The following is a 57671-nucleotide window of genomic DNA, read 5'->3' as shown; positions in this document are numbered from 1 at the left end:
GCCGCAGCGTGAGCGGAGCGGCGGTACTTCCATGCCGGGACCTTCGGAACCGGTAGGGGCTCCGCGCGCGGGGCAGGCCCTGGATCGCTCGGCCAGCCAGTCGGGCGATCGACCCTTGGCCCCTCCTGCGGACCTGCCTGCGGACCCGCCTGGGGACCGGCCCGCAGACCCGCCTGTGGATCAGCCGACACTCGAACTGTCCACGACCGGGCGGCCCATGTCGGACGCCGATCTGATCCAGCGGATGCGGGACGGCGACGACCACGCGTACGAGGAACTGTTCCGCAGGCACTCGGAATCGGTGCGCCGTTACGCCCGTACGTGCTGCCGCGACGCGCACACCGCCGAAGACCTGACGGCCGAGGTGTTCGCCCGTACCTTGCAGGCGGTACGGGGCGGAGCCGGGCCCGAGCAGGCGGTGCGCGCGTATCTGATGACGACCGTACGGCGCGTGGCCGCGTCCTGGACGAAGTCCGCGAAGCGGGAGCAACTGGTCGAGGACTTCGCGGTGTTCGCGGCGCAGGCCGCGCGCGCCTCCGAGGTCTCGGACGTGGACACCCTCGATCTGGGCGCGGATGTCCTGGCGATGCGCGAGGCCGAGCAGTCCATGGCCATGCAGGCGTTCCGCAGCCTGCCCGAGCGCTGGCAGGCCGTGCTCTGGCACACCACGGTGGAGGAGGAGTCGCCGAGCGAGGTGGCGCCGCTCTTCGGGCTGACCGCCAATGCCACGGCGGTGCTGGCCAGCCGGGCGCGCGAGGGCCTCAAACAGGCGTATCTCCAGGCCCATGTGAACTCCGCGCTCACCTCGGAGGGCGACTGCTCCCGGTACGCGGACAGGCTCGGGGCGTATGCCCGCGGCGGACTGCGGATGCGTGCGGAACGCGGACTGCGCAAGCATCTGGACGAGTGTGTCAGGTGCCGCCTCGCGGCGGGCGAACTGGCGCAGTTCAACGCCGAGATCCCAGGGGTGCTGCCGATCGCGGTGATCGGCTGGTTCGCCGCCGGTTACTCGTTTAAGGCGGCCGGGATCGTGGTGGGCGGAGCCGCGGGGGCGGCGGGGGCCGGTGCCGCGGCCGCGGCGACCGGTGGGGCGGGTGGCGCCGCCGGAGCGTCCGGTGGCGTGGCGGGCGGAGCCGCCGGTGGGGCCGCCGGCGGGGCCGCCGGCGGGGCCGCCGCGTCCGAAGGGCTCGGCGCCCCGGTGAAGGCCGGCATCGGCGGGCTGGTGGCCGTCGCCGCGGCGGCCGGGATCGTCTTCGCCCTGGTGAACAACGCCGGGCCCGAGCAGCCGCCCAAGGCCGACCCGCCGATCGCGAAACCCCTCGTACCGCAGAGGCCGGCCCCGTCGCCCGAGCCGCCGGAACCGGCCGCGCCCGAGCCGCCCGCGCCCAGGCCCGCCATCACGCCCGCCAAGAAACCCGCCCCCTCGACGAAGCCCACCCCGACGCGGAGCCCCGCCCCGAAGCCCCCGGCCAAGCCCCCGGCCAAGCCCGGGCCCAAGCCCAAGCCGCCCACGTCGCCCGCGTCGCCCGCGCCCAAGCCGCCCCCCAGCCCGAAGCCACCCCCGGCCCCGGCCGTCTTCCAGGTGAACAAGCTGGCGTACGGCGCCTTCGGCGACGGCTCCAAGCCGGAGGTACGGCTCGGCGCGAGCGACTGGCTCTGGCAGCGGTCGAGCGTGTCGATCGCCGGCACCCGCTACGGCCACGGCGTGACCATGCGCGCCGCCTCCTCGGTCACCATCGATCTCAACCGGGACTGCTCCCGCTACGCGGCCCTGGTCGGGGTGGACGATCTCACGAGGGGACTCGGCTCCGTGCGCTTCTCGCTGTACGGCGACCGGACGCGGCTGTGGCGCTCGCCCGTGCTGAGCGGCGACGACACGGCCGTACCCCTGGACGTGGGCATCTCAGGACGCAAGACCATCCGGCTGGTGGTCGAACCGCACACGCCGTTCGACGTGGTGGCACTCGCGGACTGGGCACAATCCCGCATCAGCTGCCGCTGAACGGCCACCCGGCCCGGTTCACGTCGGCTGCCCGTCGGTCCCGGCGCGGTCCCGCTCGTCGGGGCTCTCGCGTGGTGGTGCGACTGTCCGGGTCGGCAGCTCCAGCAGGTCGGCGATCTGGTCGGGGGTGAGGGGGCGCCCCGCCTCGTGCTCCGCCTCGTACTCCCGCTCTCCCAGCTCCGCCCGGGCGAGCGTCTCGATCCGCCGGGCCTCCGTCCACTCCGGCACGGAGCGCGGATAGCCCGCCCGCCAGGTGGCGGCGGCGGCCAGGATCCTGACGGCGCGGCGGGGGTCGCCGACGAGCAGCACCACCGGGGCCGCCATCTCGGCGAGCTGGGCGACGATGGGGTCCGTCAGTCGGCTCTCGCGCGCCGTACGCAGCACGGCCGCCAGCGAACGGGCGGCGGCCACCGGTCCCTTCGTCTCGTACGCGGCGATCCGCGCGTCCAGCGCGCTGGTCACCGCGGCGAAGTGCGGTGGCGGTGAGCCGCGCACGCTGCCGGACCTCGCCTCGTCCAGCAGCAGTCTGGCGCGGGAGGTCTCGCCCCGGTCCAGGGCGAAGACCGCCCGCATGAGGTGGACGAAAGCGCGGGCGTCCTGGACCTGATAGCGCTCGGCCTCTTCGGCGGCGCGGTCGAGCCTTCTCTCCGCGGCGTCCGTGTCACCGGCGCGGTACGACAGCTCGGCCAGGCGCGCGAGCAGGAAAGGCGCCTCGGCGTGCGCCCCCACCTCGCCGGCGAACCGCAGCGCTTCCTCGTAGGCGTCCCGCGCCTCCTCGTACCGACCGCGCGCCATGCCCGCCTCGCCGACGACGCTCGCCACCTGCGCCCGCATCCAGCGGTCACCGACGCGTCGGCTCAGCTCGTGCAACTCGGTCAGGTCCCCGTCGACGCCCTGCGCTCCCCCGGGCATGTCGACGATCATGTGCGTACGCCCCATCAGCAGCACGCCCGTCTCCCAATCACCGCCGTGCGCGCGGCAGTTGGCTATGGACGAGTCCATCAGGGTGCGGATGTCCAGCTTCTGGTCGTTCGCGTAGACGACCAGTACCCAGAGCAGCCCGGGAAAGCGGGCGGACTGCGGACCCGGTCTGTCGAAGGCCGCGCGGATCCGCAGGACGAGTTCCTGGAAGTACGCGTCGGTCCGGATTCTCTCGGTCTGGCCGCTCTCACCGGCGAGAAAGACCCGTAGCACCTGGAGGTGCATCCGGGGCCAGTACCGGGGGTCGTCGGTGCCGGCCGGTTCCGGGCCGAGGCCGAGCGCGCACTCCGCCCAGGCCAGGCCCTCGGGGCGGTGGTTGCGCAGCCACCAGAACCAGCCCATGGCGAAGACCAGCCGCAGCGTCGTCTCCTCGTCGCGCGCGAGGACGGCGCGGTGGAGGGCGGCACGGATGTTGTCGAGGTCGACCTCCAGGCGGCGGATCCAGGGGAGTTGGTCCCTGGAGCGCAGTCGGGGCTCGGCCTCCTCGGCGAGCGCGGCGAAGTAGGCGGAGTGCGCGCGCTCGGCGGCTGACCGTACGGCCGGAGTCTCGGCGGCGCGTTCCGCCGCGTACTCGTGGATGGTCTCCAGGAGGTGGTAGCGCATCGCGCCGCCGGGGCCGGGGCCGGGGACCGGGGTGGCGACGACGAGCGACTTGTCGACCAGCGCGCCCAGCAGATCGGGGACATGGGGGGCGTCGGCGGCGTCGGCGCCGCATACGCCCTCGGCCGCCGTCAGATCCCAGCCGCCCGCGAAGACGGATACCTCGCGCAGGACCGTACGCTCCCGCTCGTCCAGCAGGTCCCAGGACCAGTCGACGACGGCGCGCAGCGTCTGCTGGCGCGGCAGGACCGTCCGGCTCCCGCTGGTCAGCAGCCGAAAACGGTCATCGAGACGATCCGCGATCTGGCGCGGCGTCAGCATCCGCAACCGCGCCGCCGCCAGCTCGATCGCCAGCGGAAGACCATCCAGCCGACGACAGATCTCCGCCACCGCCTCCGGATCCCCCGCCGGATCGAACCCCGGCCGCACCGCACGGGCACGCTCCGCGAACAACCGGTGCGCCGGATCCGGAGGCAACGGCTCCACCGGCCGCACCGACTCCCCCGGCACCCCCAACGGCTCCCGGCTCGTCGCGAGGATACGGAGACCGGGACAGTGCACGAGCAGCGTCTCGGCCAGCGCGGCGGCGGCACCGATCACATGCTCACAGTTGTCGAGGACGAGGAGCGTGCCGCTGCGGGCGAGATGGTCGACGAGCCGGGCGGTCGGATCGTTCCTGGCGGGCCGGCCGTCGCGGGCGGCGAGCTGGGTCTCGCGCAGCCCGAGCGCGCTCAGCACGGCGCCGGGGACGGCCGAGGGGTGGTCCAGCGGGGCCAGCTCAACGAGCCAGGCGTTGCGGGGCGCGGCCTCCTCGGCGAGACGGGTCTTGCCGGAGCCACCGGGTCCGGTGAGGGTGACGAGGCGGGAGCGGCGCAGATCGGCCCGAATGGCGTGGAGTTCGCTCTCGCGGCCGACGAAGGAGGTCAGACGGGGGCGCAGATTGCCGCGCGGCTCGTGGCTGTCCCCGGCGGGCGCCCCGGTCGTGGCCTCACCTTCGGCGTCGGGATTGGCCTCGGGACTGGCCTCGGGATTGGCCTCGGCATCGTCGTCGCTGTCGGGCCGAAGAGCGGTGCCGGACGGAGGAGCGGTGTCAGACCGAAGAGCGGTATCGGGCCGAAGAGCGGTATCGGGCCGAAGAGCGGTGTCGGACGGAACAGCGGTGTCGGCCGTGGTCGCGGGGGCCGCGTCGAACTCGATCAGGGAAGGGGTACCGGTACCGTCACCGGCCGCAGCCCCGTGCGCGGTCGCCCGGGCGGCGCCCGCTCCCGTGGCCGCCAGCAACTGTCTCTGCAACGAGGCCAGTTCGGGCCCAGGGTCGGCGCCGAGCCCATCGGCGAGGACGCGGCGCGTGTCCTCGTACGCCGCGAGCGCGTCGGCCTGTCTGCCTTCCGCCCACAGGGCCCGGATGAGCTGCGCCCTGAAGGGCTCGTCGTACGGATGGTCCGCGGCCAGTTCCCTCAGCTCCGGTACGAGCGTGGCCGTGGCGCCCCGCCGCAGATCGGCCTCTATGCGCTGCTGGAGGGCGGCCAGCCGCTGGGCCTCGGGCCGTACGCCGCGGTCCCGGTCGGGCAGATCGGCGAGGGCCGCGCCACGCCAGAGCGCGAGCGCCGCGCGCAACGTCCGGGCGGCGCTGCCCGGATCGCCCGCGTCGAGCTGGTCCGCCCCCTCGCGCGCGAGCCGCTCGAAGACGTACAGATCTATGTCGTCCACCACGGCCGCGAGCCGGTAGCCGCCGGGGACCGAATCGATCGCCTCTTTCCCGAGGACGCGCCGGAGCCGCCCCACGAGCGCCTGGAGTGCGGCGGGCGCGTCCTGCGGCGGCTCGCCGCCCCACACCTCGTCCACCAGCTCCCCGACGGCGACGGGCCGGCCGGGGCGCAGCGCGAGCGCGGCGAGGAGCGCCCGCAGCCGGGGTCCGCCCAGCGGCAGGCTCCCGCCGTGTCCGTCACGCACCTCGGTGACGCCAAGGATGAGATACCGCACCCGGCCCATTGTGGGGGCAGGGTCTGACAACGGCCGTCGGGTTTTCCCGGAGCGCCGCCGCCTTCGTAGAGCGGAGCGCCCCACTCCGCTCTCCTGGCGCGGCCTCCGCTCTACCGGCGCTGCACCAGCCCTACTGGTGCAGCGTCGGCCGCGGGACCACGCCGCCCGCCACCGCCCGCTGCCGCGGCGCCGCCGTGCCCGTCCAGCAGGTGCCGCGCCGGGCGAGCAGCCGCCGCAGCCACAGCTCCGTGGAGACCAGGTCCGCGATCCCGTCCAGGGGCACCGGCTCGCCCTCGGCCGCCGCGCGCAGCGCCTTGCGTACAACCCGGGCCTCCACCAGGCCCGCGTCGGCGAGCAGCGGCGCGTCGAAGAGGTCGATCAGCTCGCCGACGGCCGCCCGCAGGCCCACGCGCGTCGCGGCGGCGGCGCCGTCCCGGGACGTGGCGCCCCAGCCCTGCGGCAGCTCGTGGATACCGGCCCCGGCGAGGACCGTACGGAGCACATCCGCGCGGGCGCCCGGCTGCACCCGCAGCGCCTCGGGCAGATCACGGCAGGCCCGTACCACCTGGTTGTCGAGGAACGGCGCGTGCAGCCGCTGACTGCGGATCTCCGCGGCCTGTTCGAAGACACGGTGGTCGGCGGCGTGGCGGGCGAGCGCGGCGCGGGCGCGGGCCTCGCCCGGGCGCTGTACGGAGGTGGGCCGGGTCGACGCCGACATCAGGCGAACCGATACTTCGGCGAGCGCCTCCCCCGTCAGCCAGCGCGCGGCGGGGCCGGGCCTGGACCAGGTGAGGGCCGCCAGCGACGCCCCGAGCGGACTGATCGCGGCAGCGGTCAGCACGCCCCTGTTGGCCTCGGGGAGCCGGGCGGCGGCCTCTTCGAGCCCGGTGCGGTACGGCGTACGCGCCAGCCGGCGGGCCGCCCGGTAGACGGTCAGCGGGATGAACAGTGAGGCGGGCGACGGGCCCTCGGCCTTGGCGAGCGCGCTGACCGGGTGCAGGAGATGACGTCTGCGCCGGTCGAGCAGCAGATCGGCCAGGCGCGCCGGATGCGCGTCGAGCACCTCGCGGGCACCGACGCCGGTGAAGTGGTCGGCGCTGCCCGCGGCCAGCCTGCGCCGGTGCCGCCCGGCGGTGACGAGGGAGGGCCCCGGTTCGTCGGTGAGCGGTCCCTCCAACTCGGCGTAGGGCAGGGCCTCTTCGCCGCCCGGGACGACGACGTGGTGGAGCCGCGGGTTGGCGGCGATGGCGCGGGCCCGCTCCAGTTCTGCCTCGTCGCGGGCGCCGGTGGACAGATCGTTGAAGGTGACGGCGAGCAGCCGCTCCCCCGCGCCGGTGCCGTGCCCCAGGATCGTGCCCGGCGCCCCGGGCAGCCCGGCGGCGAGCAGCGCGAGGGTGCCGGAGGCGCTGCCGCCCGACAGGTCGGCGCCGATGCCGGGGACGGGCCCGCCCCGGGCGGCGCGCCGGTCGGCGGGTCCCATGCCGGGGACCGGGCCCGGGTCGGGCGGCAGGGCCTCGGGGGCGTGGCGCGGGGCGAGCAGCCTGGCGCGTACGGCTTCGATGAGCGCGTCCCGCACGCCCTCGACGGCCCGGTCCGGATCGCGCTGGGGTCCGGCGACGGCGAGGGAGGCGACCGGCTCGTATCCGGTGATCTCGCGCGAGCCCTCGCGCAGGACGAGCGCGTGCCCCGGCGGGATGCGTTTGACGCCGTCGTACGGGGTCGTGTCGCGCAGCGCCTCCGGGGTCTCGGGGCAGGCGAGGAGCGCGGCCAGATGCCCGATGTCGAGCTGCGCCTCGATGAGATCGGCGAGCGGCAGGGCGGCGGTGGCGTACGCCGTGCCGTTCGCCCACGGCGTGTAGAAGACGGGCCGTGCCCCGGCCAGATCGCCCGCGACGGTGATCCGGCGGCCGATCTGGGCGACGGCGGTGTAACTGCCCGGCCAGGCGGTGAGATGGCGCAGCGCGCCGCCGCGCGCCGCGAACAGCCCGACCCGTAGCTCCTCGTCGGTGGCGCCGCAGCAGCCGAGCACGGCGAGCCGGGTGAAGGGATCGACGGTGACGACCCTGATCTCGTCCGGCCGCCAGTCGCCCACCGCCCACAGCGGATCCGGGTCGCCCCACAGGAGCTGGGATCCGACGGGATGCACGCTGCCGCCCTCGGCGCCGTCACCGACCGGGCCCACGGCCCCTGCCGTACCGAAACGCGCGGCGATACTGCTCCATCCCACCAACCAGCGCATCGCCGCCTCCACAGCCTGTGGACAAGTCCAGACCAAGCTGGAAACGCTTGAGCTGAAGCCGTTCGGGAACATGCTGCCATGACAACAGCGCACAGGAGGGCCTACGGAAGCGCGGGTGGGAATGCGAATGCGCCCCTGGCATTGGCCATTTGGCGGAGATGTGGCCCTCCGCGGACAGACAGCATTCAGCCAATCTCCGGGCCCGGCGCGTCAGTTCAGCACCGGTGTACGTTCAGTCCGGGAGGCGTGTCCCGCCTCCCGGACTGATCCGCCGCCCGCGGGGATTGGGGCGGCGGGATCCCCCAGCCCACTGGTTCCAGTACGCAGTGGGCCGACCCACGCAGGTCTCATCGAAGCGCTCCCGCTCCACCGGGGCCAAGAGCGCACGGCCGGGCGCACGCTACACAGCCGGAGCACGGCGTGCCGCTCGGGGACCTGCGGCGCGATCACCGCACGGACAACAATCCCGCCATCCGGAACTCCGCCCCTTAACGGTCGGGATGTGGCGAACTACGCTGGGTTTACGAATGCCGCGCGCCTATGCCGCGAAGCGGCGGGCGTCTGTGTGCCGAGGGGTGACGCATGTCCAGGGAGCTACGCGGGCCGAACGAAAAGCTCGGAACCGTTCTCGCCCTCGCGGGAATCAGCAACGCGGGCCTGGCCCGGCGGGTCAACGACCTCGGGGCGCAACGTGGTCTGACACTCCGTTACGACAAGACCTCCGTGGCACGCTGGGTGTCGAAGGGCATGGTCCCGCAGGGTGCGGCGCCGCATCTCATCGCCGCCGCCATCGGAGCGAAGCTGGGACGCCCCGTCCCACTCCATGAGATCGGTCTCGCGGACGCGGATCCGGCCCCCGAGGTCGGGCTCGCCTTCCCGCGCGATGTGGGCGAGGCGGTGCGCGCGGCGACGGAACTGTACCGGCTGGACCTCGCGGGCCGCCGGGCGGGCAGCGGCGGCATCTGGCAGTCGCTGGCCGGATCCTTCGCAGTGAGCGCTTACGCCACACCCGCTTCCCGGTGGCTGATAACCCCCGCCGACTCCTCGGTCGCCCGGGACGCGGCGGTCGCGGAGGCGGCGCAGGGAGCGCATGGCGGGAGCGGGGGGGCCGTCGATGCCTCCGGACCGGGTGGCGAGGTCACGCCACTGCGGGTGGGCCACAGCGATGTGGCCAAGCTGCGGGAGGCGGCCTCGGACGCCCGGCGCTGGGACTCCAAGTACGGCGGCGGGGACTGGCGTTCCTCGATGGTGCCCGAGTGTCTGCGGGTCGACGCGGCGCCGCTGCTCCTCGGCGCGTACAGCGACGAGGTGGGCAGGGGGCTCTTCGGCGCCACCGCCGAGCTGACCAGGCTGGCCGGCTGGATGGCCTTCGACACCGGTCAGCAGGAGGCCGCGCAGCGTTACTACATCCAGGCGCTGCGGCTGGCCCGCGCCGCCGCCGACGTACCGCTCGGCGGCTATGTGCTGGCCTCCATGTCGCTCCAGGCGACCTACCGCGGTTTCGCGGACGAGGGCGTGGATCTCGCCCAGGCGGCGCTGGAGCGCAATCGCGGTCTGGCCACCGCCCGCACGATGAGCTTCTTCCGGCTGGTGGAGGCGCGCGCGCACGCGAAGGCGGGCGACGCGGTGGCGGCCGGGGCCGCCCTCAAGGCGGCCGAGGGCTGGCTGGAGCGCTCGCGGGAGGGCGACGCCGATCCGTCCTGGCTGGGTTTCTACTCGTACGACCGGTTCGCGGCCGACGCCGCCGAGTGCTACCGCGATCTGAAGGCGCCGCGCCAGGTACGGCAGTTCACGGAGCAGGCGCTGTCCCGGCCGACGGAGGAGTTCGTACGCTCGCACGGACTGCGCCTGGTGGTGAGCGCCGTGGCCGAGCTGGAGTCGGGCAATCTGGACGCGGCCTGCGCGGCGGGTACGCGGGCCGTGGAGGTGGCGGGCCGGATCTCCTCCGCGCGTACGACGGAGTACGTACGGGATCTGCTGCACCGCCTGGAGCCGTACGGGGACGAGCCGCGGGTGGTGGAGCTGCGGGAGCGCGCGCGGCCCCTGCTGGTGGCGCCCGCCTGATCCGGACGCGTGCCGGGCGACACGTGCCCGGCGACACCTGCCCGGCGACACGTGCCGGGCGACTACTTGCCTGGCGACACGTGCCCGGCGACGCCTGCCCGGCGACTACTTGCCTGGCGACACGTGCCCGGCGACACCTCAAGACCCAAGTCCGTGGCACCCCCGCACCCGGCCGGAACCTGTCCGAGAGACATGGCGCACATGTCCACCGGTCAACGGTTCGAGCGCGGTGGTTTAAGCAGGTCGTCCGCGGGCCAGTGCACTATCGGGGTGGGAGGTGGCGCGCATGAGCGGACGCGGACGCATGGGTTTCGACTGCGAGGTGCTGGTGATCGGCGGCGGGATCGTCGGTCTCTCGACGGCGTACGCGATCACGCGCGCCGCTCCGGGCACCAGGGTCGTGGTGCTGGAGAAGGAGCCGGGCCCCGCCCGCCACCAGACGGGCCACAACAGCGGGGTGATCCACAGCGGCGTCTACTACCGCCCCGGCTCGCTCAAGGCGCGGTACGCGGTGCGCGGCTCCGCCGAGATGGTCAAGTTCTGCGCGGAGTACGGCATCGCGCACGAGGTCACGGGCAAGCTGATCGTCGCCACGCGGCGCGACGAGCTGCCCCGGCTGCACGCCCTGGTCCAGCGCGGCAGGGAGAACGGCATTCCGGTGCGCGAGCTGGGCCCGGCGCAGATCACGGAGTACGAGCCAGAGGTGCGCGGCCTCGCGGCGATCCAGGTCGGTACGACCGGGGTGTGCGACTTCGTGGCGGTCGCCGAGCAGCTCGCCGAGTCGGCGGGAGCGACCGGCGCGTCCGTACGGTACGGATCCGAGGTCACGGTCATCGACCGGCGCCCCTGGGGCGTCGCGGTCCGTACGGCCGCCGGCGCGGTGGTCAGGGCGCGGGCCCTGGTGAACTGCGCGGGGCTCCAGTGCGACCAGGTGGCGCGGCTGGCGGGCGACGACCCGGGCATGCGGATCGTGCCGTTCCGGGGTGAGTACTACGAGCTGACCAGGCCGGATCTCGTACGAGGGCTGGTCTATCCGGTGCCCGACCCGGCGTTCCCGTTCCTCGGCGTCCATCTGACGCGCTCCATCGACGGCGGTGTCCATGTCGGGCCGAACGCGGTCCCGGCGCTGGCCCGCGAGGGCTACACCTGGTCGGACGTACGCCCCGGCGAGCTGGCGTCCACCCTCAGCTGGCCCGGCTCATGGCGCACGGCCCGCAAGCACTGGCGGTACGGCGCCGGTGAGCTGCACCGTTCGCTCTCCAAGCGCGCCTTCGCGACGGCCGTGCGGCGGCTGCTCCCGGCGGTCACCGACGGGGACCTGCGCCCGGCGGCGGCCGGGGTACGGGCCCAGGCGGTGCTGCGGGACGGCACGCTGGCCGATGACTTCCTGATCCGGCAGACCCCGCGCACGGTGCATGTCCTGAACGCGCCGTCACCGGCGGCGACCGCCGCGCTGCCCATCGGCCGGGAGGTCGCGCGGCGGGCGCTGGCCGTGCTGGCGGAGGACTGAGCCTCGGGGTCCCGGGCCTCCGTAGAATCGGAGGCACTGTGAGCGAGACGAACGAGATGGCCGAGAACCGCACCATGAGCCGGATGTTTCCCGAGGGCACGGGCCCCTCGGCCGACCCCGCCGGATCCCACTTCGAGCGGCGCATCCGCAGCTTCCAGCCACGCCGGAGCCGGGTCACCACCGGCCAGGCCGAGGCGCTGCGGCGGATGTGGGCCGACTGGGGCATGGAGATCGACGGGCAGCGGGTGCTCGATCCGGACGAGATGTTCGGCGGGCTTCCGGTCGTCCTGGAGATCGGCTTCGGGATGGGCGAGGCCACGGCGCGCATGGCCGCGGACGACCCGGACACCGGCATCCTCGCCGTCGATGTGCACACCCCCGGCCAGGGAAATCTGCTCCGGCTCGCGGAGGAGAACGGGCTGACCAACATCCGGGTGGCCAACGGCGACGCGATCATCCTGCTCAGGGAGATGCTGCCGGCCGAGTCGCTCGCCGGGCTGCGGATCTACTTCCCCGACCCCTGGCCCAAGAAGCGGCACCACAAGCGGCGGCTGATCCAGCGGGAGTTCCTCACGCTGGCCGCGGGCCGGCTGAAGCCGGGCGCCGTGCTGCACTGCGCGACCGACTGGGAGCCCTACGCCGAGCAGATGCTGGCGGAGCTGACCGCCCACCCCGGCTTCGAGAACACCCAGCGGGACGGCGGTTACGCGGCACGGCCGGCCTTCCGTCCGCTGACCCGGTTCGAGGGGCAGGGGCTCGACAAGGGCCATGTGGTGCATGACCTGCTGTTCCGCCGCGCACCGGAGTTCCGGGTGACGGAACACGACGAAGCGGAACACCACGAAGCCGAACGCCACGAAGCCGAACGCCACGAAGCGGAACGCCAATCCCCTGAGCGCCCGCCGGTAACGGGACCCGCGTAACGCGAGGACGTGGTCCGGGCACCATCGCCAGGTGTCAGTGCCCCTCGTTAGGGTCGTCGAGTGTCAGAACCGTCCCCGCAGCCACCCGGTCCGCGTCCGGCGATCCCCGTCTACGAGCGTCAGCGGCGGCTCGGTGAGCTGTGGGCCGCCGTGCCGGAGCCCGCCCGCAGGCGCTACCGGCCGAGCCGCGCCTTCTGGCGCCGCCGCGCGGTGCGGGTGGGGGCCGTGATCTCGGTGCTCGCCCTCTGCGCGCTGGTGATCCTCGCGCTCGTCCGGGACGAGACCGGCACGGAGGGCTTTCTGGTGGGTCTGGGGCTGGCCGTCCTGCCCGTACCGCTGCTCATCACGGCCTTCCGCTGGCTGGACCGGGTCGAGCCGGGGCCCTGGCGGAATCAGCTCTTCGCCCTGGCGTGGGGCGCCTTCGCCGCCGCCCTCGTCGCGATCATCGCGAACTCGTTCGCGACCGAATGGATAGCCATCGCCACCGCCGACCCGGCGGGCGCGGAATCCCTCGGTGCCACGGTGATAGCTCCCGTCGTGGAGGAGAGCGCCAAGGCCGCGGCGGTTCTGCTGATCTTCCTCTTCCGCGGGAGGGCCTTCACCGGGCTCGTCGACGGCGTCGTGATCGCGGGGTTCAGCGCCACCGGCTTCGCCTTCACCGAGAACATCCTCTATCTCGGCAGCGCCTTCGGCGAGGACCAAGATCTGGGCAACTCCGGCCTTGCCTCCGTCACGGCCGCGACCTTCTTCGTACGGGTCGTCATGTCACCGTTCGCCCATCCGCTCTTCACCGTGCTCACCGGCATCGGCTTCGGACTGGCGGCGACGGCGGCCCGCCGGCAGAGGGTCCGCCGGTTCGCGCTCCCCCTGCTCGGTCTTGCCCTGGCGATGGGCCTGCACGCGCTGTGGAACGGATCGGGACCGCTCTTCGGCCCGTACGGCTTCTATGTGGTGTACGGGGTGTTCATGGTCCCGGTCTTCGCGCTGCTGACCTGGCTGGTGATCTGGAGCCGCCAGCGCGAGCTGCGCACGGTCGGGTCCGAGCTGCCCGCGTACGCCGCCGCCGGCTGGCTGACGTCGGCCGCACCCCTCGCCCTCTCCTCCATGCGGGCGCGCACGATGGCGCGTGATTTCGCTGGGCGTACGTACGGCCCGGCGGCGGCAAGATCGGTCCGGGAGTACGAGGCGTTCGCGACATCCCTGGCGTTTCTCCGCCACCGGGCCCACCGGGGCGCGCTGGGCCCGGACTTCGTCGAGCGCGAGCAGGAGTTGCTGCACCATCTGTGGCAGCGCAGGGAGACAGCCGGGCCCGCGCTGACCTACGCGGCGCGGGCCACAGGCCGGGTACGGGTGCCGCCGCCGTACGCCGACTACGACGGCTACAACCCCTACCGCCAATGACGCGCCGGTCCCACGAGGATTGCGGGCGGCGGCTTCAGTCGGCGGTTTCGGGCGGAGATTTCGGGCGGCGGATTCACGCGGACGCCGCCGTGAGCTTCGCCAGCTCCTCCGCCGTCAGTTCGAGGTCGACCGCCGCCAGCAGCGCGGGCAGTTGCCCGGTCGAACGCGCGGACGCGAGCGGCGCGACCACCGTCGGCTGAGCCGCCAGCCAGGCCAGCGCCACGGTCGCGATCTCGGCGTCCCGTGCCCCGGCGATCCGGTCCAGCGCGGTCAGGACCCTGGCGCCCCGCTCGGACTCCAGGTATTCGGCCGCCTTGCCTGCCCGGGGACTGTCGACCGTGACCCCCGGACGGTACTTGCCCGTGAGGAAGCCCGAGGCCAGCGCGGCGTACGGGACGACCGACAGACCGTGACGCAGCACGGTGTCCAGGAGCTCGCCCTCGTATGTGTCGCGGGAGACCAGGTTGTAGTGCGGCTGAAGCGCCACATAGCGGGCCAGCCCCTCGCGCTCGGAGAAGACGAGCGAGGCGGCCAGCCGCTCCGCGCCGATGTTGGAGGCGCCGAGCGCGCGGACCTTGCCGGCCTTCACCAGCTGGTCGAGTGCGGTGATGATCTCCTCGACCGGGACCTCGGGGTCGTCGAAATGGGTGTAGTAGAGATCGACGTACTCCGTACGGAGCCGACGCAGCGACTCCTCGATCCCGGCCTTGATGGTGGCCGCCCTGAGCCCTTTGTACCGCGGGTGCGCGCCGACCTTGGTCGCGATCAGGATGTCGGAGCGATTGCCGCGCGAGGCCAGCCAGTTGCCGATGACGGTCTCGGATTCACCGCCCTGGTGGCCCGGTGCCCACGACGCGTACATGTCGGCGGTGTCGATGAAGTTCCCGCCCGCGGCGGCGTACGCGTCGAGGACGGCGAAGGAGGCCGTCTCGTCCGCGGTCCAGCCGAAGACATTGCCGCCGAGGGCGAGCGGGAAGACGTGCAGATCGGAGGAGCCCAGTGGGCGCAGAGCGGTCATAGGTGGATGCAATCCCCCGATGGGGACGCCCTATTCCGCTCCGCGCCCTCATGTGGGCCGTATGGGGGAATGCCGTATGGGGGAATACCGAGGGGAAGGCCGGGAAGGACTGCCCATGGGGCGGTTCTACGGGGTGAGGCCCTTGCCGCGCAGCCAGCTCATCGGGTCCAGGCCCGCGCCGCCCGCCGTGTGGACTTCGAGATGCAGATGGGCGCCGGTCACATTGCCGGTCGCGCCGACCCTGCCGATGACCTCGCCGGTGGTGACCTTCTGCCCGGCGCTGACGGAGATCGAGGACTGGTGGGCGTACCAGATCTCCGTGCCGTCATCGAGCTCCAGGACCGTGCGGTATCCGTACGAGCCCGACCAGCCTGCCGATGTGATCGTGCCGCTGTGCACGGCCTTGAGCGGGGTACCCGTCGGCGCGGCGAAGTCCAGGCCGGTGTGCTGGCCTGAGGACCACAGGGAGCCGGCCTGACCGAAGGTCGAGGTGATCGTGTAGGAGGAGGTGGGGAGCGCGTAGCTGGCGGCCAGCTTGGCCAGCCGCTCCTTCTCCGCCTTGGCCCTGGCCTCCGCCTCGGCCTTCTTCTTCGCCTCTTCGATCTTCTTCTCGGCGTCGGTCTGCTGCTTCTTGGCCTCGGCCGCGGCCTTCTCGGCCGCCGCCGCCTCCGCCGCGGCCTTCCGCGCCGCGTCGGCCCCGGTCTGCTGCGCCTCGGCCTGCTGGAGGATACGGGCGCGCAGCGCCTCTCCCGCGTCGGTGGCGCCCTGCTCGGTCTCCGCGGTCGTGAGCCCGGCGGTGGTGAGCGGGGCGGCGAGCGCCTGCGGCTCGGAGTCGTCCGAGGCGAGCGAGCCCATTCCCGGCAGTGACGCGGCGTCCGGGAGCTTGTCCGTGATCGCGTCGGGCAGGGATATGGAGACCGCGGGCTTGTCCTGCGCGGTGGCGATGCCGCCCGCGCCGACGGCGGCGATGACGCCGACGCCGAGGACCGTGGAGCTACGGGCGAGTCCGCGCTGCTTGGCGACGCGGTGCCGGCCGCGTACCGGCCGTATGGACTCCTCGGTGGGATTCCATTCCCCCCACGCCCTGTCCGGCTCGCCGCCGAGGGAGTGGGTTTCGAAGACGGCTTGGGGGGCAGGCTTGTTGGACGCCACTGAGGCGTGCTCCTTTCCTTCCTTCTCGCCTACCGGGTTAGCTGACGGGTTCGGAGCAGGAAGGTCTCCTACGAGCGCTCCTGCCGCACAGGGCAGCAAAAGACACCCGATTCACCCCAATTGGTGGTTCCCCGGTTCCCTCGCGGGATTCGGCGCGTGCGCACGGTGCCATCTCTGGCGACGGCTGGGACGACCGCGCTGCGTTATCGAACGTTAATAGAGACCCGGCCCTTATTCCAAGCTGTTCCGGATGATCGTTAACGACTTCGCATCGGACGTACCGGGATGTAAGGGAATCTAATCGGGCGAGTTGACGGCCCGTCAGGGGGGCCTACATTTCTGACGGTGTGTCAAATGTTATGCGGAGGGATACCTCTCGATTACAGACAGTGGCAAGGGCTCCTCGCCGGGCGATCCGGGCAACGGCTTCGACGGTGAGCGCGGTGAGCGCGGCTGCCTCACGGCACCGCGCGGCCGTCTCATGGCACCAAGGGCATGGTCCTGCGTCGCTCCGGCTCGCCCTCCGAGGGCCGGCTGACCGCCAGCAGCGCCATGTCGTCCTGGCTCCCGCCGCCCGTGTGCCGCCGTACGTCGTCGATGAGCGCCTGAAGTATCTCGTCGGGCCCTTGGAACACCCGTCCGTCGAGCCGTTCGCGCGGGACGTAGAAGACCCCCTGGGCATCGCGCGCCTCGGTGAGCCCGTCCGTGTAGAAGAGCAGCGTCGCGCCCTCGGGATACCCGGCCTGGTCCGCCCGGTCCGGCCACGCGCCCAGTTCGCTCATTCCGAGCGGCAGCGCGTGGTCGCTCGGGGCGAGCATCCGTACCTCACCGTCGCGGCACATCAGCAGTGGCTCGGGGTGGCCGCGGTTGAGCAGCCGCACCACACCCTCCTCGTGCGGAATCTCGGCGAGAACGGCCGTGGTGAACCCCTCGAAGACATCGAGCCCGTCCCGTCGCGTCCCCTCACGCCTGAGCGCGCGCTCCAGCCGCTGCGCGACCCCCTCCAGCGAACTCTCCTGCTCGGCGGCCTCCCGGAATGACCCGATGACCACCGCCACCGCTTCGACCGCGTCAAGACCCTTCCCCCGTACGTCCCCGACCACCAGGCGCACCCCGTACGGCGTGTCCTGTACGGCGAAGAGGTCCCCGCCGATGAACGCGCCCTCCTGCGCCGCCTCGTACCGCGCGGCGATCCGCAGCCCCCCGATCCGCTCGGCCGGTCTCGGCAGCACCGCACGCTGGGCGGTCTCGGCGATGATGCGGGCGGAGGCCAGCCGCTCGCCGCTGCGCCGTACGACACCGTTGATGTACAGCGCGAGCAGGGAGACGACCAGCACGGTCAGCACCTCGCTGATCGACTCCACCTGGAACTGGGTGTCCGCGTGGAAATGCACCGCCAACTCGGCGATCAGCGCGGCGACGGCGATGGTGAGCGTGCCGACCAGCGGATAGAACGGGGCGGCGATCAGCGGGGCGGCGGCGAAGAGGGGTGACGCGGTGACCCGCGTCGGGGTCACCACGTCGAAGACCGCCCCGGCGATGATCACCAGCACGGGCAGCGCCCGCACCAGCCTGCGTCCCGTACGGCCATGTCCGCCCGGATACCGGCCGCCGCCGCGGGCATTGTCGCCCGCCGCCCAGAAGCCCCTTCCGTCAGAGGCCCAGAGACCGGCGCCCTCGGCCGCTCGCCGGCCGCTGCCGCCGATTCTCTTTCCGAGCTTCCTCAGTCTCCACACCAGTGGTCTCCTGCCCGGTCCGCCGACTGCTGCGGACGGTGCCGCTCTCCACCAGGCTGGCCGCTGCCCTCCCGGGCGGCGAATCGCCGTCGGCCGAGTGGGCTACGGTGAGCCGGTTCCGCCGACCCCGCCAGTGCTTGGTGCACCTGGGGCCGACGGAACGGATCAGTCGGTCAGGTGGCGCTCGGCGTACACCCTCATGGCGTCCCGCACGAGCACAGCCGTACCTTCACCGTACTGGTCATAGGTGGCGGCGAAGCGCGCGTCATCGACATACATCGCCGTCACGCCGATGACATACGACCTGGTGGGCTCGACCGTGACGGACAGCCAGTCGCAGTGACGCCGGGCGACGGCCTGCGCCTCCTCGCTGTCCGCGGCGAGCCCCGCCGCGGCCAGGCGCCCCCAGTCCCTGGCGATGCCCTCGTGCCGGTCCTTGAAGTCCTGCCGCTCCTCCTCGCTCAGCGACCGCCACCAGCGGTCGCTCTTCTCATAGGCGTCCCGGCCCCACCGCTGGGTCACCTCCTCCTCGTACCGTGTGTGATCGAAGCCGTCGAGTACGTCCTCGGCCATGAGTTCCTCTCCCGTCGTCGTCTTGTGGAGAGTGGTCCGCACCGAGGCGATCTGCCGCCCGATGCGCTCCCGTTCCTGCTCCAGCAGCTTCAGATGGCCGCGCAGGGCGGCGGCCGTGTCCTGCTGGCCGTCGAGGACCCGCGCGATCTCGGACAGCCCGAGCCCCAGCTCCCGCAGCAGCAGAATCCGCTGGAGCCGGACAAGGGCGTCCTGTCCGTAGTAGCGATAGCCATTGCTGCCGGTACGGCTGGGCTCAAGCAGCCCCAGCTCGCCGTAGTGCCTGAGCGTGCGGCTCGTCGTGCCCGCTTTCTTCGCGATTTCCTGGATCGACCACTCCATGACTTTCACGGTAGAACTTGACGTCGCGTAAAGGTCAAGCACGGAAGCCGAAGATGCGGGCGGGCATGACGAAGGCCCGGATTCACCAGGAATCCGGGCCTTCGTTCTCTTCCAGTAGCGGGGACAGGATTTGAACCTGCGACCTCTGGGTTATGAGCCCAGCGAGCTACCGAGCTGCTCCACCCCGCGCCGTTGACTGCAACCCTACGCCATCCGGAGCAAGATCATCACCACCCGGCGCAGCGCAAGCCTCTAAGAGCCTCTAGGCCGCCTCGACGACATCCGCGCGGACAGCGACGGCCCACTCCACCAGAAGTCGCTGGTAGCGCTCCTGCTCGGCGGGCGGCAACGCGCCACCGGCACGGGCCCACAGGGCACGGATCTCCGCGTTGACGACAGCGGCGGACCTGACAGCGCGTAACGAGTCGCCGTCACCGGAAGCGGGCGAAGGAGTGGACGAGGAAGCGAACATAGAAGCAAGGCTACGGCCAGCCACTGACAATCGGCAGAGCGTGTCCCCCTACGCTTACACCGGTGATCGAAACCATCGTGTTCGACGTCGGCGAGACCCTCGTCCGCGACGACCGCTACTGGGCGTCCTGGGCCGACTGGCTGGGCATTCCCCGGCACACCATCTCCGCGCTCGTCGGCGCCGCCACCGTCCAGAACCGCGACAACGCCGACGCCCTCCGCCTCATCAAACCCGGCATGGACGTCGGCGAGGCGTACCGCGCCAGGGAGGCCGCCGGCCGCGGCGACCATCTCGACGAGTCCGATCTCTATCCGGATGTACGGCCCGCCCTGGCGAGCATCCGGGCGCTCGGCCTCCGCGTCGTCCTCGCGGGCAACCAGACCGTCAAAACCGGGGAGCTGCTGCGCGGTCTCGATCTGCCCGTCGATCTCATCGCCACCTCGGGCGAGTGGGGCGTCGAGAAGCCGTCGCAGGAGTTCTTCGCGCGCGTCGTCGAGGCGTCGGGGACCACGCCCGACAGGACGATGTACGTGGGCGATCATCCCGCGTACGACCTGTTCCCCGCCCGGGAGGCGGGTCTGCGCGCCGTCCATCTGCGGCGCGGGCCGTGGGGCTATCTGTGGGCGGACGACCCGGAGGTGATCGAGGCGGCGGACTGGCGGATCGACAATCTGACGCAGCTCGCCGCGATCGCGGCGGAGCAGAGGGAGCGGGCCGACCAGGTGGAACGGGCGGACGAGCAGGGCTGACGGGGCCCACGGGGCCGACGGGACGAGGTGTGCCGGGAGCGTGGCGGCACCACGCGGGCTCACACCACGCTGTACTCGTGCGCGGGGCCGCCCTGCCACTCCACCCAGGCCGGGTCGTCCAGCAGCTCCCAGGCGTCCGGCAGCCCCGCCAGACGCAGGAATTCGATCAGATGGTCGTCGGAATGGGCGAGCCCCATGATCCGCCCACGGACCGTGACCCGCCGCCCGCCTGTCCCTGACGCCCGGTGGACGACGATCGGTGCATCACTCATAGGCCCAAGAGTGCGTCTCTCTCGCCCCGTCCGCAGCCTCTGGGACCCGGATCTTTTCCGACGGACGACGACATCGCCGGAGGGACATGCCCGCCCGCTCACGCCTCGGCGAGCCGAATCGCGTATCGAATTCCCTGGAGTTCCCTTCTCGCCCGCGCCGAGACTTCCCGGTCGTCGAGCAGCGCCGGCAGGCATGCGCCGAGCGCGCTCCCCGCCGGGCCGCCGGGCCGCAGCAGATTCGGCCGGGCCGCCAGCAGCGCCCACAGGGTGTGGACATTGAGGTCGAAGAACCCGTGACGCGGCGACAGTCCCCCTACGAGGTGGTGCATCAGCCGGTCGCCCGGCCAGCGGCCCGGGGTACGGGCGGCGATGAAGTCGTCGGACAGCTGGATGTGCGGCGCCTCGCCGATCCAGTACGCCCAGTAGTTCAGATTGGCGGCCTCGCCCGCGTCGTCGTCGACGAGGGTGCTGTCGATGAAGTGGCGCATCCGGTCCCGGTCGCCCTGCCGGGCGGCGACGGCCGCCACCGAGCGGGAGTTGAGCCAGACCGACAGCCAGTCGTCGGGCCGTTCGATGCGCTGCTGGCGGGCCAGCCAGCCGGGGGTGTCGGCCCGGTCGTCATAGCCGGCCAGATACAGGGCCTGGCGCCGCAGCAGGAAGCTCTCCGCCCCCCGGGCCCGTTCGGCGGTGCGCCGCATCTCCGAGAAGAAGCGGCGACGGTCCGCGGCCCCCAGCTCGGGCCCCTGGGGCACCGGCCCCCGCCGGGCACGCGGCGGCTCGGGCAGCGCGCTCAGATACGCGGGAGCGACCCCGTTCAGGGGCCAGGCGAGCACCTCGACCAGATCCCGCCGCATCACGCACGCGCCCAGCGGATTGGCCTCGTACGAGAATCCGCCGTCCAGCGCCCCGGCGAGCAGGACGTCCGCCTCCATGGCGCGCTCCAGGGACAGCAGCAGCGCGGGGACGGTACCCAGCCGCATCAGCCGGTGGCTGTAGACGAACAACTGCCCAACGGGTACGGCGGTCAGCGCCCGCCGCCCCGACTCCCACCCGGCGACGGTGTCGGCCGACACCTTGAACTGCTCGGCCAGGGCCTCCTGTGTGAGCCCCAGTTGCTCACGGATGATCCGGAACACATAGCCGGACACGATCCCCGCACGGGCCCTCGGCACTCTCTCCCGACTGCCGGTCAGGGTGAACCGCGGAACGTTCGGCACGGGGCCCCCAATCGCACGCGAACCGCGGCCGGCTACCCGTACCCGTGGTCACTTCAGGCGGTGATCTCCGCGTCCCTACTGTCATGAGCCCCAGTAATGGACGGGCAACTCAGCGTAGCGGGAAGGCTGTCATGGTGATTGCCGTGGCATCGCCCCGGCCCCGTGGGTACGGCGCGGAAGCCACACCTACGGATGACGCGGCAACCCGACCGACGACGGACGGACACGAAGTGGAAGCGGCCCGGTGACACCAAAGGTGCCCGCCTATACGGCACCGGCGTGCCGTATCGACGAACACGCGGAGTGCCACGGCCCGTGCGAGACCCGGCTCCCCTGGCAGTCGCGCACAGGACCGGCGATCGAAACGCTGCGCTGCGACTGCCCCTGCCACGCCGTCCCCCGACCCCGGACGCACGCGGCCCCGGCCCCGGAGCCGGCCCACACCCCGGCCCGGCCGCCGGCGCCGGGAGGACTCCTCACCGGGGCGACCAAGGACTGAACGACCCGTCAGGGGCGCGGCGGGACATCGGCCGATCGGCGCCCCTTTTCGGCTTGCGGTTCGGTGGCACCGAACCCTCACGGTGTGGAGTGATCATTCCACGCTGTGGCGAAGCGAGGGAGATCATCACGGAGGGCGGAGGGAGTGCGACAGAGCGTGACGTGCCCCTGTCGCCCATCGCTCACCAGGCGAGCTTTCCGTCAGGAGTGCAGGCCCATGACGGTGGGGGCGGATCGCACTCCCGCCGCGGGCCGGGCGAGTGTCGGCCAATCCGCGCGAAGTGGGGCGACCGGGCTAGGGTTTTACCAGGGGGAATCGGAATAGCAGGAATGTCATGTACCGACACCGCAAAGCGCCTGACAGCACCCAGGAACTCCTCTGCACCCTGGCGCGTCTTGTCGATCAGGCACTGGAGAACATCAGGCTCCAGCAGGCCCGGGCGGAGCTCGGCATGGCGCTGCAGCGGCACATGCTCCCTTCCGAACTGCCCGACTTTCCGGGCATCCGGCTGGCAGCCCGGTACTCGCCCTCGCAGGACGGTCTGGCTGTCGGCGGTGACTTCTACGACGCCTTCCCGATGAGAGACGGGGTGGCGGGGATAGCCATCGGTGATGTGCAGGGCCACGGAGTGGAGGCCGCCGCCTTCATGGGAGAAGCTCGTGCCAGCCTTCGGGCCCTCGCCAGTGTCACGGGTGACCCCGGGGAGGTGTTGAACTGCGCCAATGACTTGCTGATCTCGCTCGGCTGCGACCTCTTCACCACCTGTTGCCTGCTGAGCCTCGCACCGCGGAGCGGCGATCTCGCTGTTGCCCGGGCCGGCCACGTCCCGATGGTGTGGGGCACCGACTCGGGCGATTCGGGTGTGTCCCTGGACGCCGGCGGGGTTCCTCTGGGGATTCTGCCCGGCCAGAGCTACCCGGTGGTTTATCGACGCCTGACACAGCCCGGTTACCTCGTCCTGCTGACCGACGGCGTGGTGGAAGGGCCGGCCTACCCGATCGAGGAGGGCCTGGCGGAGGTGGCCAGGCTGGTGGGCGCCGGGCGTGGTGTCGCCCCCAACATCCTGGCGTCGCGGGTGATCCGGGTCGCCGACCTCACCGGAAACAACGACGATGCCGCCGTTCTCGTCGTCCGCCACGACGGTCCGCCGGACGTCCAGTAGCGAAGGCGTTACGCCCGCGACCCGCCGGCAGTGCGGTGGTGTCGGCGCGTCCGTCCGGCCCGGCCCCCTCGGTGTGGTGTCTGATGCTGATGTGGTGGACAGCGCACAACTCAGGCGGCACAAAGCCACTGCCTTGCTGATTCTGGCGGTCGTCGCCCTCTACTACGCCACCGCCCGCCTGGGGCTGCTCCAGCAGCTGGTGCGCGGCCAAGTCACACCCCTGTGGCCTCCGACCGGTATCTCGGTCGCTGCCCTGCTCCTGTTCGGAGCGCGGGTCTGGCCCGGCATCGCCCTAGGCGCCCTCGCGGTCAACATCACCATCGGCCCCAATGTCCCGTCCGTACTGGCGATCGTCGTCGGCAACACCCTCGCCCCGGTCTGCTCCTACCTGCTGCTGAGGCGTGCCGGTTTCCACAACGGCCTCGACCGCTTACAAGATGCACTGGCCCTGGTCTTCCTCGGCGCCCTGGGTCCCACCCTGATCAGTACGACCATCGGCAGCAGCGCACTCTTCCTGTCAGGGGCACTGCCGGCCAGCGGCTTCTGGCCGACGTGGTCCGTGTGGTGGACGGGCGACGCCATGGGCGTGCTGGTCGTCACCCCCTTCCTGCTCGCGGTCCGATGGGCACGGTGGCCACCCGCCGCCGGCCCCCTGATCTGGGCCGAGGCGGTAGCGCTGGCGACGTGCACCCTGACCGTGACCCTCCTGGCGACCAGCACCGGCAGATCTTCTCTGCTCTTCCTCGTTTTCCCTTTCCTGATCTGGGCCTCGTTCCGCTTCGAACGTGCGGGGGCCGCACCCTGCGCCCTGGGCGTCTCCACGCTCGCGATCCTCGCCGCCGGCCGGATGACCGGCCCCTTCGCCCACCACGGTCTCCTCACCAACATGGTCACCCTCCAGGCGTTCAACGGCACCGTCTCCCTCACCGCCCTGCTCCTCACAGCGGTCGTTACCGAACGGAACCGCACCCACGAAGAGATCGGGCGCCTGTGCGCGCAGCTCTCCGACGCGGTCAAGCGCCAGGACACGGGACCTCACCGCGCTCCCCCCGAAGACTGAGATCGCGACGTGCGCGCAGACCGTCCCCACCCCCAGAGCTGCCATCGCTCCGCCGTCCGTCCCGCCTTCCCCAGTCGGCCGCGAGGGCCTTGGGCGGGCCGGGGCAGCGGCCCCGCTCCCGACAGCCGTGTCACCTGAATGACGCAGCATGACGTGCCGCCCACATGGGCGTAGATCAAGCTGGCTAGTGCCCCAACCGAGGCAATCTGTGAAAGGGGAACCACATGCGCATTCGACGAATCCTCGCCGCCGTCGTCGCCACGGCAGCCCTCGCCGGACTCGGCCTCGCAGGCGCCGCCACCGCCACCGCCACCACACAGGGTGCCCCATCCGTCGTCAGCCCTTCTCAGTGCAGGGAGGGCGGCGGGGTGCCCCGGATCGACTTGCCGGGCAACCCCTGCGTGGGCGGTACGTACGACGGCCAGGAGGTCGACTAAACCCCCACAAGGCGCCCCGCAGCCACGCGCTGCGGGGCTCGGCCGGAGAGCCGGGCGATTCCGGACGGAATCCCCGCTCGGGCGCGTCGAGGACGTCGAGGTACGTGGGTGTCTCGTTCCGGAAGCCGGAGACGGCATCCGGCGAGGACCGCGTCGCCGACCTCGACGAGGTTACGGTCGGCGCCCTGCTCTCCCACAAGCTTCGGCAGGATGCCGAACACGAGCAGTGGGGCGAGGCGTACGCCGACCACGGGCTGGTGTTCGCCCGGGAGGACGGCGACCCGCTGCGCCCCGACGACGCCACCAAGTTGGTCGCCGAGCTGGTCGACGCCGCGGGCCTGCGCCGCATCCGGCCGCACATCCCGCGCCACGAACAGGCGACGCAGCCGACCGCGCGTCGGCGCTCATCCCGCGGGCCCGCAAGACCCAGCAGTCGGCACCGGCCGACGACAAGCGTGACCACTCGGTGACCACCCCTGCTACGGATTCCACCATCGAGCAGGCGCCGGAAACGTCAGAACCCCCGTTGACGCAAGTCAACGAGGGTTCTGACGGTGATGCAGTTGGTAGGCCGTGTGGGACTCGAACCCACAACCAACGGATTAAAAGTCCGCTGCTCTGCCAATTGAGCTAACGGCCCTCGGCACAACACACACGAGCATAGCCCGCCCTCGGCCCTGCGCCGATCGGGTATCCCGTCGTGGGTATGTCGCGCGTCGGCGCGGGTGTCTGCGCGGTTCGTGGGGGAGGTGTCCGGCAGGGTGGCCGGAGGCGGTCTTCGTGGGCCCCGGGTGGACGGGGTGTCCGTAACCTCGGAGCCGCGGAGCCTCGGGGGCCTCAGGTCCTCGGACGCGGCCAGGGCCCGTGCGCCACCTCGGGGGTGGGGCACGGGCCCTGGTCGTGCGTCAGACCGGACGGTCAGCCGTGGCGACGGTCAGCCGTTGCGACGGTCAGCCGTTGCGCTTCCAGCGCGGCTTGTCGTCGCGGCGGCCGAAGGAGCCGGTGCCGGTGCCCGTCGTGCCGCCCCGGTGGTCGTCACGGCGGGTGGAGGGGCGGTCGTGGCCGCCGGCGCGGAAGCCGCTCGACGGGCGGTCGTCGCGGCGGTCGCGGTTGAACGGGCGGTCGCTGCCACGGTGGTCACGGCGCTCGAAGGAGCGGCCACCGCGGTCGTCACGGCGCTCGCCACCACGGTCGTTGCGGTCGTCACGACGGTCGCGGTTGAAGCCACCGCGCTCGCCACCACGGTCGTCACGGCGCTGGAACCCGCCGCGGTCACCGCCACGGTCGTCCCGGCGGTCACGGGTGAACCCGCCCCGCTCGCCACCACGGTCGTCACGGCGGTCGTCGCGGCGCTGGAAGCCACCGCGGTCACCGCCACGGTCGTCCCTGCGCTCGTCCCGGCGGAAGCCACCGCGGTCGTCGCGGCGCTGGAACCCGCCACGATCTCCACCGCGGTCCCCACCGCGCTCCGCGCCGCGCTCGGCACCACGGTCGTCGCGCGGCGTGTAGCCGCGCGCGCCGCCCCGGCCGCTGCGCTCGCCGCGGTCGTCGCGGCGAGCGAAGTTGCCCCGGTCGTCCCTGCGCTCCTCGCGCTGCGCCGGTACGGCAGCCGCGGCGGCCGCCGCCGCCTCGACCGCGCGCTCGGCCTCGGCGGCCACCTCGGCCACCGCCGCCTCCGGGTCGTCGCCCCGCTCGCGCGCCGCACGGGCGACCAGGCGCTCGGCCTCCTCGCGCAGTTCGGCGGCGCGACGCTGGACCCGCTCCAGCTGCTTGGCCAGCTCCGCGGCCTCGCGCTCGGCCTGCTTGGCCGCGTTGTTCGCGGAGTCCGCCTGGACCTCGGTGAGCGAACGGGCGCCGGTGATCTCCGCGACCTCCGGGTCGAACGCACCGGCTCCACCGACCATGTGGCGCGAGGCGTCCACGCCCGCGTCCTCCATCAGCCGGAAGATCTGGCGGCGCTGGTGCGGCAGCGCCAGCGAGACGACGACACCGGACTTGCCGGCCCGCGCCGTGCGGCCCGAGCGGTGCAGATAGTCCTTGTGGTCCCCGGCCGGGTCCACGTTCAGCACGAGGTCGATGCCGTCCACGTGGATACCGCGCGCGGCGACATCGGTGGCGACCAGCGCGTTGACGTAACCGTCCTTGAAGTCGGCCAGCGTCCGGGTCCGCGCGCCCTGCGTCATACCGCCGTGCAGCGCGTCGGCCTTCACACCGGAGTCGCGCAGCTGCTCGGCGATACGGTCGGCGCCCAGCTGCGTCCGTACGAAGATGATCGTGCGGCCCTTGCGCGCGGCGATCGCCGCGGTGACCGGGGCCTTGTCCTTCGGCTTCACGACGAGCACGTGGTGCGTCATGGTCGTGACATTGCCCTGGGCGCTGTCGACCTCGTGGCTGACCGGGTTGGACAGGTAGCGCTTGACCAACGTGCTGATCTCGTTCTCCATCGTGGCGGAGAAGAGCATGCGCTGACCGCCCGCGGGCACCAGGTCGAGCAGTTCGGTGACCTCGGGAAGGAAGCCCAGGTCCGACATCTGGTCGGCCTCGTCGAGGATCGCGATCTGGACCTGCTCCAGCGAGCAGGCGCCGCGGTTGATGATGTCGCGCAGCCGGCCCGGGGTGGCGACGAGGATGTCGACCCCGCGCTCCAGCGCGTAGATCTGGTTGCCCATCGACGTACCGCCGCAGACGACCTTCATCTTCAGGCCGAGCACATCGCCGTACGGCTGGAGGGCGTCCGCGACCTGCATCGCCAGCTCGCGGGTCGGGGTGAGGATGACACCGCGGGGCTTCTTCTTCTCGGTGTGGCCGCCGGCGAGTGTGGCCAGCAGCGGCAGTCCGAACGAGAGGGTCTTGCCGGAGCCGGTACGGCCTCGGCCCAGGATGTCCTTGCCCGCCAGCGCGTCCGGGATGGTCGCGGCCTGGATCGGGAAGGGCGCGGTGACGCCGTTCTGGGCGAGCTTGCGGACGATGCCGTCCGGGAGGCCCAGATCGCCGAAGCTGAGCCCGGGGGCCTCGTCGGTGTCTGACGCCTCGTCGGCCTCGAAGGTCTCGTCGATCCCGGAGGTCCCGCTGGCCCCGGAGGTCCCGCGGATCTCGGTGGCCTCGGTGGCCGTCTCGGGGGCCACGACGGCCTCCGCGCTCTCGACGATCTCAACGACCTCGGCGGTCACGTCGGCGACCGTCTCGGGGGACTCGTTCTCGGGCATGACGGCACGGTCAGTACTGGAAATGGACATGCGAAATGCGAAACCTTCCGGAGTCTCGGCACGCGCCCAAACTCCGTGATTCGCAAATCGACCGCCTCAATGCGGTCAGCCACGGCAAGGGAGAGTACGCGCCACACGGCGCTCTTCTGTGTCGGCGCCGGGCAATGATCAAACGATCTACTACCATACGCACCCTCCCCCCTCTTAGGCAAACCGCCCCCGCCGCGACCTCCCTCACACCGGCCCGGGCTGCGGCGACGCCGCCGGCTCCTTCCGCATCCCCATCCCGTCGCCGGGCGACCTCGCGCCCGAACGGACATCCGCCGCCGGTGACGCGGACGGCTGCTCCGGTGGCTCCGGCTCCGGCTCGGGCTGCGGTTCCGGGTCCGGTGGCCCCGGCGGCGTGGAGGCGGGCGGCGCCGGGCGCGTGGGCTCCTTGGGCGGTACGGGCCCGTCGCCCGGCGGCACCGGCTTTCCGGGCGTCGGACGCGTGCCCTTCGAGGGCTCGGGCGAGGGTGTGACATCGGAACTGGCGCTCGGCGAGGCGCCGTTGCCCCCCTTTTCGTCCTTATCGTCCGTTCCCTTGTCCTCGCTCTTCCCGTCCCGGCCTTCCTCCCCCTGGTCGTCACCGCCGCCGGGCTCCGGGTCGCCGCTCTCCGTACGGCCCTGCCAGGCGTAGGGCTCACCGGCCCCGGCGCCCTCGCCCGTGACGCCGTCGGGCTGGGCCGCGGCGCCCCTGCCCTCCGCCGACCGCGAGGGCGCCGGCTTCCCTTCGTCCTCACCGACGCTCATGCAGCCTGTGGAGGCCGCGACCGCCAGTGACGTGACGATCCAGACGGCGAATCGGCCTGGGGCGGACAACTGGCGCACGAGCGGCACCTCCGGGGGCGCGGAACGGGTCTCCCCGCCGACGGCGGGGGAAGGGTTTCACTGTTCAACTCCCTTTTCCCCGCCGGGGACACGCCCGGCGCACATCCCGCACCCGCGCGTCCGGAAGGCGGGGGCCGTTCCGCCGGACTCTGCTGGACAATGGCGATGTGCTGGAGATGACACGCGAGACCTTCGAAGAGCTGGTGAGCCAGGCCCTTGATCAGATCCCACCGGAGCTGACCAAGGTCATGGACAACGTCGCCGTCTTCGTCGAGGACGAACCCGACGCGTCCGACCCCGAGCTGCTGGGGCTCTACGAGGGGACTCCGCTCACGGACCGCGGCGAGTGGTACGCCGGGGTGCTTCCCGACCGCATCTCCATCTACATGGGGCCGACCCTGCGCTACTGCGAGACCCCGGAGGAGGTGGTGCACGAGGTCTCCGTGACCGTCGTCCATGAGATCGCCCACCACTTCGGCATCGCGGACGACCGGCTGCACGAGCTGGGCTGGGGCTGAACGCCCCCGCTCACCCGCGCCCGAGCCCGGCCCCGACGGAATCGGACACACCTAGGCCCCGCCCACTACTCCTGATGGCGGCAGGCAGGCATGGCCGGCCCTCATCGTGGGCATACGCGATCAATGGCCCGTGATGTACCACGCTTCCCGTTCCGTACCCCGCTCACCCGCATCCAGGGCCATCTCAGTTCCAGCCGCGACGCCCCCACCAGCGCCCTGGTCCACTCACCGCACCCCTACGCCCGCGCGCTCGGGCTGTTCGCGGTCGTCCTTCTCGGCGCCTGGCTCGGGCTGCTGATCGTCGGCAGCGTCAAAACCCCGGTCGGTCCGATGGACACCAAGATGACGCTGCGCCCGTCCCTGACCGGCGGCACCAAGATCAATGTCTCGCCGCTGGGCGCGCTGGAGCTGAGCACGCACACCGCCCCCATCCGCCTCGACGTCGATGTGGACCAGCTGGATCCGGTACGGTCCCAGGCGCTCGTCGAGCACCCCGAGCGGCTCTCCGGGCTCCAGGGCGAGGTCAGCCACGACGTCATGGACGGCACCACCGAGCTGGCCGTACGGTCCGTCGTCGCCGTCGTCTCCGGGGCGACCGCCCTCGGGCTCGCCGTCTACCGCCGCCCCCGCCGCGCCCTCATCGCCGGCGGGCTGGCGCTCACGCTGCTCGCCGCCTCGGGCGTCGGCGCGTACGCCACCTGGAACCCCAAGTCGGTCCTGGAGCCGCGGTTCTCCGGACTGCTCTCCTCCGCCCCGCAGGTGGTCGGCAGCGCGCGCTCGATCGTGAACGATTTCAACGTCTACCAGAAGGAGTTGGCGCGGCTGGTCACCAACGTGACCAAGCTGTACGACGCCGCCTCGACGCTCCCGACCTTCCAGCCGGACCCGGCCACCCTCCGGGTCCTGCATGTCTCGGACATCCATCTCAACCCGGCGGCCTGGCACATCATCGGCTCCCTCATCGAGCAGTACGGGATCCACATGATCATCGACTCCGGCGACACCATGGACCACGGCGCCTCCGCCGAGAACACCTTCCTCGACCCGATCGCCGACCTCGACGTCCCGTACGTCTGGGTGCGCGGCAACCACGACTCGCGCGGCACCCAGGAGTATCTGCGGCGTATGAAGAACGTCCGGGTACTGGACGAGGGCCGGGCCGTCACCGTCGCGGGCGTTCGGGTGGCGGGCAGCGGCGATCCGCAGTTCACCCCCGACCGCTCGGTGGCGGCCCAGGGCGACCCTGCCGAACGCATGACCGGCATCCGGCTCGCCTCCGCACTGCGCGACCAGCAGCGGGCCGGCACACCCGTGCACATCGCGGTCGCCCACAACCCGGTGGCCGCCCGGGAGACCGACGGTCTCGTCCCGCTGGCTCTCTCGGGCCATATCCACCACCGCGAGACCGAGATGCTGCCGCACGGCACCCGGCTGAAGATCGAGGGCTCCACGGGCGGCGGCGGGCTGCGCGCCGTGCAGAACGAGACTCCGGAGAAAGTGCAGATGTCCGTGCTCTATCTGGACCGGACGAGCAAGCGGCTCCAGGCCTGGGACGAGATCACCCTCGGCGGGCTGGGACTGACGACCGCCGAGGTCAGCCGCCATCTTCCGCAGGAGATCGGCACACCGGGGGCCGACGCCTCGCCCAGCCCGGATCCGTCGGGCACGGGCGGTACGGGACCGTCGTCGGGCACCGGCTCCCCGGCACCGCCGACCGGCTCCCCCTCACGTACGCCGGGCGCCGCCTCACCCGCGCCCGGCGCCGGCGCACCCTCGCCCACCCCACCGGACGTCCCCCTGCCCGCTCCCTAAACCGTTTTGGCGATAGCTCTGCCCATCCCATATGCTTCTCACGTCCCCGACGCGCTGCAAAGCGCCCAGGCGGGCCCTTAGCCCTCATCGTCTAGTGGCCCAGGACGCCGCCCTTTCAAGGCGGTAGCACGGGTTCGAATCCCGTTGGGGGCACGCAATACCGTGTGCGAGACTAGTGCTCGCACATTGCTTGGTCCTGTGGAGCAGTTTGGAGTGCTCGCCACCCTGTCAAGGTGGAGGCCGCGGGTTCAAATCCCGTCAGGACCGCTTGCAGATCACTCCGGTGAACTGCGTGGCTGGGTAGCTCAGTTGGTACGAGCGATCGCCTGAAAAGCGATAGGTCGCCGGTTCGATCCCGGCCCCAGCCACTTCGGCCCATGAGGGCGGTAGCCCCCCACTGAGATTCTCGGCGGGGGGCTTTTCTCATGCTCCCGTCTCGTTACGGACCGGCTCGGCACGCTCAGCGGGCTCAGCCCGCTCGTCGTACTTCTCGCGCCCCTCCCGCTCCTCGCGGTCGTCACGGCCCCGGGACCACCGCACCAGTGTGATCACCGCCACCACCAGCACCACCCCGCCCAGCAGCGCCCAGTCCGGGATCGCCGCCCCGACCCCGCGTGCCCACTGTTCGGTGGCGAAGGAGTCGTCGACCGACAGCAGCCCCGGCAGCGCCGTCGTCCCGTCGAAGGCGAGGAAGACCACTCCCAGGACGATGAAGAAGAGACCCGAGAGCAGCGAGGTCGTGTGCAGCTCGAAGCGTCCCAGCCGGAGGGCCCGGCCGCGCAGCCACCGTCGGCCGCCGAGCTCGAACCGTTCCCAGAGCAGGGCGAGCAGGAACAGCGGTACGGCCATGCCGAGCGCGTACACCGCGAGCAGCAGCCCGCCGTAGGCCGGACTGCCGCTCAGCGCCGCCACGGTCAGCACGCTGCCGAGGATCGGCCCCGCGCAGAAGCCCGCGAGCCCGTAGACCATGCCGAGCGCGCACACGGACAGCGCGGTCGTCGGCCGGATCCGGCCCGACAGCGCGGCCATGCGGCGCGAGGCGAAGCCGATGCCGACGATCTGGGCGACCCCGAGCGCGATGATCAGCCCCCCGCCGGTGGTGACCAGCAGATCGCGGTGCCCGTAGAAGAGCCGGCCGGCGAAGGAACCGGCGGCGCCCAGCGGGACGAGTGTGGTCGCGAGGCCGAGGTAGAAGAGGCCGGTACGGGCCAGGAGCCGGCCGGCCGAGTCGATGGAGTACGCGAAGAACGCGGGCAGGAGCAGGGCGCTGCACGGGCTGAGCAGCGCGAGGAGGCCGCCGATCAGGGCGACCGGGTATCCGATGTCGGTCATCGGTCCTCCTTGCCGTCCGTACCCGCCTTGCCGCTCTTCCCGGCCTCGGGGGCGTCCGTGGCCGCGTCCGCCGCCGCTTTCGCCGACTCGATGGCCTGGGTGAAGGTCTCGTCCGGCTGCGCGCCGGCGATGGGGCGGCCGTTGATGAGGAAGGACGGGGTGGATGTGGCGCCGAGGCCGAACGCCTCCTCCATGTCCTTCCGTACGGCCGCCGCTGCGGTGTCCCCTGCGCGGTCGCGATGGAACCGCTCCAGGTCCTTCACCCCGGCCTCCCGGGCGAGCGCTTCGAGCCGGTCGTCGCCGAAGCCCTTCTCCTTCGAGCCCTCGGCGTACGCGGCCGAGTGGAACTCCCAGAAGCGACCCTGCTGTCCGGCGGCCCAGCCGGCCTGGGCAGCGGCCTCCGACTCCTCTCCGAAGAGCGGGTAATTGCGCCACTCGATGCGCAGGGTGCCCTTCTTGACGTACGTCTCGATGAGGCCGGGCTCGGTGTCGCGGGCGAACTTGCCGCAGTAGCCGCACTTGAAGTCGGCGTACTCGATCAGGACGACCGGCGCGTCCGCGCGGCCGACGGCGAGGGGGTCCGCTCCGTCGCGGCGGGCGAGCTTGGCCAGCTCGGGGTAGACCCCGGCCGGTGGCTCCGCGGAGACCTCGGCGACCGGGCGCTCCCCGGTCGTGACGCTGGTGGCGGCGTCGGACGTGGTGGTGGCGGGTTTGGTCGCGGTGTACGAGACGACGCCGAGCAGGGCGGCGGCGGCCACGACACCGGCGCCGATGGCGACGGCACGGCGGGAGGACATGCGGGAAGGCTGTGCGGACATGGGTGATCGACTCTCCGTTGCGATCCGTGAGATAGGGGGACGAAAGCGGCGGACGCGGTCGGCCCCTATACGCGCAGCAGTACGGAGAGATCGATCGGAGAGGGCGCGGCGACCGGCGGGGGCCCGCGGTCGGGTATCACGGCGAGCACGGCCTGAGGGATGCCCCACGCGCCGGCGGAGTCGCGGGCGTCGTACAGCGCGGGCAGCAGTTCATGGACGAAGCCGCCGCGCGCGGGGGCGAGGGGCGGGGTGCCGGCGTCGTCCCGGTCGCCGCGCCCGCAGCCCGGAGCCCGACCGCCGTACCCGTCGGCGCCCGTAACGGTCTCGGTCCCGGCGGCCCCAGCAGCCCCAGCAGTCGCGGCGGTCCCAGCCGTCTCGGCAGCGACAACTGTCCCGACGGCCCCAGCGGCCGACGGGAGACAGAACAGCAGCGCGACCAGCATCCCCAGCAGCGCCCCGCCCATGCCCACACCCACGAAGCGGCGGCGCCTGCTTCCGATGGGCACGCGGGACATCAGGTGAATGAACCTCTCCGGGCGACGGCGGCTGTACGGGACGAGTCGTGCGGGGACAAGGGAAGACGAGTGGTGCGGGGACAAGGAAAGCGGAAGGACCAGGCACGGGATTCGGGGTACGGGGTACGGCGTGCCTGTCTCGCATCGTAAGGGGTGCTCGTCCCCACCGGGCAATACGGCCCTCCGCCCCGCCGTGCCGCCGCGCCGGATCCGCCGCCGAAATGGGTTCGCCACTCCCGAGCCGCGGGTGAGATCCTGGGCCAGGTATGTCTACTTCCTTCGCCGACCTCCAGACCCTGCTGGCCGACGTCCCGCTGCGTGACGCGCAGCGGCTCGGCCGCCGTCTCGAAGGCGCACGCCGCATCCGTAAGCCCGACGCGCGGCAGGCCGTGCTGGACGAGATCGCGGGTCAGGCCGAGAAGGCCGCCGAGCGGACGCGGTTGCGCGCCGGACGGATGCCCGCCGTCTCGTATCCCGAGCAACTGCCCGTCAGCCAGAAGAAGGACCTGATCCTGGAGGCGATACGCGACCACCAGGTCGTGATCGTCGCCGGGGAGACCGGGTCGGGCAAGACGACCCAGATCCCCAAGATCTGTCTGGAGCTGGGCCGCGGTGTCCGCGGCATGATCGGGCACACCCAGCCACGCCGGATCGCCGCCCGTACGGTCGCGGAACGGGTCGCGGAGGAGCTGGACACGCCGCTGGGCGAGGCGGTCGGCTGGAAGGTCCGCTTCACCGATCAGGTCGATCAGGACGCGACGTTCGTCAAGCTGATGACGGACGGCATCCTGCTCGCGGAGATCCAGACGGACCGCGAGCTGCTCGCGTACGACACGATCATCATCGACGAGGCCCATGAGCGAAGCCTCAACATCGACTTCCTGCTGGGCTATCTCGCCCAGCTGCTCCCCAGACGCCCCGACCTCAAGGTCGTGATCACCTCCGCGACCATCGACCCGGAACGTTTCTCCCGGCACTTCGCGGACGCGCCCATCGTGGAGGTCTCGGGCCGTACGTACCCGGTCGAGGTCCGCTACCGGCCCCTGCTGGAGGAGGACGGCGAGGAGGGCGACCGCGACCAGATCACCGCGATCTCCGAAGCCGTGGACGAACTCCAGTGGGAGGGGCCGGGCGACATCCTGGTCTTTCTCTCCGGCGAGCGTGAGATCCGGGACACCGCCGACGCCCTGGAGAAGCTCCAGCACCGGAACACCGAGGTTCTGCCGCTCTACGCGCGGCTCTCGCACGCCGAGCAGAACCGGGTGTTCCAGAAGCACAGCGGACGCCGGATCGTGCTCGCGACGAACGTCGCCGAGACCTCGCTGACCGTCCCCGGCATCAAGTACGTGATCGACCCGGGCAACGCCCGGATCTCCCGCTACAGCCACCGCACCAAGGTCCAGCGGCTGCCGATCGAGAAGATCTCCCAGGCCAGCGCCAACCAGCGCAAGGGCCGCTGCGGCCGTACCTCGGACGGCATCTGCATCCGGCTCTACTCCGAGGAGGACTTCACGTCGCGCCCGGAGTTCACCGACGCCGAGATCCTCCGTACGAATCTGGCGTCCGTCATCCTCCAGATGACCGCGGCCGGGCTCGGCGACATCGAGAAGTTCCCCTTCATCGACCCGCCGGACCACCGCAATATCCGCGACGGTGTGCAGCTGCTCCAGGAGCTCGGCGCGTTCGACCCGTCGGGGGCCGCGTCGAAGGACCCGAAGAAGCGGCTCACCCCGCTCGGCCGCAAGCTCTCCCAGCTGCCCGTGGACCCGCGGCTGGCCCGGATGGTCATCGAGGCCGACCGCAACGGCTGCGTGCGCGAAGTGATGGTGATCGCCGCCGCGCTCTCCATCCAGGACCCGCGCGAGCGGCCCGTCGACAAGCAGACGCAGGCCGACCAGCAGCACGCCAGGTTCAAGGACGAGACGTCCGACTTCCTGGCCTTCATCAATCTCTGGCGCTACCTCAGGGAGCAGCAGAAGACGCTGTCCTCCTCGGCCTTCCGCCGGATGTGCAAGTCGGAGTATCTGAACTTCCTGCGGATCCGCGAGTGGCAGGACATCTACTCGCAGTTGCGCACGGTCGCCAAGCAGATGGGCATCCATCTCAACGAGGAGGACGCGGCGGACCAGTCCATCCACGTGTCGCTGCTGGCCGGGCTCCTCTCGCACATCGGGCTGAAGGATGTGAAAGAGGCCGGGGCGGAGAGCGGGAGAAGCACCGGCAAGAACGAGTATCTGGGCGCCCGCGGCGCCAAGTTCGCGGTGTTCCCCGGCTCATCGCTCTTCAAGAAGCCGCCGCGCTTGCTCATGTCCGCCGAGCTGGTCGAGACCTCCCGGCTCTGGGCGCGGGTCAACGCGAAGATCGAGCCCGAGTGGATCGAGCCCCTGGCCGGCCATCTCCTCAAGCACACCTACAGCGAGCCGCACTGGGAGAAGGACATGGCGGCCGTGATGGCGTACGAGAAGGTGACGCTGTACGGAGTACCGATCGTCGCCCAGCGCAAGGTGAATTTCGGCCGAATCGACCCGGAGGCCTCCCGGGAGCTGTTCATCCGCCACGCGCTGGTCGAGGGCGACTGGCGCACGCACCACCAGTTCTTCCATGACAATCGCAAACTCCTGGGCGAGGTCGAGGAGTTGGAGCACCGCGCCCGGCGCCGCGACATCCTCGTGGACGACGAGACCCTCTACGACTTCTACGACCGGCGGGTGCCGGACGAGGTGGTCTCCGGCGCGCACTTCGACTCCTGGTGGAAGAAGAGACGCCGCGACGAGCCGGAGCTCCTCGACTTCGAGCGCTCGATGCTCATCAACGAGAAGGCCGGCTCCGTCACCAAGGACGACTACCCGGACTCCTGGCGCCAGGGACCGCTCAAATTCCGCGTGACGTACCAGTTCGAGCCGGGTACGGACGCGGACGGCGTGACCGTCCATGTCCCGCTCCAGGTGCTCAACCAGATCACCTCCGAAGGCTTCGACTGGCAGATCCCGGGCCTGCGCGAGCAGGTGGTCATGGAGCTGATCCGCTCGCTGCCCAAGCCGATCCGCCGCCACTACGTGCCCGCGCCGAACTACACCAAGGCCTTCCTGGAGCGGGCCGTGCCCCTCCAGGAACCGCTGCCGGTGACCCTGGCCCGCGAGCTCCAGCGGATGGTCGGCGTGCCGGTCGCGGCCGACGACTTCGATCCCGCCCGGATGCCCGACCATCTCAGGGTCACGTTCCGTATCGTCGACGAGCGGCGCCGCAAGATCGCCGAGGGCAAAGACCTGGAGGCGCTCAAGCTCCAGCTGCGCCCCAAGGCCCGTCAGGCGCTCTCCAAGGCCGCCGCGGCCACCGCCGAGCGCTCGGGCGGCGAGGCGATCGAACGTACGGGGCTGACGGACTGGACGATCGGCACGCTCTCCCGGGTCTTCGAGACCCGGCGGGCCGGCCAGCCGGTCAAGGCGTACCCGGCGCTGGTCGACCAGGGCGCGACCGTGGCCGTACGGCTCTTCGACACCGAGGCGGAGCAGCGCCAGGCGATGTGGGCGGGTACGCGCCGGCTGATCCTGCTGAACATCCCGGTGAACCCGGCGAAGTTCGCCTCCGACAAGCTCACCAACCAGCAGAAGCTGGCGCTCTCCCGCAATCCGCACGGCTCCATCCAGGCGCTGTTCGACGACTGCGCCATGGCCGCCGCCGACAAGCTGATCGGGGACCACGGGGGTCCGGTGTGGGACGAGGAATCGTTCCGGAAGCTGTACGACAAGGTGCGCGCCGATCTCGTCGACGCGACCGTGCGGACCATCGGGCAGGTCCAGCAGATCCTGGCCGCCTGGCAGGCCTGTGAGCGCCGTTTGAAGGCCACGGGCAGTCCGACACTGATCAACAACGTTCAGGACGTCAGGGACCAGCTGGCGGCCCTCGTACCGGCCGGCTTCGTCACCCGCACCGGGCTTCGCCGGCTGCCCGACCTGATGCGCTATCTCGTCGCGGCGGACCGCCGGCTCCAGCAGATGCCGACGAACGTCCAGCGCGACACCACACGCATGGAGAAGGTCCATGAGATGCGGGACGAGTACGCCTGGCTGCTCGAACAGCTCCCGCGGGGACGACCGGTGCCCCAGCAGGTGCTGGACATCCGCTGGATGATCGAGGAGCTGCGGGTGAGCTACTTCGCGCACGCCCTGGGCACCGCGCAGCCCGTCTCGGACAAGCGCATCATCAAGGCGATCGACGCGGCGGCGCCGTAACGCGTTCATGGCGGAGGGTGCGCGGGGAGTGAGTTCGACCGGACCCCGCGAGCTGCTGTAGAGTCTCGTTTCGCAGCCGCCGGTACGGGGCGGCGAAACCTGGTCCTGTGGAGCAGTTTGGAGTGCTCGCCACCCTGTCAAGGTGGAGGCCGCGGGTTCAAATCCCGTCAGGACCGCAGTCGCAGTACGCAGGAGCCCGCATCCACATCGGATGCGGGCTCTTCTCGTTGTCCCCCTCTCTCACCACCCCGTTCACAAGTGACCCCATTGCATACGGCAAGCGCCGTCGACGCCCTGGTCACGCCGCAGTAATGGCGTACCCAAATCCACCGGGCCGGGGCCGCATCTCCTTGACGACGCCAACGGCCGGGGGTACCCAAGCAGAAGGGCCCCACGCTCATCGCATCCACGGGCCCGCACCGGGGGTGGTGTGCGTGACGGCATCGACGACGAAGCATGAGACCCGCGCGCTGTTGCGCGCCCATCTGGCGGCCGCGTCCGGGCATCCGCATCGCACCGGGTACTGCCCGATCTGTCATCGCCTCCAGCGGCTCGCCATGGAGTCCTCGGCGAACGACGATCTCTTCCTCGAAGAGTGCTTCCTGGACGACGAGTTAGCCGAGGGCCGGGCCACCTCCGCTCCGTGACCGATCGTATGAGCGTGATCCATTCGGTAGCGCTCCCGCTGTTGGCAAGACCTTGGCGGTGTGACGCTAGTCACCGAATGAGTTTCTGGAATGACGGCGCTTACACCCCACCTACAATCCACCAATTTAATATGTGCAATTGCACCCCATCCCGAACCCCTCCGGAGGCACCTTCGACACCGCCCGCACAGCGCCCCAACAGGGCCGGGGCACCGCACCCCCGGCGCACAAAAAAGATCGCGCTGGACCCGGCGGAGTCCAGCGCGATCGACGACTTACCCCGTGATGCGGGGGCATGGGGCCTGTTGGGGCAGGCGCCCGCCGTGTGGAGCTATGGGTCGGGACGACCGAGTTTGGGGGACCCGGCTGTGCCCTGCTTGTAGTTGAGCCCTAATGAGCCTTGCTGGGTTGTTCAGGCCTCGCTGCGCTGCTGCGGAATACCCGCAAGCAGTGCGCGGACCTCTGCCTCGCGATACCGGCGATGCCCACCGAGCGTGCGGATGGACGTGAGCTTGCCGGCTTTTGCCCAGCGCGTGACCGTCTTCGGGTCCACGCGGAACATCGTGGCAACCTCAGCCGGGGTCAGCAGCGGCTCGGCATCAGGGGTGCGAGCGGTCATGAGCGGCCTCCTCGGGAGAACCGAACCATCTCGGTTCTTTCCTCTAAATTCTGCACCTTGACCCGCGTTGCCCGAAATGGCGGACGCGGGCCGAGTCGGTTATAGGACGAACGGCTTGTCCTCGGCACTACAACTACACCATCCGTCCAGCCACGTCGGCCAAACCGATGGAATTGCCCTCTGAGGTGTTCATCAGTGGCGGAAGCCGATGGACCATGCCATAGCGGACAGTCACGTCACAGATACGATCAGTCACAGAGCGATCAGGAGTCAACAGACCCCCCATATAGAGTGCAATGCTGAGCGTTCCGCCCACACTTGGGCGGAAGGAACCCTCCCCGGACTCCTTGTCCTATTTTGACACGAGGGTAGGCGATGGACGCAAGAGCCCCGTTAGTGCGGTCCGTCACGCTTGAGGCAAAGGCCCGGATCGGGACCTCCGCCCTAGGCCCCGCTCACCGCCCGTGAAGGACCGGGCACTGCCCGCTTCGGCGCCCGTTTTCGCCTGCGCACCGCCCGTCACTCTCCGCCTCGCGGGAGTCGGAAAGGGAGACGGAGGATGAACGCGGGGGAACTCAGTTCGCGAACTGACGGTCCCGGACCGCTCGCCACCGCTCCGTGAGCCGTCCGTACGCCTCCCCGGCACCCTCGTCGTCCCCGTCCCGCAGCGCCGCGATCGCCGCCGCCACATCGGCCGCCGAGTGGTCCTCGGCGAGCTGAGCGCAGGACAGTACGTGCACCAGACCTCCGTAGTCCAGTTCGACCAGTGAGCGCGGGTGGAACTCCTCCAGCCAGCGCCCGACGTCCACCAGGCCGTCGATCAGCGGGCCATCGTCCAGGGTGTCCCGCAGGGTCTTCAGCGAGCGGGCCAGCCGGCGCCGGGCCTGCACCATCGGGGTCCGGTACCGCAGCACCGGCGCGCCGCCCGCTCCCGCGCCGCCCGCTCCCGCCCCGTCCGATGCGGCGTCTCCCGGCCCCGCCCCACCTGGCTCAAAAGTGCGCTCGTCGTCGGAGAAGAGGGTGAACCAGCGCACCGGCACCTGCCAGACCGCCGTCCGGATCCACGGCCGCGCGTCCGGGTTGCTGTCCCGCCAGCGCTCGTAGTCCTTCGCCGCCTGCCCGCGCACCACCGGCGGCAGCACCGCGTCCAGCAGCGGTACCGGCAGCAGCTCGCCCAGTTCCTCCAGCGCCAGCCAGCCGCGCAGCCGGGTCCGCCAGGGACAGACGCACACCACACCGTCCACCTCGGTGATGAAGGCGTCCGCGCTCTCGTGCACCGGCACGGGCACCGGCGGGGTGGGCAGCAAGTCGGCCAGGGAGCGCCGTAGTTCGTCCTGTGCGGTCGGCGTTCCGTCCCGTGCGGCGTAGCGTCGCCAATGGCCCCGTTCGGGCTCGGCGAAGGCCGCCAGCGGCTCGTAGACCCGCAGGTAGGACGCGTAAGGGACGAGAACTGAAGACACCGCAGGCATGCGGCGCATCGTCCCATGCCTGTACCCCACAAGGGGGTGATCCTTGGCACTGCGGCTGATCCGCGCCCCCGCAGGAATTACTCTCTTGCTTGCTCGACCGCCCAACCCTTCAACGGGTCCCTCCCCCACCCAGCAGGAGGGGCCCTCCCACCGCCGCTTCGTACTTGGGAGTCACCACAGTGACCGATGTGACCGGCGCTCCTGTCGACGTACTGCACACCCTGTTCCGTTCGGAGCAGGGAGGCCACGAGCAAGTCGTGCTCTGCCAGGACCGTGCCAGCGGCCTCAAGGCCGTTATCGCCATCCATTCGACCGCCCTGGGCCCCGCCCTGGGCGGTACCCGTTTCTACCCCTACGCGTCCGAGGAAGAGGCCGTCGCCGACGCGCTGAACCTCTCCCGGGGCATGTCGTACAAGAACGCCCTGGCCGGGCTCGACCACGGCGGCGGCAAAGCCGTGATCATCGGGGACTCCGCGCAGTTCGAGGGCGACAGGAGGACCGAGCTGCTGCTGGCCTACGGCCGGTTCGTGGCCTCGCTCGGCGGCCGGTACGTCACCGCCTGCGATGTCGGCACCTACGTCGCGGACATGGACGTCGTGGCGCGCGAGTGCCGGTGGACCACGGGACGGTCCCCGGAGCACGGCGGGGCGGGCGACTCGTCGGTCCTGACGGCCTTCGGGGTCTTCCAGGGCATGCGGGCGAGCGCGCGGCACCTGTGGGGCGACCCGTCGCTGCGCGGCCGCACGGTCGGGGTCGCGGGCGTCGGCAAGGTCGGACAGCACCTCGTGGAGCATCTGCTCCAGGACGGCGCGCAGGTGGTCATCACGGACGTACGGGAAGAGTCGGTCACCCGCATCACCGATCGCCACCCGCAGGTCGCCGTCGTCGCCGACAACGACACGCTGATCCGCACCGCGGGCCTGGACATCTACGCCCCGTGCGCGCTCGGCGGCGCGCTGAACGACGAGTCCGTACCGGTCCTCACCGCGGCCGTGGTCTGCGGAGCGGCCAACAACCAGCTCGCCCACCCCGGCGTCGAGAAGGACCTCTCGGACCGCGGGATCCTCTACGCACCCGACTACGTGGTGAACGCCGGCGGGGTGATCCAGGTCGCCGACGAACTGAACGGGTTCGACTTCGAGCGGTGCCACGCGAAGGCGGCGAAGATCTTCGACACCACGCTGTCGATATTCGCACGTGCGAAGGAGGACGGTATTCCGCCGGCCGCGGCGGCGGACAGGATCGCCGAGCTCAGGATGGCGGAAGCCCGCCACCGCTGACCGCGCGAGAGGCCGGCGTGACGTACGCGGGACCGTTCGGGAGACCAGACTCACGCCGGTCGGCGGGTCGCCCGGCAAGAAGAGGTTAAAATCGCAGCTGACCAGCGAGGACGGGGCGCCTCGTTGGTCCTGCGCCAAGGCACGTCATGCGGGCGGCGTACCGTATGGCCGCGGAAGCAGGTACCGTTGAAGCCCTACGGACGGGTCTCTCCGCGGAGAGCTCGTTCTGATTCATGAACGCGTGTCAAGACTCTGGGGCCGTCGAGCCCCGTCACCGAGGGGGTCGAGCCATGGGGCGCGGCCGGGCCAAGGCCAAGCAGACGAAGGTCGCCCGCCAGCTGAAGTACAACAGCGGCGGGACTGACCTGTCGCGTCTGGCCAACGAGCTGGGCGCATCGCCTTCAAGTCAACCACCGAACGCGGAGCCGTTCGAGGATGACGAAGAGGAAGATGACCCGTACGCACAGTACGCGGATCGGTACAACGACGACGAGGACGAGGACGACGAGTCCGGACCCTCGACGCGGCGCCGCGGCGCTTGACGTCCTTATACGTCGATATACCCCGAGCAGTAGCTCATTGCCCGGTCCTGGGCGTTAGTCCGGGACCGGGTTCTGTGCTGTCCGCTTCCGGACGGTCCGCTTTTGTATGGCCTCGTACGGTCCTGGGCCCCCCGGCGGTGCCGGAGCGGCCCCGGGCCAGGTCTGCCCGCACTCAGCCCGCGTAGTCACCGGTCAGCGTGGCACCGGTGGAGTGGCCGGCCCGCTCGGTGATCTCTCCGGCGATCCAGGCGTCCACCCCTCGGTCGGCGAGCGTGGTGAGCGCGGCGCCGGCCGACTCCGCCGGGACGACGGCCATCATGCCCACGCCCATGTTCAGCGTCTTCTCCAGTTCCAGCCGCTCGACCCGGCCCGCCGTGCCGATGACGTCGAAGACCGCGCCGGGCGTCCAGGTCGAGCGGTCCACCGTGGCATGCAGTCCCTCCGGGATCACCCGGGCCAGATTGGCCGCCAGGCCGCCGCCGGTGATGTGGCTGAACGCGTGGACCTCGGTGGTCCTGGTGAGCGCCAGACAGTCCAGCGAGTAGATCTTGGTCGGTTCCAGCAGCTCCTCGCCGAGGGTGCGGCCGAACTCCGCGACCTCGCGGTCCAGCGACCAGCCGGCCCGGTCGAAGACCACGTGCCGGACCAGTGAGTACCCGTTGGAGTGAAGACCGGAGGACGCCATGGCGATCACCGCGTCACCCGTACGGATACGATCCGCGCCGAGCAGCCGGTCCGCCTCGACCACGCCCGTACCGGCGCCCGCGACATCGAAGTCGTCCTCGCCGAGCAGTCCGGGGTGCTCCGCGGTCTCGCCGCCGACCAGGGCGCAGCCGGCCAGTACACAGCCCTCGGCGATGCCCTTGACGATGGCGGCGACCCGCTCGGGGTGGACCTTGCCGACACAGATGTAGTCGGTCATGAAAAGGGGCTCGGCGCCGCAGACCACCAGGTCGTCGACGACCATGCCGACCAGATCGTGACCGATCGTGTCGTACACGCCCATCTTGCGCGCGAGATCGACCTTCGTACCGACCCCGTCGGTGGCGGAGGCGAGCAGCGGGCGCTCGTAGCGCTTGAGGGCGGAGGCGTCGAAGAGGCCGGCGAAGCCGCCGAGGCCGCCGAGGACCTCGGGGCGCCGGGTCTTCTTCACCCACTCCTTCATCAGCTCGACGGCGCGGTCACCGGCTTCGATGTCGACGCCCGCGGCGGCATAGCTGGCACCAGTAGTCGTTTCGGACATGGCTGGGTACTTTCCTGTCGTCTTGCGGTCGTCTGTGGGACGGACGGTCACGGGCGGGGAGGGGCGCGGGCGGCTACGGGCGGCGGAGCGCGTCCGCGGCGGCGGTGTTGGCCGGGCCCGCCGCCAGCTCGCTCTCCAGCAGTTGCTTGCCGAGAAGCTCGGGGTCGGGAAGATCCATCGGGTACTCGCCGTCGAAGCAGGCGCGGCAGAGATTCGGCTTGGCGATGGTCGTCGCCTCGATCATCCCGTCGAGGGAGATGTACGCGAGGGAGTCGGCCCCCATGGAGACGCCGATCTCCTCGACCGTCATGCCGTTGGCGATCAGCTCGGCGCGGGTGGCGAAATCTATTCCGAAGAAGCACGGCCACTTCACCGGCGGCGACGAGATCCGGATATGGACCTCGGCGGCGCCCGCCTCACGGAGCATCTTGACCAGGGCGCGCTGGGTGTTGCCACGGACGATCGAGTCGTCGACGACGACAAGACGCTTGCCCCGGATGACTTCCTTCAGCGGGTTCAGCTTGAGACGGATGCCCAGCTGGCGGATGGTCTGGGACGGCTGGATGAAGGTCCGGCCGACATAGGCGTTCTTGACCAGGCCCGAGCCGTACGGGATGCCGCTGGCCTCCGCGTAGCCGATCGCGGCCGGGGTGCCGGACTCCGGCGTCGCTATGACCAGATCCGCCTCGACCGGAGCTTCCTTGGCGAGTTTCCGCCCCATTTCGACCCGGGACAGATAGACATTCCGCCCGGCGATGTCCGTATCAGGACGGGCCAGATAGACATACTCGAAGACACAGCCCTTGGGCTTCGCTTCCGCGAATCGCTGCGAACGGAGACCGTTCTCGTCGATGGCGATCAGCTCGCCGGGCTCGATCTCCCGGACGTACGAGGCACCACAGATGTCCAGGGCGGCGCCCTCGGAGGCGACGACCCAGCCACGTTCGAGCCGGCCGAGGACCAGCGGGCGGATGCCCTGGGGGTCGCGGGCGGCGTAGAGGGTGTGCTCGTCCATGAAGACGAACGAGAAGGCGCCCTTGACATCGGGCAGCACCTTGGCGGCGGCGTCCTCGACCGTGAGGGGCTTGCCGTCCTCGTCGACCTGGCTGGCGAGCAGCGCCGTGACCAGGTCGGTGTCATTGGTGGCGGCGACCCGGGTCGTCCGGCCGTTCTCCTTGGGGAGATCGGCGACCATCTCGGCGAGCTGGGCGGTATTGACCAGATTGCCGTTGTGGCCGAGCGCGATGGAGCCGTGGCCCGTGGCCCGGAAGGTCGGCTGCGCGTTCTCCCACACCGAGGCTCCGGTGGTGGAGTAGCGGGCGTGGCCCACCGCGATATGGCCGAGGAGTGAACTGAGGGAGGTTTCGTCGAAGACCTGCGAGACGAGGCCCATGTCCTTGAAGACCAGGATCTGGGACCCATTGCTCACTGCGATGCCCGCGGACTCCTGTCCACGGTGCTGCAGGGCATACAGTCCGAAATAGGTGAGCTTGGCGACCTCTTCGCCCGGGGCCCAGACTCCGAAGACGCCACAAGCGTCCTGGGGGCCTTTCTCTCCGGGGAGCAGGTCGTGGTTGAGTCGTCCATCACCACGAGGCACGCCACCGAGTGTAGGCGAGATCGACCACTGGTCCGAATTGGGGATACGGACCGGCCCCCCGTCGGCCCCGTACTACTTCCCCGGAGCGGGCGCGGTGGCGGACAGTCCCTGGCCGTCGGCGGCCCTGAGGGTCAGCCCGCGGTGACGCAGCTCATAGGAGACCTTGCCCTCCAGCACCTTCTGAACCTGGCGTTCCAGGGTCATTTCGGGCCCCGGACAGAGCTTGCGGGTGGAGCTGACCCGGCCGATCGTGAGGGTGGCCGGGGCACCGGACGCGGACTCGGAGAGCCGCGCGGACGCGCTGAAGGAGTTGCAGCCGAGGCTGCCCTCCATGGCCAGGTCCTTGCCGTCCTTACGGAACGTGAAGTGCGCCTTGCCGTCCGTCCCCTTGGGCAGGGAGGTCGCGGTGGCGCCCTGGGCCAGCGCGTCGACGGTCCACTCGGTGCCCACGAGGGGCGCGGGGGGCTCGGAGGTGAGGGCGATGGCGTCGCCGTCGGCGCTGGTGAGCGTGAGCCGTTTGTCCTGGACAGTGGCTTTGAGCTTGCCGGAGAACGCGCCGTCCAGCGCCTTCTCGAAGGTCTCCAGATCCTTTGGACAGCCGATCATCGTGGTCTGCTTGTCGCCCACGGTGACCGTGTCGCCCTCGAAGGTGACGTCCGCGCCGATGGAGTTGCAGCCCGTTTTCGCGCTGGCCCGCCCCTGGGAGTCGATCTCCACGCTGGCACCGGCGGGGGCGGCGGTCTTCCGGCCGCCTACGGTCACGCTGTCGACGTTCCAGTGGACATCGGTGAGCGCGGTCTCGGTCCGTACCTCTCCGCCGGAGCCCGCGCCGGTGCCCGATCCGGAGCCCGAGCCCTTGCCGGACTCCGTACCGCAGGCGGTCAGTGTGAGCAGAGCGACGGTAGTGACGGCTGTGACAGTGGTGAGTGGGGTGATCCGCTGCTTCGGCATACCCGTGGGACGGGACGGGCGGGGCTCCGGTTCCGCGGTTCTTCCCGTATCGCTCGGGTGGCGGGGTCCTGTCACCCCATGAGCGGGAGCAGCCCGGCCAGATCCGCGCGCTCTCCGCTCGCGCTGACCCGCGCCGCGGCGAGCTCGTCGTGCCAGGTCGTACGTCCGGTGGCGAGCCTGACCCAGGTCAGTGGATCGGTCTCCACGACGTTCGGCGGCGTGCCACGGGTGTGCCGGGGACCTGCCACGCACTGCACCACGGCGTACGGCGGGATCCGCACCTCGGTCGAGGCGCCAGGCGCCTTCACGGCGAGGGCGTCGGCGAGCAGTCGCGTACAGGCGGCGAGCGCCTGCCGCTCGAACGGGACGCTCAGCCCGGTCGCCCGGTTCAGGTCGTCGGTGTGGACGATCAGCTCGACGGTCCGGGTGACCAGATAGTCCCCGAGACGTATGGCACCGATCCGGGTCGCCAGCAGCCGGTCGTCGGGGGCGTCGGGCAGCAGCGCGGCGATCCGGGTCCCGGCCCGCTCGAACAGTTCGTCGGGGGTGGCGGACGCGGCGAGCGTGCGAATGTCCTCGGAGATGGCCGTGGCGTGGGCGGCGGTCGTGAAGGGCCACTCGGGCAGGACGACCACGGGGCCGGGCGGCGGCCCGGGATGTGCGGGCTGTTCGAGATAGCGGTTGACGGACTCGACGGCCATGCTGAGATGCGCCGCGAGCTCGCGTACGGTCCAGTCGCCGAGCGCGGTGGGCAGCGCGAGCTGCTCGGGGGTGAGCCGGGCGACCGCCTCGCGTACCGTCCCGAACTGGGTCAGCACAGCGGTCCGGATCTTGGCGGAGTCGTAGCTGCGCAGACGCTTCTTGGCCGGTGGCATGGCGCGAGCATATGCGCGGCCCCCGGCCGGCCGCCGGGAGCCGTACGCATCCCCGCCACCGCCGGCGCGAAGTGACCCGCGCCGGCGCGTGATCCTGTCGGCGCCCTTGCGCACCGCGTTCCGCGCGGAGACGCACCGCGTTCCGCGCGGAGATACGCGACGAGCGGACCGTGGGCCCCGCCCGGTGGAGACCGGACGGGGGCCCATCGCCGCGTTCGTTCGGATACGGACCGGGATACGGCTCGGATACGGCCGGACCTCAGGCCAACAGTGCGGGGATCGTGCCCTCGTGGGCTTCCTTCAGCTCGGCCAGCGTCACGCTGAACTCGTCCTGGATCTCGATCGCCTCGCCGTCCACGACCCCGATCCGGGTCACGGGCAGCCCGCGCGCACCGCACATGTCGGTGAAGCGGAGCTCCTCACTGCGCGGTACGGAGACGACCGCGCGCCCCGCGGACTCGCTGAGCAGGAACGTGAACGCGTCCAGACCGTCCGGTACCACCAGCCGGGCGCCGTTCCCGCCACGCAGGCAGGACTCGGTGACCGCCTGGATCAGACCGCCGTCGCTCAGATCGTGCGCCGCGTCGATCATGCCGTCGCGGGACGCCGAGATCAGGATCTCGCCGAGCAGCTTCTCCCGGCCCAGGTCCACGGCAGGCGGCAGCCCGCCGAGGTGGTCGTGCACGACCTGCGACCAGGCCGAGCCACCGAACTCCTCGCGCGTCTCGCCCAGCAGATAGAGGAGCTGGCCCTCTTCCGCGAAGGCGATCGGCGTACGGCGGTTGACATCGTCGATCACACCGAGCACGGCGACGACCGGCGTCGGATGGATGGCCGTCTCGCCGGTCTGGTTGTAGAGGGAGACATTGCCGCCGGTGACCGGGGTGCCCAACTGGCGGCAGCCGTCCGCCAGACCGCGCGTGGCCTCGGCGAACTGCCACATCACGGCCGGGTCCTCGGGCGAGCCGAAGTTCAGGCAGTCGGAGATGGCGAGCGGCGTGGCACCGGAGGCGGCGACATTGCGGTACGACTCGGCCAGCGCGAGCTGTGCGCCCGTGTACGGGTCGAGCTTCGTGTACCGGCCGTTGCCGTCGGTCGCCATCGCCACGCCCAGGTTCGACTCCTCGTCGATCCGGACCATTCCGGCGTCCTCGGGCTGCGCGAGGACGGTGTTGCCCTGCACGAACCGGTCGTACTGGTCGGTGACCCACGCCTTGGACGCCTGGTTCGGCGACGCGATCAGCCGCAGGACCTGGTCCCTCAGCTCGGCGGAGGTCGCCGGGCGGGCCAGCTTGTTGGCGTCGTCCGCCTGGAGGGCGTCCTGCCAGTCGGGGCGCGCGTACGGCCGGTGGTAGACCGGACCGTCGTGCGCCACCGAGCGCGGCGGTACGTCGACGATCTGCTCGCCGTGCCAGAAGATCTCCAGGCGCTCGCCCTCGGTCACCTCACCGATGACGGTGGCGATGACGTCCCACTTCTCGCAGATCTCCATGAAGCGGTCGACCTTGTCGGGCTCGACCACCGCGCACATGCGCTCCTGCGACTCGCTCATGAGGATTTCCTCGGGCGAGAGGGTCGCGTCACGCAGCGGCACGGTGTCCAGCTCGACCCGCATCCCGCCAGAACCCGCGGACGCCAGCTCGCTGGTGGCGCAGGAGAGCCCGGCGCCGCCGAGGTCCTGGATACCGGCGACCAGCTTCTCGCGGAAGATCTCCAGGGTGCACTCGATGAGCAGCTTCTCCTGGAAGGGGTCGCCGACCTGGACGGCGGGCCGCTTGGCCGGTCCGGTGGACTCGAAGGTCTCGGACGCCAGGACGGAGACACCGCCGATGCCGTCGCCGCCGGTGCGGGCGCCGTACAGGATCACCTTGTTGCCGGGGCCCGAGGCCTTCGCGAGGTGGATGTCCTCGTGCTTCATCACACCGATACAGCCGGCGTTGACCAGCGGGTTGCCCTGGTAGCAGGCGTCGAAGACGACCTCGCCGCCGATGTTCGGCAGGCCCAGGCAGTTGCCGTAGCCGCCGATGCCCGCGACGACGCCCGGCAGGACGCGCTTGGTGTCGGGATGGTCGGCGGCGCCGAAGCGGAGCGGGTCCACGACGGCGACCGGGCGGGCGCCCATGGCGAGGATGTCGCGCACGATGCCGCCGACGCCGGTGGCCGCGCCCTGGTAGGGCTCGATGTACGACGGGTGGTTGTGGGACTCGACCTTGAACGTGACCGCGTACCCCTGGCCGACGTCCACGACGCCCGCGTTCTCCCCGATGCCGACGAGCATGGCGTCGCTGGCCGGGGCCTTCTCGCCGAACTGCTTGAGGTGCACCTTGCTGCTCTTGTACGAGCAGTGCTCGGACCACATGACGGAGTACATGGCCAGCTCGGCACCGGTGGGACGGCGCTCCAGGATCTCGCGGATCCGCGCGTACTCGTCCTCCTTGAGGCCGAGTTCCTTCCAGGGCTGCTCGGCCTCGGGCGTGCCGCTCGCGTGCTTGACCGTGTCGAGGGTCTTGATGGTCATCAGGCGCTTACCAGCTTCTTCAGGATCGAGGTGAAGAACCCCAGGCCGTCGGTACGGCCCGTACCGATCAGCGGCTCCACCGCGTGCTCGGGGTGCGGCATCAGGCCGACGACATTGCCCGCCGCGTTGGTGACTCCGGCGATGTCGCGCAGCGAACCGTTGGGGTTGCCGTCCAGATAGCGGAAGGCGACCCTGCCCTCGGCCTCCAGCTCATCGAGCGTGCGCTCGTCGGCGACGTACCGGCCGTCGATGTTCTTGAGGGGTACGGAGATCTCCTGGCCGGCCTCGTAATCGGCGGTCCAGGCGGTGTCCGTGGTCTCCACCCGCAACTTCTGGTCGCGGCAGATGAAGTGCAGGTGGTTGTTCCTGAGCATCGCACCGGGCAGCAGATGGGACTCGGTGAGGATCTGGAAGCCGTTGCAGATACCGAGGACCGGCAGACCGGCCTTCGCCTGCTCGATGACCGTCTCCATCACCGGGGAGAACCGGGAGATGGCGCCCGCCCGCAGATAGTCGCCGTAGCTGAAGCCACCGGCCAGCACGACGGCGTCGACCTGCTTGAGGTCCTTGTCGCGGTGCCAGAGGGAGACGGGCTCGGCCCCGGCGATCCGGACGGCGCGCAGGCTGTCCCGGTCGTCCAGCGTGCCGGGAAAGGTGACGACTCCGATACGAGAGGTCACTTCGACTCCTCGACCTTCACGATGAAGTCTTCGATGACGGTGTTGGCGAGAAACGTCTCGGCCATCTCATGGATTCGGGCGAGGGCGGCTTCGTCGACCGGCCCCGCCACCTCAAGCTCGAAGCGCTTCCCCTGGCGGACGTCGGCGATCCCCTCGAAACCCAGACGGGGCAGTGCGCGCTGCACCGCCTGGCCCTGCGGGTCGAGGATCTCCGGCTTGAGCATGACGTCGACTACGACGCGTGCCACTGGCACTCCCGGTGGTGTGGTGCGGCTGGTTCTCGCTGCTGTCTTCTCCGGGGAATCCCCCAGACCCCCCGAGCTCTCTCAGCGTACCCGGCTCCAAAATCTACGCGGGTAGATATGGCGGTTCGCAGATCACGTCGCGATTTCGGCCCCGGCGACAACGGGAAAAATCCAGGGAAAAAGTCGCATCCGCCATTGCCGTGGGACACGCGGATGTAATTGGCTGGGCTTCACAATGCGACGCCCACCGCTGTACAAAGGAATGCAGAAGAAAGCAGCATTGCCCCATAACAGCCGGAAGGCCGGTATCACCGCACGTCAGCCGCGTTTCCCGCAGGTGACGCAGGCGAGTGGCACCGCAGGAAAGGACCGATATCCGTGGCGCAACGCGTAGTGGTCACGCTCTCCGACGACATCGACGGAGGAGAAGCGGCGGAAACGGTCACGTTCGGCCTGGACGGGAAGTCGTACGAGATCGACCTCAATCCCGCCAATGCAAAGAAACTGCGCAAGGCCCTGGCGCCGTTCATGGCCGCAGGCCGAAAGCAGACAAACGCCAGCAAGCACGGCAAGTCCCGCACCAGCTACCGGCACACCACCCTCGCGCCCGACCCGGCGGCGGTCCGCGCCTGGGCACAGTCCCACAAGATGGAGGTGCCGGCCAGGGGCCGGATCCCCAAGCGGGTGTACGAGGCGTTCCGCGAGGCGAGTTGAGCCCGCGGCGCCCGGATCCGCGGGCTCGGCGCGGCCCGGTCCCGCGGACAGTGCGCCCCGAGGCAGACGGAGTTGCACAGCACCCCCATTGATCGGCTAGAGTTTGGACCACGCCGAGGGGCAAGGCCGAAAGGCCAAACCCCAAGCAGCGTGCGGGTGTAGTTCAGTAGCAGAACGCCCCCTTTCCAAGGGGGAGGCGCAGTGTGCAATTCCTGTCACCCGCTCTGCATCGCTCTCCGGTCCAGTGGTCCGGTGGTTCATTTGGATCAGGTAGAGTGGTGTCCGCGTCGTTCTTCCGACGCACTGCGGACGTAGCTCAGTTGGTAGAGCGCAACCTTGCCAAGGTTGAGGTCGCCAGTTCGAACCTGGTCGTCCGCTCAGAGATGAAGGTCCCGGTCATTCCGACCGGGACCTTCTTCGTTTGTTCCGGTCGCCGGTTTGCTCCGGCCGCCGATGACAGATGACAAATGTCATCCCCCGCGATGACACCGCGCACTGCCGTCCCCACCGGTCCGGCGGAAACCTCGAAGGCATGATGAACGACGCGGTAATCGAGGTGGAAGACCTGAGGCGGGCATACGCCGGCGGCTTCACGGCGGTGGACGGCATCTCCTTCTCCGTGGGGCGCGGGGAGCTGTTCGCGCTGCTGGGGACGAACGGCGCGGGCAAGACTTCCACCGTCGAACTGCTGGAGGGCCTGGCCCGGCCCAGCGGCGGCACGGTCCGGGTGCTCGGCCATGATCCGTACACCGAGCGGACGTCCGTCCGGCCCCGGATGGGAGTGATGCTCCAGGAGGGCGGCTTCCCGTCCGATCTGACGGTCGCCGAGACCGTGCGGATGTGCGCCGGCTGCACCACCGGGGCACGGCCGACCCAGGAGGCACTGGCACTGGTGGGGCTCACTCAGCGCTCCGGCGTACGCGTCAAGCAGCTGTCCGGTGGGGAGAAGCGGCGCCTCGATCTGGCGCTCGCGCTGCTCGGCCGGCCCGAGGTGCTCTTCCTCGACGAGCCGACGACCGGGCTGGACGCCGAAGGGCGGCGCGACACCTGGGAATTGGTCAGGGAGCTGCGGGACGGTGGTACGACCGTGCTGCTGACCACGCACTATCTGGAAGAGGCCGAAACCCTCGCCGACCGGCTGGCGATCATGCACCAGGGCCGGATCGATGTCACCGGCACCCCGGCCGAGGTGACCGCCTCCCGGCCGGCCCGGATCCGCTTCGTCCTGCCCGAGGACGTCCCCGCCGGACGGCTCCCGCTGTCCCTGCGGGCGGGGGCGAACGGACAGGCGGTGGAGATCCGTACCCAGCGGCTCCAGCGGGATCTGGGCGAACTCCTCCGGTGGGCCGAGGAATCGGGCGTGGAGCTGGAGGCGCTGGACGCGCGGTCCGCCTCCCTCGAAGAAGCCTTCCTCGACATCGCGGCGCGCGGGACGGAAACGGCGGGAATCGTCGGAACGGTCGGAACAGCGGGAATCGTGGGAACGGTCGGAACGGCGGGAACGGTGGACGCGCGATGAGCACGGTGAGCTCGAAGAAGACGGAGAGCCCCCGGCGCGGGGAGACCGGCGTACGGACAACGACGACCGGGGACCACCTCAAGTCGCTCGGCCGGGCCGAGTTCTCGCTCCTCGTGCGGAACAGAACGGCGCTGTTCACCGCCCTGTTCGTGCCGCTCGGGATGATCGTGGCGATCAGGCAGTCGCTCGGCGGGATCGACCTCGCCGAGACCGGGATCAGCGCCCTTGAGGCGGCGATGACCGGCGGCATCGGCATGGTGCTGATCATGGCCGTCTACGGCGGTCTCACCTCGGCGTACACCGCGCGGCGTGAGGAACTGGTGCTCAAGCGGCTCCGCACGATGGAAGCGTCCGACCGGGAGATCCTGATCGGCACCGCGCTGCCGGCGACCGGACTCGCGTTCATCCAGTCGGCCGTGATGATCGCCGCCGGAGTCGCGTTCCTCGATGTCCGCGCGCCGCAGCAGCCGGTGGTGCTGGTCGGCGGGCTCCTGATCGGTCTGCTGCTGCTCAGCGCGCTGGCCGCCGTGACCTCCGCGTTCACCCGTACCGTCGAGAGTGCCCAGATCAGCATCATGCCGCTGTTCATGATCTCGGTGATCGGCTCGGGGCTGTTCGTCCCGCTGGAGGCGCTGCCGGAGCGGATGGCCTCGTTCTGCGAGCTGCTGCCGGTGACCGGGGTCATGACGCTGATCCGCGCGGGCTGGCTCGGCGGGACGGAGGGCCCCGACCTGCTCGGCGCGGCGCTGAGCGCCTTGGTGTGGACCATCCTCTCAGTGTTTGCTGTACAGCGATGGTTCCGCTGGGAGCCACGTCGCTGAGACACGGACACAGGCACCAGGACACCGAGGAAGGGCGCGATGTCCAGACTGACGGGCTGGTGGAACGGCAGGGGCGGGCCGGCCAGGAGCAACATGGTCAAGGTCGAGCTCTACACCCGCTGGACGTTCCATGCCCTGGCCGGCCTCGAAGTCGGCGCGATCGGCATTCCGCAGCTCCTCGACGGAGCCGGGAGCAAGGTCGGGGGGCAGCTCGGCGGCTGGCTCTTTCTGTTGGTCGTCACCCATGCCGTGCTCTGCGGTGCGCTGCTGTCCATGGCCATGGACTGGCGTCTCGGCCGACGCGAGCAGCCCCTACGGCTGATTCTGAGCGTTTCCGCGCTGACCGGCGGAGGCATCATCATCCTGCTCGCACTGCGGAACACCAATTCCATTCCACAGGATCAGGGCTACGCGTTTCTCTTGATGGGGATCGCCGGCTTCGGCCTGGCGGCGATCGCCCTGGGCCTGCGCACGGCGGCGCACAGGGTGTACGCCGTGCTCGGTACGGCGGCCGGGACGGCGGTCATGAGTCTGGTGGTGGGGCTGGAGTGGAACAACGCCGTCGCGAACGCGGCCGGGGTCACCGCCACGGGTGCGGCTCTCGCGTTCACCTATGTCTTCTCGGCCTGGCTGGTCAGCGTCGTCTGGGAGCTGGACGAGGCACGCGAGCTGCATACGCGGCTGGCGATCGCGGAGGAGCGCTTGCGGTTCGGGCGCGATCTGCACGATGTCATGGGCCGCAATCTCGCGGTGATCGCGCTGAAGAGCGAGCTGGCGGTCCAGCTGGCCGAGCGTGACCGGCCGGGGGCGGTGACCCAGATGACCGAGGTGCAGCAGATCGCGCAGGACTCGCAGCGGGAGGTACGGGAGGTCGTACGCGGCTACCGGGAAGCGGATCTGCACACCGAACTGGAAGGAGCCCGGGGGGTGTTGAAGGCGGCGGGCATCGACTGCCGGATCAAGGGGGGCGATGTCGAAGGACTGTCCGCCGAGATCCAGTCGGCTCTCGGGTGGGTGGTAAGGGAAGCGACGACGAATGTGCTGCGGCACGGGGACGCCCGGCGGTGCACCGTACGGCTGTCGCAGACCGGCGAGTCGGGGGCCTTGGCATCCGGTTCCTGGGGATCGGGTGGCGGATCCGGTGGGGGATCGAGTGGCGGATCCGGTGGCCGGGAGGCGGTCCTGACCGTGGAGAACGACGGGGTGCCGGACGTCGGCGCGAGCGGGTCGGCCGGGAAGGGCGCCGGGCTCGGGCGCCGCGGATCGGGACTGTCCGGGAAGGGCTCGGGACTGTCCGGGAAAGGCTCAGGGCTCGCCGGGCTGCGGGAGCGACTGGCCGCGCTGGACGGGACCCTCGAAGCGGGGAGTACGGGGGACGGCTGCTTCGTACTGACGGCGCGGGTGCCGCTGCCGAGGACGGTCACCGAGCCCACCGACCACACCGGGCCCCCTGGGCACACTGGTCACACTGGTCACACCGGGCACGCCCGCCCCGTGGACGATGAGGTCGGTGAGACCGGCGAGACCGGGACCGGCGAGGAAGTGACGGTATGAGTCCTGTTCGCGTCCTGCTCGCCGACGACGAGCATCTGATCCGGGGCGCGCTCGCCGCCCTGCTCGCGCTCGAAGACGATCTGGTCGTGGTCGCCGAGGCGGCCTCCGGGCCCGAGGCGCTGGCGATGGCACGGGCCCACCGGCCCGATGTGGCCGTACTGGATCTCCAGATGCCCGGCGCGGACGGTGTGAAAGTCGCCACATCGCTCCGTACCGATCTGCCCGGCTGCCGGACGATGATCGTGACGAGCCACGGCCGGCCCGGCCATCTGAAGCGGGCGCTGGCCGCGGGCGTACGGGGCTTCGTACCGAAGACGGTGAGCGCGCGGCGGCTCGCCGAGATCATCCGCACCGTCCACGCCGGGAACCGTTTCGTCGACCCCGAGTTGGCGGCGGACGCCATCTCGGCCGGGGACTCGCCGCTGACCGCACGGGAGGCCGAGGTCCTGGAGTTGGCGGCGGACGGAGCGCCGATCTCGGAGGTCGCGGAGCGCGCGTCGCTGTCGCAGGGGACCGTGCGGAACTATCTGTCGTCGGCGGCCTCCAAACTGGGGGCGGAGAACCGACATACGGCGGTGCGTCTCGCACGCGAGCGAGGTTGGGTATAGTGGGCTCCGCGCCACGGCGCACGCGGACGTAGCTCAGTTGGTAGAGCGCAACCTTGCCAAGGTTGAGGTCGCCAGTTCGAACCTGGTCGTCCGCTCAGTACAGAAGCCCCCCGGTTGAATCGGCCGGGGGGCTTCGCTGTGTTCCGGTGGCAGCTCTCGGTTCCGGCGGCGGCTCTCGGCCGCCGCTCGTGCGAGGCCGGGGCTTACTGCCAGCTGAGGCCGGTGAGAAGTTCGTACGCCTCCAGGTACTTCGCTCGGGTCGCGTCGACGATCTCCCGTGGCAGCGGGGGCGGCGGCTGCTCGCTCCGGCGGTCCCAGCCGGAGGCCGGGGAGGTCAGCCAGTCGCGTACGTACTGCTTGTCGAACGACGGCTGCGGGTGGCCAGGCTCCCAGGTGGCGGCCGGCCAGAAACGCGAGGAGTCGGGGGTCAGCACCTCGTCGGCGAGCACCAGATGATCGCCGTCGAAGCCGAACTCGAACTTGGTGTCGGCGAGGATGATCCCCCGGTCGCGGGCGATGTCCCGGGCCCGGCCGTAGATGTCGAGGGTCGTCCTGCGCAGCAGGGCGGCGGTTTCCGCGCCGGCCTGGTGGGCGACTGCCTCGTACGGGACGTTCTCATCGTGGTCACCGACCGCCGCCTTGGTGGCGGGCGTGAAGATGGGGGAGGGCAGCTCGGAGCCGTCCGTGAGCCCTTCGGGGAGCGCGAGCCCGCAGACGGTGCGGGTCTGCTCGTACTCCGCGAGACCCGAGCCCGTCAGATAGCCGCGGGCGACGCACTCCACCGGGATCATCCGGAGCGACCGGCAGATGAGCGTGCGGCCGGCCCAGTCGGCGGGGGCGCCCGGGGGGAGGTCGGTGGAGATCACATGGTTGGGCACGAGGTCGCTGAGCTTCTCGAACCACCAGAGCGAGAGCTGCGTCAGCACCCGGCCCTTGTCGGGGAATTCGGTGGGCAGCACCCAGTCGTACGCGGACATGCGGTCACTGGCGACCATCACGAGGTCGCCCGCCTCGTTCCGGTACAGATCCCGCACCTTGCCGGTGTGGATGTGCACCAGACCCGGCACCTCGACGGGCTCGGGCTTTTCTACGAATCCGGACACGGTTCCTCCCCGTGGTTCTGTCCGATCTGAGAGATCGCCTCGATTCTCCCGTATGCCGGAAGTCCCAGCTCGCAGGGGTGCTGTGCGCCGTGGGCGGTCGGGTCGGCGGCGGTTGGCCGCCTGGTCGCGGTGCTCGGGGATCGTGGCGACATGCATCCCCTTTTTACGGGCGCCGGCTGCTTTACGGGCGTCGGCTGCGTGCTGGTGGGCCCGGTTGACGGTGGAGTCGATCGAGACGGTCCAGCCCACCAGGCCCACCGCGTCTTCGCGGACCTGGACGTGCTCCAGTAGCTTCGCCCACGTCCCGTCCGCCTCCCAGCGGGCGAACCGCTCGTAGACGGTCCGCCACGGCCCGTACCCCTCGGGGAGATCGCGCCAGGGCGCTCCGCTCCGCAGCCGCCACAGAACGCCGTTGACCACCTGGCGGTGATCACGTCAGGGACGGCCACGCCCGTCCACCTGAGGCAGCAGCGGCTCCATCCGCTCCCACGCCGTATCCGTCAACTCACCTCGACCTGCCACAAGATCAATGATCGGAGTGCTCGTGATCGGACTCGCACGCGGGGCCCGCCACGAACCGGCTCAGCCGGTAGGTGGTCGGTAGCGCCAGACGGCCGCACAGCGTGTCGACCCGGATCATCGAGCCGTCGATTCGTGCCTCCCGAAGACGGCGCAGGTGCGCGCGCAACTCCGCCTCGTCCCGAGTCTCCAAGAACACTTCCCACCGCCCCACGTTCGGTGCGGTGCGAGCAGCAAGCCGCTGCCTCTCGGCCTGTTGTCGCCGCCTTCTTTTCCCCTGTCCTGGCACCGGCACAGAATCGCTGGCCGGCGTCGGGACGGCAAGGCAATTGGACTGATCACCACATCCCCGCTCGGTGATCATTTGTCAGACAGGGCCTAGTCTTCTGAGTCTGGAATTCTGTTCAGATGTGTAGGGTTGTGGGGTGGCGCGTACTGGGCGGCCGAAGGCCGAGTTGATCCTGTCGGACGA

General features: G+C 70.7%; 46 protein-coding genes, 9 tRNA genes, 1 pseudogene and 1 riboswitch (1 of these 57 running past the window's edge). Of the genes and pseudogenes, 28 read left to right on the top strand and 28 right to left on the bottom strand.

Features of this window, described 5'->3' with window-relative positions:
• Window positions 1-2002 carry the 3' portion of a sigma-70 family RNA polymerase sigma factor gene (locus tag ABTZ59_RS29805; protein WP_503003775.1) on the top strand. 95 nt of this gene lie to the left of the window's left edge, so 2002 of the gene's 2097 nt are visible here — the last part of the coding sequence; the start codon falls outside the window, past its left edge; the stop codon is at window positions 2000-2002.
• Window positions 2003-2020: 18 nt separating this feature from the next.
• Here ABTZ59_RS29805 and ABTZ59_RS29800 read toward each other — a convergent pair whose 3' ends face one another.
• Window positions 2021-5566 (bottom strand): AfsR/SARP family transcriptional regulator, encoded by a 3546-nt coding sequence (locus ABTZ59_RS29800; protein ID WP_351419833.1) that lies wholly within the window; start codon window positions 5564-5566, stop codon window positions 2021-2023.
• A gap of 130 nt (window positions 5567-5696) precedes the next feature.
• Complete coding sequence (locus tag ABTZ59_RS29795) at window positions 5697-7805, bottom strand: asparagine synthase-related protein (protein ID WP_351419829.1); 2109 nt, start codon at window positions 7803-7805, stop codon at window positions 5697-5699.
• Window positions 7806-8387: 582 nt separating this feature from the next.
• Here ABTZ59_RS29795 and ABTZ59_RS29790 point away from each other — a divergent pair.
• The 4 genes from ABTZ59_RS29790 to ABTZ59_RS29775 all read left to right on the top strand — a co-directional run bounded on the left by ABTZ59_RS29790 (window position 8388) and on the right by ABTZ59_RS29775 (window position 13703).
• Entirely contained in the window at window positions 8388-9869 is a 1482-nt protein-coding gene (locus ABTZ59_RS29790; RefSeq protein ID WP_249951670.1) for an NsdA family TPR-like regulatory protein, read from the top strand.
• Between the two features lie 286 nt (window positions 9870-10155).
• Window positions 10156-11379, top strand: a complete 1224-nt coding sequence (lhgD, locus tag ABTZ59_RS29785) for an L-2-hydroxyglutarate dehydrogenase (protein ID WP_351419826.1) — start codon at window positions 10156-10158, stop codon at window positions 11377-11379.
• A gap of 56 nt (window positions 11380-11435) precedes the next feature.
• Entirely contained in the window at window positions 11436-12302 is an 867-nt protein-coding gene (gene trmB / locus ABTZ59_RS29780; protein WP_351419855.1) for a tRNA (guanosine(46)-N7)-methyltransferase TrmB, read from the top strand.
• A 60-nt stretch (window positions 12303-12362) separates the two neighbouring features.
• Window positions 12363-13703 (top strand): PrsW family intramembrane metalloprotease, encoded by a 1341-nt coding sequence (locus ABTZ59_RS29775; protein ID WP_351419823.1) that lies wholly within the window; start codon window positions 12363-12365, stop codon window positions 13701-13703.
• 73 nt (window positions 13704-13776) lie between these two features.
• Here ABTZ59_RS29775 and ABTZ59_RS29770 read toward each other — a convergent pair whose 3' ends face one another.
• The 6 genes from ABTZ59_RS29770 to ABTZ59_RS29745 all read right to left on the bottom strand — a co-directional run bounded on the left by ABTZ59_RS29770 (window position 13777) and on the right by ABTZ59_RS29745 (window position 18993).
• Window positions 13777-14721 (bottom strand): aldo/keto reductase, encoded by a 945-nt coding sequence (locus ABTZ59_RS29770; RefSeq protein ID WP_351419821.1) that lies wholly within the window; start codon window positions 14719-14721, stop codon window positions 13777-13779.
• 126 nt (window positions 14722-14847) lie between these two features.
• Window positions 14848-15873, bottom strand: a complete 1026-nt coding sequence (locus ABTZ59_RS29765; protein ID WP_351419818.1) for a M23 family metallopeptidase — start codon at window positions 15871-15873, stop codon at window positions 14848-14850.
• A gap of 11 nt (window positions 15874-15884) precedes the next feature.
• Window positions 15885-16038: riboswitch (cyclic di-AMP (ydaO/yuaA leader) on the bottom strand.
• A 314-nt stretch (window positions 16039-16352) separates the two neighbouring features.
• Complete coding sequence (locus ABTZ59_RS29760) at window positions 16353-17579, bottom strand: PP2C family protein-serine/threonine phosphatase (RefSeq protein WP_503003774.1); 1227 nt, start codon at window positions 17577-17579, stop codon at window positions 16353-16355.
• Window positions 17580-17774: 195 nt separating this feature from the next.
• On the bottom strand, window positions 17775-18521 hold the full coding sequence (locus ABTZ59_RS29755) for a MerR family transcriptional regulator (RefSeq protein WP_351419816.1): 747 nt from the start codon (window positions 18519-18521) through the stop codon (window positions 17775-17777).
• Window positions 18522-18636: 115 nt separating this feature from the next.
• A tRNA-Met gene (locus ABTZ59_RS29750) sits at window positions 18637-18710 on the bottom strand.
• Between the two features lie 73 nt (window positions 18711-18783).
• Window positions 18784-18993 carry a hypothetical protein gene (locus tag ABTZ59_RS29745; protein ID WP_249951664.1) on the bottom strand — a complete coding sequence of 70 codons (210 nt, stop codon included), beginning with the start codon at window positions 18991-18993 and terminating at the stop codon, window positions 18784-18786.
• Window positions 18994-19058: 65 nt separating this feature from the next.
• On the opposite strand from ABTZ59_RS29745, the gene ABTZ59_RS29740 reads away from it, so the two are divergent.
• Window positions 19059-19742 (top strand): HAD family hydrolase, encoded by a 684-nt coding sequence (locus ABTZ59_RS29740; RefSeq protein ID WP_351419850.1) that lies wholly within the window; start codon window positions 19059-19061, stop codon window positions 19740-19742.
• Window positions 19743-19801: 59 nt separating this feature from the next.
• Here ABTZ59_RS29740 and ABTZ59_RS29735 read toward each other — a convergent pair whose 3' ends face one another.
• Both ABTZ59_RS29735 and ABTZ59_RS29730 read right to left on the bottom strand, forming a co-directional pair.
• On the bottom strand, window positions 19802-20014 hold the full coding sequence (locus ABTZ59_RS29735; RefSeq protein WP_249951663.1) for a hypothetical protein: 213 nt from the start codon (window positions 20012-20014) through the stop codon (window positions 19802-19804).
• A 98-nt stretch (window positions 20015-20112) separates the two neighbouring features.
• Window positions 20113-21186, bottom strand: coding sequence for a helix-turn-helix domain-containing protein (locus ABTZ59_RS29730; protein ID WP_351419813.1), 1074 nt, complete (start codon window positions 21184-21186; stop codon window positions 20113-20115).
• 878 nt (window positions 21187-22064) lie between these two features.
• On the opposite strand from ABTZ59_RS29730, the gene ABTZ59_RS29725 reads away from it, so the two are divergent.
• The 4 genes from ABTZ59_RS29725 to ABTZ59_RS29710 all read left to right on the top strand — a co-directional run bounded on the left by ABTZ59_RS29725 (window position 22065) and on the right by ABTZ59_RS29710 (window position 24859).
• Entirely contained in the window at window positions 22065-22892 is an 828-nt protein-coding gene (locus tag ABTZ59_RS29725; RefSeq protein ID WP_351419811.1) for a PP2C family protein-serine/threonine phosphatase, read from the top strand.
• A 133-nt stretch (window positions 22893-23025) separates the two neighbouring features.
• Window positions 23026-23952 carry an MASE1 domain-containing protein gene (locus ABTZ59_RS29720; protein WP_503003773.1) on the top strand — a complete coding sequence of 309 codons (927 nt, stop codon included), beginning with the start codon at window positions 23026-23028 and terminating at the stop codon, window positions 23950-23952.
• A 224-nt stretch (window positions 23953-24176) separates the two neighbouring features.
• Window positions 24177-24389 (top strand): hypothetical protein, encoded by a 213-nt coding sequence (locus ABTZ59_RS29715; RefSeq protein ID WP_351419806.1) that lies wholly within the window; start codon window positions 24177-24179, stop codon window positions 24387-24389.
• 104 nt (window positions 24390-24493) lie between these two features.
• Complete coding sequence (locus ABTZ59_RS29710) at window positions 24494-24859, top strand: site-specific integrase (protein WP_351419803.1); 366 nt, start codon at window positions 24494-24496, stop codon at window positions 24857-24859.
• A gap of 94 nt (window positions 24860-24953) precedes the next feature.
• Here the strand turns inward: ABTZ59_RS29710 and ABTZ59_RS29705 are convergent.
• The 3 genes from ABTZ59_RS29705 to ABTZ59_RS29695 form a co-directional block, all read right to left on the bottom strand.
• Window positions 24954-25029: transfer RNA gene (locus ABTZ59_RS29705), tRNA-Lys, on the bottom strand.
• A 310-nt stretch (window positions 25030-25339) separates the two neighbouring features.
• Window positions 25340-27595 (bottom strand): DEAD/DEAH box helicase, encoded by a 2256-nt coding sequence (locus ABTZ59_RS29700; RefSeq protein ID WP_503003772.1) that lies wholly within the window; start codon window positions 27593-27595, stop codon window positions 25340-25342.
• A gap of 234 nt (window positions 27596-27829) precedes the next feature.
• Window positions 27830-28387, bottom strand: a complete 558-nt coding sequence (locus ABTZ59_RS29695) for a hypothetical protein (RefSeq protein WP_351419797.1) — start codon at window positions 28385-28387, stop codon at window positions 27830-27832.
• A gap of 245 nt (window positions 28388-28632) precedes the next feature.
• Here ABTZ59_RS29695 and ABTZ59_RS29690 point away from each other — a divergent pair, with 245 nt between their 5' ends.
• From ABTZ59_RS29690 to ABTZ59_RS29670, 5 genes are all read left to right on the top strand, one after another.
• On the top strand, window positions 28633-28983 hold the full coding sequence (locus ABTZ59_RS29690; protein ID WP_249951658.1) for a metallopeptidase family protein: 351 nt from the start codon (window positions 28633-28635) through the stop codon (window positions 28981-28983).
• Between the two features lie 123 nt (window positions 28984-29106).
• Window positions 29107-30795, top strand: a complete 1689-nt coding sequence (locus ABTZ59_RS29685; RefSeq protein WP_351419791.1) for a metallophosphoesterase family protein — start codon at window positions 29107-29109, stop codon at window positions 30793-30795.
• Between the two features lie 80 nt (window positions 30796-30875).
• Window positions 30876-30948, top strand: a tRNA-Glu gene (locus ABTZ59_RS29680).
• 39 nt (window positions 30949-30987) lie between these two features.
• A tRNA-Asp gene (locus tag ABTZ59_RS29675) sits at window positions 30988-31062 on the top strand.
• Window positions 31063-31089: 27 nt separating this feature from the next.
• Window positions 31090-31163 (top strand) — tRNA-Phe (locus tag ABTZ59_RS29670).
• A gap of 55 nt (window positions 31164-31218) precedes the next feature.
• Here ABTZ59_RS29670 and ABTZ59_RS29665 read toward each other — a convergent pair.
• The 3 genes from ABTZ59_RS29665 to ABTZ59_RS29655 all read right to left on the bottom strand — a co-directional run bounded on the left by ABTZ59_RS29665 (window position 31219) and on the right by ABTZ59_RS29655 (window position 33460).
• Entirely contained in the window at window positions 31219-32127 is a 909-nt protein-coding gene (locus ABTZ59_RS29665; protein WP_351419789.1) for a cytochrome c biogenesis CcdA family protein, read from the bottom strand.
• Window positions 32124-32924, bottom strand: a complete 801-nt coding sequence (locus tag ABTZ59_RS29660; RefSeq protein WP_351419786.1) for a DsbA family protein — start codon at window positions 32922-32924, stop codon at window positions 32124-32126. Before ABTZ59_RS29660 ends, ABTZ59_RS29665 begins: the two co-directional genes overlap by 4 nt.
• Window positions 32925-33010: 86 nt before the next feature.
• Entirely contained in the window at window positions 33011-33460 is a 450-nt protein-coding gene (locus tag ABTZ59_RS29655; protein WP_351419784.1) for a hypothetical protein, read from the bottom strand.
• Between the two features lie 266 nt (window positions 33461-33726).
• On the opposite strand from ABTZ59_RS29655, the gene hrpA reads away from it, so the two are divergent.
• The 3 genes from hrpA to ABTZ59_RS29640 all read left to right on the top strand — a co-directional run bounded on the left by hrpA (window position 33727) and on the right by ABTZ59_RS29640 (window position 38339).
• A complete protein-coding gene (gene hrpA, locus ABTZ59_RS29650) occupies window positions 33727-37692 on the top strand; it encodes an ATP-dependent RNA helicase HrpA (protein ID WP_351419782.1) in 3966 nt (1321 codons plus the stop codon).
• A 101-nt stretch (window positions 37693-37793) separates the two neighbouring features.
• Window positions 37794-37868 (top strand) — tRNA-Asp (locus ABTZ59_RS29645).
• 258 nt (window positions 37869-38126) lie between these two features.
• A complete protein-coding gene (locus tag ABTZ59_RS29640; RefSeq protein WP_351419780.1) occupies window positions 38127-38339 on the top strand; it encodes a DUF6274 family protein in 213 nt (70 codons plus the stop codon).
• 412 nt (window positions 38340-38751) lie between these two features.
• On the opposite strand, the gene bldC is transcribed toward ABTZ59_RS29640, so the two are convergent.
• Both bldC and ABTZ59_RS29630 read right to left on the bottom strand, forming a co-directional pair.
• The gene (bldC, locus tag ABTZ59_RS29635) at window positions 38752-38958 is read right to left on the bottom strand and encodes a developmental transcriptional regulator BldC (protein WP_003949541.1); all 207 of its coding nucleotides are present in this window, start codon (window positions 38956-38958) and stop codon (window positions 38752-38754) included.
• Between the two features lie 575 nt (window positions 38959-39533).
• A complete protein-coding gene (locus tag ABTZ59_RS29630) occupies window positions 39534-40427 on the bottom strand; it encodes a DUF8083 family protein (protein ID WP_351419776.1) in 894 nt (297 codons plus the stop codon).
• A gap of 179 nt (window positions 40428-40606) precedes the next feature.
• Here ABTZ59_RS29630 and ABTZ59_RS29625 point away from each other — a divergent pair, with 179 nt between their 5' ends.
• Window positions 40607-41707: a Leu/Phe/Val dehydrogenase gene (locus ABTZ59_RS29625; RefSeq protein WP_351419773.1), complete on the top strand. Its 1101-nt coding sequence runs from the start codon at window positions 40607-40609 to the stop codon at window positions 41705-41707.
• A gap of 290 nt (window positions 41708-41997) precedes the next feature.
• On the top strand, window positions 41998-42249 hold the full coding sequence (locus tag ABTZ59_RS29620) for a DUF3073 domain-containing protein (protein ID WP_351419769.1): 252 nt from the start codon (window positions 41998-42000) through the stop codon (window positions 42247-42249).
• 172 nt (window positions 42250-42421) lie between these two features.
• Here the strand turns inward: ABTZ59_RS29620 and purM are convergent, their stop codons facing one another.
• From purM to purS, 7 genes are all read right to left on the bottom strand, one after another.
• Complete coding sequence (gene purM, locus ABTZ59_RS29615) at window positions 42422-43492, bottom strand: phosphoribosylformylglycinamidine cyclo-ligase (protein ID WP_351419765.1); 1071 nt, start codon at window positions 43490-43492, stop codon at window positions 42422-42424.
• A 73-nt stretch (window positions 43493-43565) separates the two neighbouring features.
• Window positions 43566-45092, bottom strand: a complete 1527-nt coding sequence (gene purF, locus ABTZ59_RS29610) for an amidophosphoribosyltransferase (protein WP_351419761.1) — start codon at window positions 45090-45092, stop codon at window positions 43566-43568.
• 72 nt (window positions 45093-45164) lie between these two features.
• Window positions 45165-46043, bottom strand: coding sequence for an META domain-containing protein (locus ABTZ59_RS29605; protein ID WP_351419758.1), 879 nt, complete (start codon window positions 46041-46043; stop codon window positions 45165-45167).
• Window positions 46044-46114: 71 nt separating this feature from the next.
• Window positions 46115-46918: a maleylpyruvate isomerase family mycothiol-dependent enzyme gene (locus tag ABTZ59_RS29600; RefSeq protein WP_351419753.1), complete on the bottom strand. Its 804-nt coding sequence runs from the start codon at window positions 46916-46918 to the stop codon at window positions 46115-46117.
• Between the two features lie 259 nt (window positions 46919-47177).
• A complete protein-coding gene (gene purL / locus ABTZ59_RS29595) occupies window positions 47178-49436 on the bottom strand; it encodes a phosphoribosylformylglycinamidine synthase subunit PurL (RefSeq protein WP_351419750.1) in 2259 nt (752 codons plus the stop codon).
• On the bottom strand, window positions 49436-50116 hold the full coding sequence (gene purQ / locus ABTZ59_RS29590) for a phosphoribosylformylglycinamidine synthase subunit PurQ (RefSeq protein WP_030350030.1): 681 nt from the start codon (window positions 50114-50116) through the stop codon (window positions 49436-49438). Before purQ ends, purL begins: the two co-directional genes overlap by 1 nt.
• A complete protein-coding gene (gene purS / locus ABTZ59_RS29585; RefSeq protein WP_249951643.1) occupies window positions 50113-50364 on the bottom strand; it encodes a phosphoribosylformylglycinamidine synthase subunit PurS in 252 nt (83 codons plus the stop codon). The genes purQ and purS overlap by 4 nt, the downstream gene beginning before the upstream one ends.
• A gap of 375 nt (window positions 50365-50739) precedes the next feature.
• Between purS and ABTZ59_RS29580 the strand changes: the two genes are divergently transcribed.
• From ABTZ59_RS29580 to ABTZ59_RS29545, 8 genes are all read left to right on the top strand, one after another.
• The gene (locus ABTZ59_RS29580; RefSeq protein WP_249951642.1) at window positions 50740-51075 is read left to right on the top strand and encodes a histone-like nucleoid-structuring protein Lsr2; all 336 of its coding nucleotides are present in this window, start codon (window positions 50740-50742) and stop codon (window positions 51073-51075) included.
• Between the two features lie 152 nt (window positions 51076-51227).
• Window positions 51228-51299 (top strand) — tRNA-Gly (locus tag ABTZ59_RS29575).
• 81 nt (window positions 51300-51380) lie between these two features.
• Window positions 51381-51453: transfer RNA gene (locus tag ABTZ59_RS29570), tRNA-Gly, on the top strand.
• 154 nt (window positions 51454-51607) lie between these two features.
• Complete coding sequence (locus tag ABTZ59_RS29565; RefSeq protein ID WP_351419745.1) at window positions 51608-52594, top strand: ABC transporter ATP-binding protein; 987 nt, start codon at window positions 51608-51610, stop codon at window positions 52592-52594.
• Window positions 52591-53415, top strand: a complete 825-nt coding sequence (locus ABTZ59_RS29560) for an ABC transporter permease (protein WP_351419742.1) — start codon at window positions 52591-52593, stop codon at window positions 53413-53415. Before ABTZ59_RS29565 ends, ABTZ59_RS29560 begins: the two co-directional genes overlap by 4 nt.
• A 39-nt stretch (window positions 53416-53454) precedes the next feature.
• Entirely contained in the window at window positions 53455-54969 is a 1515-nt protein-coding gene (locus ABTZ59_RS29555) for a sensor histidine kinase (RefSeq protein ID WP_351419740.1), read from the top strand.
• Window positions 54966-55577, top strand: a complete 612-nt coding sequence (locus ABTZ59_RS29550) for a response regulator (protein ID WP_351419736.1) — start codon at window positions 54966-54968, stop codon at window positions 55575-55577. Before ABTZ59_RS29555 ends, ABTZ59_RS29550 begins: the two co-directional genes overlap by 4 nt.
• 22 nt (window positions 55578-55599) lie before the next feature.
• Window positions 55600-55672, top strand: a tRNA-Gly gene (locus ABTZ59_RS29545).
• 108 nt (window positions 55673-55780) lie between these two features.
• Here the strand turns inward: ABTZ59_RS29545 and ABTZ59_RS29540 are convergent.
• From ABTZ59_RS29540 to ABTZ59_RS29530, 3 genes and pseudogenes are all read right to left on the bottom strand, one after another.
• Window positions 55781-56680 carry a phosphoribosylaminoimidazolesuccinocarboxamide synthase gene (locus ABTZ59_RS29540; protein WP_351419847.1) on the bottom strand — a complete coding sequence of 300 codons (900 nt, stop codon included), beginning with the start codon at window positions 56678-56680 and terminating at the stop codon, window positions 55781-55783.
• A 156-nt stretch (window positions 56681-56836) separates the two neighbouring features.
• A pseudogene (locus ABTZ59_RS29535) lies at window positions 56837-57202 on the bottom strand (IS5 family transposase); the annotation flags it as partial.
• A 4-nt stretch (window positions 57203-57206) separates the two neighbouring features.
• Window positions 57207-57398: a hypothetical protein gene (locus tag ABTZ59_RS29530; protein ID WP_351419733.1), complete on the bottom strand. Its 192-nt coding sequence runs from the start codon at window positions 57396-57398 to the stop codon at window positions 57207-57209.
• Between the last annotated feature and the right edge of the window lie 273 nt (window positions 57399-57671).

The organism is Streptomyces sp. NPDC094034 (genome assembly GCF_040303865.1).
In the GTDB taxonomy this organism is placed as follows: domain Bacteria; phylum Actinomycetota; class Actinomycetes; order Streptomycetales; family Streptomycetaceae; genus Streptomyces.
The sequence above is the reverse complement of the archived record's forward strand: the minus strand, read 5'-3'. Positions and strand labels throughout refer to the sequence as shown.

Bases quoted from the DNA above. Each gene is read 5' to 3' on its own strand.
- ABTZ59_RS29725 (WP_351419811.1), top strand. From the start codon at position 22,065: ATGTACCGACACCGCAAAGCGCCTGACAGCACCCAGGAACTCCTCTGC.
- ABTZ59_RS29755 (WP_351419816.1), bottom strand. From the start codon at position 18,521: ATGGAGTGGTCGATCCAGGAAATCGCGAAGAAAGCGGGCACGACGAGC.
- ABTZ59_RS29560 (WP_351419742.1), top strand. From the start codon at position 52,591: ATGAGCACGGTGAGCTCGAAGAAGACGGAGAGCCCCCGGCGCGGGGAG.
- ABTZ59_RS29655 (WP_351419784.1), bottom strand. From the start codon at position 33,460: ATGTCCCGCGTGCCCATCGGAAGCAGGCGCCGCCGCTTCGTGGGTGTG.
- ABTZ59_RS29795 (WP_351419829.1), bottom strand. From the start codon at position 7,805: ATGCGCTGGTTGGTGGGATGGAGCAGTATCGCCGCGCGTTTCGGTACG.
- ABTZ59_RS29665 (WP_351419789.1), bottom strand. From the start codon at position 32,127: ATGACCGACATCGGATACCCGGTCGCCCTGATCGGCGGCCTCCTCGCG.
- purM (WP_351419765.1), bottom strand. From the start codon at position 43,492: ATGTCCGAAACGACTACTGGTGCCAGCTATGCCGCCGCGGGCGTCGAC.
- ABTZ59_RS29685 (WP_351419791.1), top strand. From the start codon at position 29,107: ATGGCCCGTGATGTACCACGCTTCCCGTTCCGTACCCCGCTCACCCGC.
- lhgD (WP_351419826.1), top strand. From the start codon at position 10,156: ATGAGCGGACGCGGACGCATGGGTTTCGACTGCGAGGTGCTGGTGATC.
- ABTZ59_RS29770 (WP_351419821.1), bottom strand. From the start codon at position 14,721: ATGACCGCTCTGCGCCCACTGGGCTCCTCCGATCTGCACGTCTTCCCG.
- bldC (WP_003949541.1), bottom strand. From the start codon at position 38,958: ATGACCGCTCGCACCCCTGATGCCGAGCCGCTGCTGACCCCGGCTGAG.
- trmB (WP_351419855.1), top strand. From the start codon at position 11,436: ATGGCCGAGAACCGCACCATGAGCCGGATGTTTCCCGAGGGCACGGGC.
- ABTZ59_RS29790 (WP_249951670.1), top strand. From the start codon at position 8,388: ATGTCCAGGGAGCTACGCGGGCCGAACGAAAAGCTCGGAACCGTTCTC.
- ABTZ59_RS29735 (WP_249951663.1), bottom strand. From the start codon at position 20,014: ATGAGTGATGCACCGATCGTCGTCCACCGGGCGTCAGGGACAGGCGGG.
- ABTZ59_RS29630 (WP_351419776.1), bottom strand. From the start codon at position 40,427: ATGCCTGCGGTGTCTTCAGTTCTCGTCCCTTACGCGTCCTACCTGCGG.
- ABTZ59_RS29550 (WP_351419736.1), top strand. From the start codon at position 54,966: ATGAGTCCTGTTCGCGTCCTGCTCGCCGACGACGAGCATCTGATCCGG.
- ABTZ59_RS29745 (WP_249951664.1), bottom strand. From the start codon at position 18,993: ATGTTCGCTTCCTCGTCCACTCCTTCGCCCGCTTCCGGTGACGGCGAC.
- ABTZ59_RS29605 (WP_351419758.1), bottom strand. From the start codon at position 46,043: ATGCCGAAGCAGCGGATCACCCCACTCACCACTGTCACAGCCGTCACT.
- ABTZ59_RS29695 (WP_351419797.1), bottom strand. From the start codon at position 28,387: ATGAGCGTCGGTGAGGACGAAGGGAAGCCGGCGCCCTCGCGGTCGGCG.
- hrpA (WP_351419782.1), top strand. From the start codon at position 33,727: ATGTCTACTTCCTTCGCCGACCTCCAGACCCTGCTGGCCGACGTCCCG.
- ABTZ59_RS29700 (WP_503003772.1), bottom strand. From the start codon at position 27,595: ATGCCCGAGAACGAGTCCCCCGAGACGGTCGCCGACGTGACCGCCGAG.
- ABTZ59_RS29620 (WP_351419769.1), top strand. From the start codon at position 41,998: ATGGGGCGCGGCCGGGCCAAGGCCAAGCAGACGAAGGTCGCCCGCCAG.
- ABTZ59_RS29565 (WP_351419745.1), top strand. From the start codon at position 51,608: ATGATGAACGACGCGGTAATCGAGGTGGAAGACCTGAGGCGGGCATAC.
- ABTZ59_RS29600 (WP_351419753.1), bottom strand. From the start codon at position 46,918: ATGCCACCGGCCAAGAAGCGTCTGCGCAGCTACGACTCCGCCAAGATC.
- ABTZ59_RS29555 (WP_351419740.1), top strand. From the start codon at position 53,455: ATGTCCAGACTGACGGGCTGGTGGAACGGCAGGGGCGGGCCGGCCAGG.
- ABTZ59_RS29715 (WP_351419806.1), top strand. From the start codon at position 24,177: ATGCGCATTCGACGAATCCTCGCCGCCGTCGTCGCCACGGCAGCCCTC.
- ABTZ59_RS29660 (WP_351419786.1), bottom strand. From the start codon at position 32,924: ATGTCCTCCCGCCGTGCCGTCGCCATCGGCGCCGGTGTCGTGGCCGCC.
- purL (WP_351419750.1), bottom strand. From the start codon at position 49,436: ATGACCATCAAGACCCTCGACACGGTCAAGCACGCGAGCGGCACGCCC.